This is a genomic window from Pandoraea aquatica (assembly GCF_902459565.1).
GTDB classification, from domain to species: Bacteria; Pseudomonadota; Gammaproteobacteria; order Burkholderiales; family Burkholderiaceae; genus Pandoraea; species Pandoraea aquatica.
In genome coordinates this window covers 683,484-741,154 of record NZ_CABPSN010000002.1, presented here as the reverse complement: position 1 = coordinate 741,154, position 57,671 = coordinate 683,484, and the positions used below count along the sequence as shown (strand labels likewise).

Annotated in this window: 41 protein-coding genes (2 of these 41 cut by a window edge); 19 read left to right on the top strand and 22 right to left on the bottom strand. The window is 63.4% G+C overall.

Annotated features, from left to right (window positions below):
* Both PAQ31011_RS08890 and PAQ31011_RS08885 read right to left on the bottom strand, forming a co-directional pair.
* A protein-coding gene (locus PAQ31011_RS08890; RefSeq protein ID WP_150575454.1) for an HD domain-containing protein crosses the window boundary here: on the bottom strand, nucleotides 1–589 show its 5' portion. Its footprint begins 113 nt before the window's first position; only the first 589 of its 702 coding nucleotides appear in the window; the start codon lies at nucleotides 587–589; its stop codon lies off the left edge, out of view.
* Nucleotides 590–594: 5 nt separating this feature from the next.
* Nucleotides 595–2,127 carry an alkaline phosphatase D family protein gene (locus PAQ31011_RS08885; protein ID WP_150575453.1) on the bottom strand — a complete coding sequence of 511 codons (1,533 nt, stop codon included), beginning with the start codon at nucleotides 2,125–2,127 and terminating at the stop codon, nucleotides 595–597.
* Between the two features lie 123 nt (nucleotides 2,128–2,250).
* Here PAQ31011_RS08885 and PAQ31011_RS08880 point away from each other — a divergent pair, with 123 nt between their 5' ends.
* Nucleotides 2,251–3,279 carry a LacI family DNA-binding transcriptional regulator gene (locus PAQ31011_RS08880; RefSeq protein ID WP_174990027.1) on the top strand — a complete coding sequence of 343 codons (1,029 nt, stop codon included), beginning with the start codon at nucleotides 2,251–2,253 and terminating at the stop codon, nucleotides 3,277–3,279.
* 69 nt (nucleotides 3,280–3,348) lie between these two features.
* Here the strand turns inward: PAQ31011_RS08880 and PAQ31011_RS08875 are convergent, their stop codons facing one another.
* The 5 genes from PAQ31011_RS08875 to PAQ31011_RS08855 all read right to left on the bottom strand — a co-directional run bounded on the left by PAQ31011_RS08875 (nucleotide 3,349) and on the right by PAQ31011_RS08855 (nucleotide 8,394).
* Nucleotides 3,349–4,092, bottom strand: a complete 744-nt coding sequence (locus PAQ31011_RS08875; RefSeq protein WP_039402185.1) for an amino acid ABC transporter ATP-binding protein — start codon at nucleotides 4,090–4,092, stop codon at nucleotides 3,349–3,351.
* A 13-nt stretch (nucleotides 4,093–4,105) separates the two neighbouring features.
* Complete coding sequence (locus tag PAQ31011_RS08870; RefSeq protein ID WP_150575451.1) at nucleotides 4,106–5,245, bottom strand: amino acid ABC transporter permease; 1,140 nt, start codon at nucleotides 5,243–5,245, stop codon at nucleotides 4,106–4,108.
* Between the two features lie 38 nt (nucleotides 5,246–5,283).
* Complete coding sequence (locus PAQ31011_RS08865; protein ID WP_150575450.1) at nucleotides 5,284–6,177, bottom strand: ABC transporter substrate-binding protein; 894 nt, start codon at nucleotides 6,175–6,177, stop codon at nucleotides 5,284–5,286.
* Nucleotides 6,178–6,241: 64 nt separating this feature from the next.
* On the bottom strand, nucleotides 6,242–7,309 hold the full coding sequence (locus PAQ31011_RS08860; protein ID WP_150575449.1) for a TauD/TfdA family dioxygenase: 1,068 nt from the start codon (nucleotides 7,307–7,309) through the stop codon (nucleotides 6,242–6,244).
* Nucleotides 7,310–7,689: 380 nt separating this feature from the next.
* Nucleotides 7,690–8,394 (bottom strand): GntR family transcriptional regulator, encoded by a 705-nt coding sequence (locus PAQ31011_RS08855; protein ID WP_150575448.1) that lies wholly within the window; start codon nucleotides 8,392–8,394, stop codon nucleotides 7,690–7,692.
* A gap of 309 nt (nucleotides 8,395–8,703) precedes the next feature.
* Between PAQ31011_RS08855 and PAQ31011_RS08850 the strand changes: the two genes are divergently transcribed.
* From PAQ31011_RS08850 to PAQ31011_RS08840, 3 genes are all read left to right on the top strand, one after another.
* A complete protein-coding gene (locus tag PAQ31011_RS08850; protein ID WP_246179448.1) occupies nucleotides 8,704–9,090 on the top strand; it encodes a DoxX family protein in 387 nt (128 codons plus the stop codon).
* A 228-nt stretch (nucleotides 9,091–9,318) separates the two neighbouring features.
* A complete protein-coding gene (locus PAQ31011_RS08845; protein ID WP_150575446.1) occupies nucleotides 9,319–10,023 on the top strand; it encodes a response regulator in 705 nt (234 codons plus the stop codon).
* A 39-nt stretch (nucleotides 10,024–10,062) separates the two neighbouring features.
* The gene (locus tag PAQ31011_RS08840; RefSeq protein ID WP_150575445.1) at nucleotides 10,063–11,214 is read left to right on the top strand and encodes an ATP-binding protein; all 1,152 of its coding nucleotides are present in this window, start codon (nucleotides 10,063–10,065) and stop codon (nucleotides 11,212–11,214) included.
* A gap of 6 nt (nucleotides 11,215–11,220) precedes the next feature.
* Here the strand turns inward: PAQ31011_RS08840 and PAQ31011_RS08835 are convergent, their stop codons facing one another.
* The 4 genes from PAQ31011_RS08835 to PAQ31011_RS08820 all read right to left on the bottom strand — a co-directional run bounded on the left by PAQ31011_RS08835 (nucleotide 11,221) and on the right by PAQ31011_RS08820 (nucleotide 16,984).
* Nucleotides 11,221–13,611 (bottom strand): patatin-like phospholipase family protein, encoded by a 2,391-nt coding sequence (locus PAQ31011_RS08835; protein WP_150575444.1) that lies wholly within the window; start codon nucleotides 13,609–13,611, stop codon nucleotides 11,221–11,223.
* Between the two features lie 161 nt (nucleotides 13,612–13,772).
* Nucleotides 13,773–14,474 (bottom strand): polysaccharide deacetylase family protein, encoded by a 702-nt coding sequence (locus PAQ31011_RS08830; RefSeq protein WP_150575443.1) that lies wholly within the window; start codon nucleotides 14,472–14,474, stop codon nucleotides 13,773–13,775.
* A gap of 10 nt (nucleotides 14,475–14,484) precedes the next feature.
* On the bottom strand, nucleotides 14,485–15,705 hold the full coding sequence (locus PAQ31011_RS08825; RefSeq protein ID WP_150575442.1) for a glycosyltransferase: 1,221 nt from the start codon (nucleotides 15,703–15,705) through the stop codon (nucleotides 14,485–14,487).
* Nucleotides 15,706–15,769: 64 nt separating this feature from the next.
* Nucleotides 15,770–16,984, bottom strand: a complete 1,215-nt coding sequence (locus PAQ31011_RS08820) for a YbfB/YjiJ family MFS transporter (RefSeq protein WP_150575441.1) — start codon at nucleotides 16,982–16,984, stop codon at nucleotides 15,770–15,772.
* 168 nt (nucleotides 16,985–17,152) lie between these two features.
* On the opposite strand from PAQ31011_RS08820, the gene PAQ31011_RS08815 reads away from it, so the two are divergent.
* Nucleotides 17,153–17,734, top strand: coding sequence for a TetR/AcrR family transcriptional regulator (locus tag PAQ31011_RS08815; RefSeq protein ID WP_150575440.1), 582 nt, complete (start codon nucleotides 17,153–17,155; stop codon nucleotides 17,732–17,734).
* Nucleotides 17,735–17,837: 103 nt separating this feature from the next.
* On the opposite strand, the gene PAQ31011_RS08810 is transcribed toward PAQ31011_RS08815, so the two are convergent.
* Nucleotides 17,838–18,356: a single-stranded DNA-binding protein gene (locus PAQ31011_RS08810; protein WP_046290706.1), complete on the bottom strand. Its 519-nt coding sequence runs from the start codon at nucleotides 18,354–18,356 to the stop codon at nucleotides 17,838–17,840.
* Nucleotides 18,357–18,386: 30 nt separating this feature from the next.
* Nucleotides 18,387–19,550: an MFS transporter gene (locus PAQ31011_RS08805; RefSeq protein ID WP_150575439.1), complete on the bottom strand. Its 1,164-nt coding sequence runs from the start codon at nucleotides 19,548–19,550 to the stop codon at nucleotides 18,387–18,389.
* Between the two features lie 519 nt (nucleotides 19,551–20,069).
* On the opposite strand from PAQ31011_RS08805, the gene uvrA reads away from it, so the two are divergent.
* The 6 genes from uvrA to PAQ31011_RS08775 all read left to right on the top strand — a co-directional run bounded on the left by uvrA (nucleotide 20,070) and on the right by PAQ31011_RS08775 (nucleotide 27,225).
* Nucleotides 20,070–22,934, top strand: a complete 2,865-nt coding sequence (uvrA, locus tag PAQ31011_RS08800; protein WP_150575438.1) for an excinuclease ABC subunit UvrA — start codon at nucleotides 20,070–20,072, stop codon at nucleotides 22,932–22,934.
* A gap of 26 nt (nucleotides 22,935–22,960) precedes the next feature.
* Complete coding sequence (locus PAQ31011_RS08795; RefSeq protein WP_150575437.1) at nucleotides 22,961–23,989, top strand: AI-2E family transporter; 1,029 nt, start codon at nucleotides 22,961–22,963, stop codon at nucleotides 23,987–23,989.
* Nucleotides 23,990–24,089: 100 nt separating this feature from the next.
* Complete coding sequence (locus PAQ31011_RS08790; protein ID WP_150575436.1) at nucleotides 24,090–24,764, top strand: helix-turn-helix transcriptional regulator; 675 nt, start codon at nucleotides 24,090–24,092, stop codon at nucleotides 24,762–24,764.
* Nucleotides 24,761–25,741: a threo-3-hydroxy-L-aspartate ammonia-lyase gene (locus PAQ31011_RS08785; RefSeq protein WP_150575435.1), complete on the top strand. Its 981-nt coding sequence runs from the start codon at nucleotides 24,761–24,763 to the stop codon at nucleotides 25,739–25,741. The genes PAQ31011_RS08790 and PAQ31011_RS08785 overlap by 4 nt, the downstream gene beginning before the upstream one ends.
* Nucleotides 25,738–26,136 (top strand): RidA family protein, encoded by a 399-nt coding sequence (locus PAQ31011_RS08780; protein WP_150575434.1) that lies wholly within the window; start codon nucleotides 25,738–25,740, stop codon nucleotides 26,134–26,136. Before PAQ31011_RS08785 ends, PAQ31011_RS08780 begins: the two co-directional genes overlap by 4 nt.
* A gap of 138 nt (nucleotides 26,137–26,274) precedes the next feature.
* On the top strand, nucleotides 26,275–27,225 hold the full coding sequence (locus tag PAQ31011_RS08775; RefSeq protein ID WP_150575433.1) for a hypothetical protein: 951 nt from the start codon (nucleotides 26,275–26,277) through the stop codon (nucleotides 27,223–27,225).
* Nucleotides 27,226–27,297: 72 nt separating this feature from the next.
* Here PAQ31011_RS08775 and PAQ31011_RS08770 read toward each other — a convergent pair whose 3' ends face one another.
* The 5 genes from PAQ31011_RS08770 to PAQ31011_RS08750 all read right to left on the bottom strand — a co-directional run bounded on the left by PAQ31011_RS08770 (nucleotide 27,298) and on the right by PAQ31011_RS08750 (nucleotide 33,528).
* Nucleotides 27,298–27,846, bottom strand: a complete 549-nt coding sequence (locus PAQ31011_RS08770; RefSeq protein ID WP_150575432.1) for a phosphonate degradation HD-domain oxygenase — start codon at nucleotides 27,844–27,846, stop codon at nucleotides 27,298–27,300.
* Nucleotides 27,806–29,623 carry a Na/Pi cotransporter family protein gene (locus tag PAQ31011_RS08765; RefSeq protein ID WP_150575431.1) on the bottom strand — a complete coding sequence of 606 codons (1,818 nt, stop codon included), beginning with the start codon at nucleotides 29,621–29,623 and terminating at the stop codon, nucleotides 27,806–27,808. Before PAQ31011_RS08765 ends, PAQ31011_RS08770 begins: the two co-directional genes overlap by 41 nt.
* Nucleotides 29,624–29,861: 238 nt before the next feature.
* Nucleotides 29,862–31,316 carry a phosphonoacetaldehyde dehydrogenase gene (gene phnY / locus PAQ31011_RS08760; RefSeq protein WP_150575430.1) on the bottom strand — a complete coding sequence of 485 codons (1,455 nt, stop codon included), beginning with the start codon at nucleotides 31,314–31,316 and terminating at the stop codon, nucleotides 29,862–29,864.
* Between the two features lie 116 nt (nucleotides 31,317–31,432).
* Nucleotides 31,433–32,686: a phosphonoacetate hydrolase gene (phnA, locus tag PAQ31011_RS08755; protein ID WP_150575429.1), complete on the bottom strand. Its 1,254-nt coding sequence runs from the start codon at nucleotides 32,684–32,686 to the stop codon at nucleotides 31,433–31,435.
* A gap of 116 nt (nucleotides 32,687–32,802) precedes the next feature.
* On the bottom strand, nucleotides 32,803–33,528 hold the full coding sequence (locus PAQ31011_RS08750) for a phosphonate utilization associated transcriptional regulator (protein ID WP_150575428.1): 726 nt from the start codon (nucleotides 33,526–33,528) through the stop codon (nucleotides 32,803–32,805).
* Nucleotides 33,529–33,944: 416 nt separating this feature from the next.
* On the opposite strand from PAQ31011_RS08750, the gene PAQ31011_RS08740 reads away from it, so the two are divergent.
* From PAQ31011_RS08740 to PAQ31011_RS08710, 7 genes are all read left to right on the top strand, one after another.
* Nucleotides 33,945–34,985: a putative 2-aminoethylphosphonate ABC transporter substrate-binding protein gene (locus PAQ31011_RS08740; protein WP_150575426.1), complete on the top strand. Its 1,041-nt coding sequence runs from the start codon at nucleotides 33,945–33,947 to the stop codon at nucleotides 34,983–34,985.
* Between the two features lie 88 nt (nucleotides 34,986–35,073).
* On the top strand, nucleotides 35,074–36,156 hold the full coding sequence (locus tag PAQ31011_RS08735; RefSeq protein WP_150575821.1) for a putative 2-aminoethylphosphonate ABC transporter ATP-binding protein: 1,083 nt from the start codon (nucleotides 35,074–35,076) through the stop codon (nucleotides 36,154–36,156).
* Between the two features lie 5 nt (nucleotides 36,157–36,161).
* On the top strand, nucleotides 36,162–37,955 hold the full coding sequence (locus PAQ31011_RS08730) for a putative 2-aminoethylphosphonate ABC transporter permease subunit (protein WP_150575425.1): 1,794 nt from the start codon (nucleotides 36,162–36,164) through the stop codon (nucleotides 37,953–37,955).
* 91 nt (nucleotides 37,956–38,046) lie between these two features.
* Nucleotides 38,047–39,180 (top strand): 2-aminoethylphosphonate--pyruvate transaminase, encoded by a 1,134-nt coding sequence (locus PAQ31011_RS08725; RefSeq protein WP_150575424.1) that lies wholly within the window; start codon nucleotides 38,047–38,049, stop codon nucleotides 39,178–39,180.
* Between the two features lie 416 nt (nucleotides 39,181–39,596).
* The gene (locus tag PAQ31011_RS08720) at nucleotides 39,597–49,523 is read left to right on the top strand and encodes an autotransporter-associated beta strand repeat-containing protein (protein ID WP_174990025.1); all 9,927 of its coding nucleotides are present in this window, start codon (nucleotides 39,597–39,599) and stop codon (nucleotides 49,521–49,523) included.
* A 123-nt stretch (nucleotides 49,524–49,646) separates the two neighbouring features.
* Nucleotides 49,647–50,027 carry a DUF488 domain-containing protein gene (locus tag PAQ31011_RS08715; RefSeq protein ID WP_150575422.1) on the top strand — a complete coding sequence of 127 codons (381 nt, stop codon included), beginning with the start codon at nucleotides 49,647–49,649 and terminating at the stop codon, nucleotides 50,025–50,027.
* A gap of 294 nt (nucleotides 50,028–50,321) precedes the next feature.
* Nucleotides 50,322–51,692, top strand: coding sequence for an MFS transporter (locus tag PAQ31011_RS08710; RefSeq protein ID WP_150575421.1), 1,371 nt, complete (start codon nucleotides 50,322–50,324; stop codon nucleotides 51,690–51,692).
* 92 nt (nucleotides 51,693–51,784) lie between these two features.
* On the opposite strand, the gene PAQ31011_RS08705 is transcribed toward PAQ31011_RS08710, so the two are convergent.
* The 4 genes from PAQ31011_RS08705 to PAQ31011_RS08690 all read right to left on the bottom strand — a co-directional run bounded on the left by PAQ31011_RS08705 (nucleotide 51,785) and on the right by PAQ31011_RS08690 (nucleotide 56,970).
* Nucleotides 51,785–53,065 carry an MFS transporter gene (locus PAQ31011_RS08705; RefSeq protein ID WP_150575420.1) on the bottom strand — a complete coding sequence of 427 codons (1,281 nt, stop codon included), beginning with the start codon at nucleotides 53,063–53,065 and terminating at the stop codon, nucleotides 51,785–51,787.
* Between the two features lie 138 nt (nucleotides 53,066–53,203).
* A complete protein-coding gene (locus tag PAQ31011_RS08700; RefSeq protein WP_150575419.1) occupies nucleotides 53,204–54,304 on the bottom strand; it encodes a M14 family metallopeptidase in 1,101 nt (366 codons plus the stop codon).
* 243 nt (nucleotides 54,305–54,547) lie between these two features.
* Nucleotides 54,548–55,456, bottom strand: coding sequence for a LysR family transcriptional regulator (locus tag PAQ31011_RS08695; protein WP_150575418.1), 909 nt, complete (start codon nucleotides 55,454–55,456; stop codon nucleotides 54,548–54,550).
* A gap of 158 nt (nucleotides 55,457–55,614) precedes the next feature.
* Entirely contained in the window at nucleotides 55,615–56,970 is a 1,356-nt protein-coding gene (locus PAQ31011_RS08690; RefSeq protein ID WP_150575417.1) for an MFS transporter, read from the bottom strand.
* Between the two features lie 114 nt (nucleotides 56,971–57,084).
* Here PAQ31011_RS08690 and PAQ31011_RS08685 point away from each other — a divergent pair, with 114 nt between their 5' ends.
* Nucleotides 57,085–57,671, top strand: partial view of an asparaginase gene (locus PAQ31011_RS08685; protein ID WP_150575416.1) — the 5' portion only. The gene runs 424 nt beyond the window's last position; the window shows 587 of its 1,011 coding nt (coding positions 1–587); it begins with the start codon at nucleotides 57,085–57,087; its stop codon lies off the right edge, out of view.

Genomic DNA, 57,671 nt, shown 5'->3' with positions numbered 1-57,671 from the left:
CCGCGAGGTGCAGCAGCTTCGTCTCGAAGTGATCGAGTGCAAAGCGGCGGTCGTCAAGGTCGCGATCCGTGGCGAAAGGATCGAGCGGGTCGTAAAGCCGCGAGCCATTGCGCCCTGCGACGTAGAACGTGCGGGCGATACCGATGGCGCCGATGGCATCGAGCCGGTCGGCATCGCGCAGCACGCCCGCTTCACTCGTGCGGGGCTCGATTCCCGCCGAGAAGCTGTGCGCTTCGATGACGTGCGCCGTGGCGTCGATGCGCATGGCGTCCCACCCCAGGGTGCGCAGCACCTCGCTGGCCTTCGCCGCCGACAACCTTGACGCTTGCGCGCGGCGCGGGTCCGTCTTCTCCACTTGCACGCAGTCGTGCAGCAGCACCGATACCGCGAGCATCTCAAGATCGAGCGTCGGATCGTCGACGGCGATTTCCGTCACCAGTTTCCACACACGAATCAGATGCGACCAGTCGTGCGAGCCGTCGTCGCTGTCCTGCTGATCGGCAGAAACGCCCATGATGCGGAGCACGGCGGCGATCACGTCGCCATAGGGGAAGAAGGCTTGCAGCAGCGGATGAGTCGTAGCGTTCATGACGTTCAGATTTCCTGTGCGCCGGTCTTGCCGTTCTCGACGACGAAGCGCTTGCTCGTCCGGACGGTGCCACCGGGTTTGTCGGTAAAGTCGATCGTGCGCAGATCGGTGAGCAGCGCGTCGCGCGTGACCGTGCATCGCATGTATCCGCGCTGCTGACTCTCGTAATAGTTGACGTGCGGGTTCAGCGGCAATCCCTGCGCCATCGGCTTGTCGAGCGGCTCGGGCCACAGCGCGCTGATCGACGTGCCCACCAGTTCTGTCATCGGCGCAGTGCGCGGGTCGTCGCCCACATTGCGCACCACGGACGAGATGATGTACGAGTGAATGTCGCCCGAGAGCGAGACCGGGTTAGGCACACGAGCCGCCGTGATCTGATCAAGGATGCGATTGCGCTCGGCGGGATAGCCGTCCCACGATTGCAGGTAGCGGTAAAGGGCGTCATTGTGCCGCATGTCGAACGGCGTCATCTTCACCGTCGAAGCAATCATGTTCCACTGCGCGGGCGTGTTCTGCAAACGATCCTTGAGCCACAACTCCTGTCCTGCGCCGAGCATCGAACGCTCAGGCGCATCGTTGGCCTTGCACGCCTGCTCGTAGACACCGAACGCGAACTTGCTATCCGATACCGACGCGCACGGCGTCTCCGAATCACGGAACTGGCGCGTGTCGGGAATCGTGAGACGCATCAGATTGCCGATGTCGTAGCCCCGCTGAATCTGCATAGCGGGCGATGCCGGCAGCGGCGCATAGCGCACCGGCTGAAACTCGTACCACGCCTGATAGGCGGCCGCGCGACGCTTGAGTTGGGTGACGTCGGTGGTGTTGTCTTCCAGGGCGTCGTGGTTGTCGAGCGTGAAAATGAACGCGAACGTTTCATGCGCACGTCGCAATGCGGCGTCAGTCTTGTACAGCGCGTGACGGCGGCGATAGTCGTCGAGCGTCATCGGCAGTGCGCGGCGCTCGTGGTCGCGCACCCCGCCGCCACGGCTCACGTCGTAGATGTAATCGCCGACGTGCATCACAAAAGACGGATCGTCGGCGGCCATGCCGTCATAAGCATCGAAATACCCTTGCTCCCAGTTTTGACACGACACGACATTGAACCTGAAGCGCGAGATATCGGCACGCTCGGACGGCAACGTGCGAGTGCGTCCGATCGGGCTCAGCTCGTTGCCGCAGCGAAAGGCGTACCAGTACTCCCGATCCGGCGCGAGACCCGCGACATCGACGTGCACCGAATGCCCGTACATCGGCTCTGCGACGGCGACGCCGCGCCGCACGACCTTCGTCATCCGGCGGTCGGTCGCAACCATCCACTCGACGTTCACCGGCGTACTCGCCACAGGGCTCGTGTCGACGGTGTCGCGTGCAAGACGCGTCCAGAGCACAACGGCATCCGCGGTCGGATCGCCGCTCGCGACCGAGAACGGAAAGCGGGTGCCGTGCGACACGCTGCGCGCGCTCGACTGCCGGATGATCACCGCCGGGGCACCCACCAGAAGACCGGAGCCGGCGAGAAAGGTACGACGCTTCATTGCTGTTTCCCATTACACTGCGAATGCGTCGAAGTATGCATTTCGGATCGTGTCATACGTATGACTGACGGATTTTAACCACTAAACTCGAATTTTTAAAAATTCAACGCGTGAATGAACGCAATGAGCGATAAGAAGAAAAGTCCTGCGGCTGCGCGTCCGACGAGCCGCGATGTCGCCCGTCTGGCCGGTGTTTCCCAATCCACGGTGTCGCTGGTGTTCGGTGGCAAGGCCGAGGGCCGCGTCACGCCCGAGCGGCGCGAACAGATCCTTCAGGCCGCCCAGACGCTGGGCTATCGGCCGAACTCGTCGGCGCGCGGCCTGAAGCTCGGCACGCAGAAGCTGCTCGCACTGGGCGTGCCGAACGTCTCGAACCCCTACTTCGCTTCGGTGCTGAAGTCGGTGATCGGGAGTGCTGCGGCCAACGGTTACGCCACCGTGCTCATCAACACCGGCGACTCCGGAGAGTACGGGAACGACCCGGAGCGTCTGCTGCTTAGCCTCGATGCACACGCCTTTGACGGCATGATCTTCTGGGAGGCGTCGTGGACGGCGCGTGCGCTGGAGATCATGCCGACGTCCGTCGTCGTGGTCGACGGCGATTCGTCTGCCGATGCGGACGTCTTCATCGCATCGGATGTCATCGTGCGGGAGATGGTCGATCACCTCGCGTCGCTCGGGCATACGCGCATCGCGCGCGTGGGCTTCGATCTCGAAGCCAACACGTTCCGCGTGCGATCACGGGCGTATCGGGAAGGATTGCAGGCGCACGGGCTTAAGTACGACGCCCGTCGGGAGATCGAATTGCCGTTCGGCGAGACCTCGTCATCAAGTATCGAAGCTTTGCTCTCGCAGCCCGACCGTCCGACGGCGTTCGTCTGCGATGACGACCTGCTCGCACCGCTGGTCTATCGCGCCGCCACGCGCTGCGGCCTGAAGGTCGGGGAATCGGTGTCGGTCGTGGGCGTCGGCGATATCGAACTCGCGTCGCTGCTGGAGCCGCCGCTGACCACGGTCGCGATCCCCACGCAATCGCTCGGCGAGGCGGCCGTCGACACATTCCTGCGCAAGCGCGCCGGACAACCGACCAAGGTCAGCACGGTGAAAACGAAGCTGGTTCTGCGGGATTCGACCGGACCATACATCGCCTGATCGCCTCGCGCAGAAAACGTCGCATCCAAGAAACCCCCCCTCGAACCGTGAGGCGCGAGGGGGTGTTCATTACAGACGCTTGGCTTGCCGGATGCTCCGCAGGAAAGCACGCGTACGTTCCTGCTGCGGATCGCCGAAAATCTGCTCCGGCGGCCCCTCCTCGCATACTGCACCGTCGCACAGGAAGCAGACCTTCGATGCGACCTCGCGCGCGAAGCCCATCTCGTGCGTGGCGAGCAGCATCGTCATGCCCTCGTGTGCCAGATCGCGCACGATGTTGAGCACTTCGGACACCAGCTCCGGATCGAGCGCCGACGTGATTTCGTCGAGCAACAACACCATCGGGTCCATCGCCAGCGCACGCACGATGGCCACGCGTTGTTGCTGCCCGCCCGACATGCGGTCCGGATACTCGTTCGCCTTGTGCGCCAGACTGAAGCGCTCCAGCAACGCCATCGCACGTTCTTCCGCTTCACGTTTGGGCTGCTTGAGCACGCGAATCGGCGCGAGTGTGACGTTCTCCAGCACGGTCATGTGCGGGAACAGGTTGTAGCCCTGGAACACGATACCGATGTCCCGGCGCAGCGAGTTGACGTCCACGCCGGGCCCGGTAATGCGGTCGCCGTGCACGAGGATCTCGCCCGCGTCGATGGACTCCAGCCCGTTGATACAGCGCAGCAACGTCGACTTGCCGGAACCGGACGGACCGATCAGGCACACCACCTGATGCTCCTCCACCGTCATCGCCAGACCGTTGATGACCGACACGTCGCCATATGACTTGGCAATGTCGCGAATCTCGATGAATGACATGGTCGTTCGCTCCTCAGGCACCGCCGGCACGCATGCGGGCGCGGTCGCGTTTGGCCATCCGTTCCACAAAGCGCACCTGCGGAACCGAGATGATGATGAACAGGATGGCGACAGTCGTGGCCGCCGACAGGTTGTAGTGGTTCGACGCGATCACCATCGACTGGTTGAAGGCATCGATCACCCCGACGACGTTCACGAGCGCCGTGTCCTTCTGCAACGCGATGAAGGCGTTGAGCAGCGGCGGAATGATCTGCCGGATACCCTGCGGCAACACCACGAAGCGCAGCGTCTGCGTGTACGACAGGCCGAGCGAGCGCGCCGCCGCCACCTGCGACCAGTGCACGCCCTGAATACCGGCGCGGTAGATCTCCGCCACGTACGCGCCGACGGTGAGCGTCAACGCGATCACGACGTAAGTGGTCAGCGACAGGTCCTTCAGGATCGGCACGCCGGTGAGCGGCAGGCCGAAACCGACCAGATAGATCACCAGCACGGCGGGCATCGCGCGGAAGATGTCGACGTAAGCCGTGGCGATGAAACGCAGCGGCTTGCCGGCATTGCCCGGTGCGAACATGGCGAGCGCCACGATCAGGCCCCAGATCAGCACGAAGACTTCCGCGATCAGGAATATCTTCACGTTCACCCAGAAGGCTTCAAGCACGAGCGGGAACGTCTCCGCGATGAGCGGGACGAGGAAGAATGTCTTCGCCACTGCCAGATCGTTCGCCAGCACGAACTGCAACGCGAGCACGACGATCAGTTGGGCCAGCGTGTAGCCCAGCGTGATCCAGCTTTGCACCCCGGCTTCGGCCTTCGCCACACGCGCCGCGACGATGTCACGACGCGATGTAGCGCTTCGGAAGTCCCGGTAACGCGCAAACGCACGCACCAGCGGAATAAGCACGAGCAACGACGCCAGCCCGAGCAGCACCGTACCGACGGGCACCCACCAGCCGCCCAGTTGATTGGCGATCAGCCCTTCACGCAGGGCCCCGATCGTGTAGACGCTGCTGGCGACGGCAATCGCCGCCCCCAGCAATGCACACAGGCACAGCACCGTCGGCGCGGACGGCGTGCCGCCCACGTTCAGACGGCGCTCGCGGCCCATGCCACCGAGGATGGACCCTGGTGCCTTTTGAGTGGATTCGCTCATAGAGATTGACTCAGAGATTGACTCGGGTCTCCCCGACCTCACGGCGTCAGGATCGGCAGCTTGGCGGGATCCGCGCCGAGGCTCGGCACGAGGTATTGCGTGGCCAGACGGTCGAACGTGCCGTCCTTCTTCATCTCGGCGATCAGCTTGTTGAAGGCGGCCAGATTCGGCGAATCCTTGTTGACGAGACCGCCCCACTGTTCGCTCGTGTCATAGCGGCCGACGACTTCGAAGCGGCCTTCCGACTTCTTCGCGATGGACAGCACGTTCGGCGTGTCGTACAGCACAGCGTCGACCTGACCGGCGGCCAGTGCGGCGTACATGGCGGCGGCGTCGGTGTAGACCTTCGGATGCTCTTCGACCTTCACCTTGTCCGTCAGGTACGGCAGGATCGTGGTGCCCTGCTTCACGCCCAGACGCATCTTCTTGATGCTGTCCTTGTCGACCTTGGTGCCCTTCTTCACGAGAATGCCCTGATCCGAGCTGAAGTACGGATCGGTGAAGTTGACGACCTTCTTGCGCTCGTCGGTGATGGTGATTTCGCTCAGTGCGATGTCGAAGCCCTTCGCCTGCCCCGTCACCACTTGCGCGAACGAACGGTTGACGACGATCACGCGATCCAGACCCGCGCGATACGCCATGTTGGCGGCCATGCAGTACTCGAAGCCGTCCTTGATGGTGTCGGGCGAATCACCGTTCCACCAGCCCGGCGCGGGCAACACGGGACGCACCGACAGTGCACCCGGCGTGACCGTTTCGAGTTTGATCGAGCCACGCGTGCCCGTGACCTGGCAGTTGCCGAAGTCGGGTGCGGCGGTGGCTGCCGTCGACAAGACGGAGAGGCCGCCCAGCACGAGCGGAATGAGCAGCGAGCGCAGGTGGGTCGTCTTGCGGGTTGCGCGATTGTTGTCCTGCTGTTCGATCGGTTTCATGAGGGGGTCTCTCCTTGCGTCTTTAGTATGTGATTCGGGGCGCGGGCGCGTGGGCTTCAGTTGGTCACGCGGGCAATGCTGCGGCCGGTTGAGCGATGCCGCCATGCGGCTTGCCCGAGGCGACGTCGCCCCAGAGGACGGCGTGATCGTCGGGCAATGCACGGGAGTTGGGCACCGACAGCCACAGACGCATGAGCATGCGGTCCTGACCGGTCTGCACATCGTCCACGAAAGCCGTACGGCCGTGGTACACGATGTGGTTGTTCAGCAACTGAATGTCGCCCGGCGCGAAACGCATCTGGAAGCACTCTTCTTCGGCCAGCGCCATGAGCATCTGGATGGCTTCGTGCTCCGCGTCGCTGAGCTTGCGCACGCCCGGCAGCATCTGGGCGTTCTCAATATAGGTGAGCGAGAAGTGGCTCGTCAGCTTGCCGTCTCGCACGCCGAAAATCGGCAGGTCGTAAGCGATGTGTTCGCCACCGGCTTCTTCGCCGAAACGGCTGCGCGGAATGGCATTGCACAGCAGCGCGTGCAGATCCGGACGACGCTTGAGCATCTCGTTGTAGACGGTCGCGCTGCTGGCCAGCTTGCTCACGCCGCCTTCCGATGCCTGACGCACGCACAGCAGACCGACCACGTCGCAGCGGTCCGTGTGAAAGCGCAGTTGTCCCGGCGAGAGCGTACGTGCACCGGACGAGAGGAATTGCTTGCCCGAGCTGTCGACGGTCGCGCCGTAGAGCTTCGCACCGACGCCCATGCCTTCGTCCTTGATCTCGCGCATGACTTCGCCACGGCAGTTCTGGAACATCGGCGTGCCGAGGTGTGCACCGAGCGCGTACCAGATGCGACGCAGTTGTTCGGCGTCGTAGCGGCTCACGTCGAGACCGCGAATCTTGACCATGCCGGAGCCGTTTTCGAGTTCTTCACGAACGTCGTCGAAGAACGCGCCCGCATCGGGCAGCGGGAAGTTCTGACGATTGATGTCGCGCCAGTCGACGTTGCGCGTTTGCTCCAGCGCAGCATCGATCTGATCGAGCACGTGTGCCGGGAACGTCTTGACCCAACGATCGTTGTTCACCATTTCGGCACCGCGCCAGACGGCAGCGCCCTGAAGACTCTTCGACTCGGACATGAAACCTCCTGATAGATGTATTGAGTAATTCGTCCTGCGTTGTATATACATGTAAAGACATTACACCCAGTTTTTCGCTTCCGGCAATCAGGGGTTGCGTCGGATCAGGGAAAGTCCTAGCCCTGGAAAACAACACAGCGGCAAGGTGTCCTGGGTGCGCTCTACATCGCAGTGCGGGCGCGCGCGGCGCCTCTCTGGCAGACGACAGACGAGACAAGTTTCAGGCCCAAAGCCCCGCGCGGGACTGCCCGAACAGCCGGGTACGCAAAACCCCGGTCACATGGACTATACGCGAACAAAATTGGGTCCGTATATCATTTATTATTTTCGTATACGATTTCGGACGAGCAGGGGCAACTGATGACGAGCGGAGGGCGTGCTTAAACCTTCCCGTTCAGCCGGAAATACGCCATCACTTCGCGTTGCGTTTGTTCGAGGTGTTTGCGCAGCAGGTGCACGGCCGTTTTTGTGTCGCCCGCAGCGCAGGCCTGATGGATAGCGATGTGCTCGTCGGTCGAGCGCTGGTGGTCGTTGACGGCCGAGAGGTGCGCGCGCAGAAAACGTCCCATGCGTTCTTGTGCCGCCTGCGCCGTGGCGACGAGACGCGGGCGATTCGCCGGTGCGTAGAGCGCCTGATGGAATGCGAGATTCAGATCGCTCCACGATTGCGGCGTGTCGGCCTTCGCGTAGCGTTTCAACAATTGTTCTGCCAGCGCGAGATCGCTCGGTGCCATGTTCGGCACCGCAATCTCCAGCGCGCGACATTCGAGTGCGATGCGCATGTCGAGCATCTCGACGCAATCGTTCACCGTGAGTGGCGAAACGATCGCGCCCGAATGACGCTTGAGCGACACCCATCCCTCGGATTGCAGACGCATCAGCGCCTCACGTACCGGAATCTTGCTCACGCCGATTTGCGCCGCGATCTCGTCCTGACGAATCGGTGCACCTTCAGGCAATTCGCCCGACACGATCTGACGGCGAATGGCCTCGTAAGCCCGGTCCGCCGTCGAGAGCGAGGCTTCATCGAGCGTGGCAGTGGCGGCGAGATTGGCAGTCGCGTCGTCGCGAGAGGATTTGGTCACAGCAGAACACCCATCGAGGCTGAAGTCGATAACGCAACGATTATACAAATTCTCAATTCCGTATACGTTTCGACGTCATCGCCCGGTTGAACATTTCTCGGATATCCGGTGATCGCGCGTCCCTTCAAAGGTTTCACGTCGATTGTTCCGTCCATGCAACTTTAAGTTACCCGGACACGTATTTCGTGCTGCGTATCGCGTCGATATGATGAGCGCCACCTGCGACAGCACATCACGCAGGCACGCCCTAATGCCGTAACGCCGACGTCTTTGTCGAACGAAATTCGCTTTTGGATGAAAACAATCACCATGCATCGTTTCAATATTCAGTGGTTTGCACGGGTGCTGATGTCGGCCCTGTTCCTGATCGCCGGGGTTCGCAAGATCTTCGCCTTCAAAGCGACCGTCGGCTATTTCGCCGCGATCGGTCTGCCCTTCGCAGAAGTCGTTACCGCGCTGGTCATCCTGATCGAAGCCGGTGGTGCCATCGCGCTGATTCTGGGCTGGCGTCTCAAGCCGCTGGCGCTGCTGCTCGCGGTCTATACCGTGGCGACGGCCCTCATCGGTCATAAATTCTGGGCCGCCGACCCCGCGCAATTCAGCGGACAACTGAACAACTTCTTCAAGAACATTGCGATTGCCGGTGGTTTCCTCCTGCTGGTCGCACACGCGGACAAGTCGTCGTCGAAGGCGTAAGTCCGTCAGCCCGGCCGTATCGGGCAATTCCGGGCAAATCAAACAAGCAATTCGAACGGGCAGGTCGTCCGAACAACACCCCGAGAGGCTTACGGCCCTCGGGGTGTACTTTTAAGCGGATACCGAAAACACAACGCATCGACGTTGGAGAATTGTCGAGTTTTGTCGCCAGGCAATACCAGCGCGACAGAAATCGTTACACTCGCCCCATCTCCCTTCAGCATCCACATGTCCGCCCGCATCCTCCTCGTTGAAGACGACGCCCGTCTGTCCGCCCTGGTTTGCGGCTACCTTCAGAAGCACGGCTATCAGGTCGAATGCGTGCTCGATGGCGCACGTGCCGTGCAAACGATCTTGCGCCGCCGCCCCGATCTGGTGATTCTCGACGTCAATCTGCCGGGCAAGGACGGCTTCGAGATCTGTCGTGAAGCCCGCGCGCAGTACCGCGGCATCGTCATCATGGTGACGGCACGCGACGAGGAATTCGACGAAGTGCTGGGGCTGGAGCTGGGCGCGGACGATTACGTCCACAAGCCGGTGGAGCCGCGCGTGCTGCTCGCGCGCATCAAGGCGCAACTGCGCCGCAACGAACACCTGATTCCCGCGAGCAATTCGCCCGAGAACATCACGCTCGGCCGGTGCCGCATCGACCGGGGCACCCGGTCCGTCACGTTGCCCAACGGCAAGCAGCCCGACCTGACCTCTGCCGAATTCGATCTGCTCTGGGCACTGGCCTGCTCGGCGGGCGAAGTGGTGACGCGCGACGCACTGGTGCGACACTTGCGCGGTGTGGAGTTCGACGGCATCGACCGCTCGGTGGACGGCGGCATCTACAAGCTGCGACGCAAGCTCAACGACGATCCCTCGGCCCCGCAGTGCATTCTGACGGTGCGCGGCAAGGGGTATCAACTCAACAAATCCTGCTGGGACTGACCCGGCACGATCTCACGACCGGCCAGCCCGGCGCACATCATGCCCGCCAACCCCTTCCAGCCCTATCGATACTGCCGGCTGCGGTGGCAGCGATTTCGTCGTTCATGGACGGACACCCGCGCCGACCGGCGTCCCAGCTGGTCGCGGCTCTTCGTGCGCACGTACACGAATCTGCTGGGGCTTTGTCTGCTGGTGCTCGCCGTCCCGGCGCTCTTCATCGTATTCAACGCGCCGGGCATCGCGTGGCGCGAGAGTCTGGGGACGGCGCACTTTCTGGTGCCCGTGATATTGAGCACGCTACTGCTGCCTGCCATCGTCGCGTATCGGTGGATGCGTCCGGTCTGGGTCGATCTCGTGATGGTGCGCGAGCGCGCCATCGACTTCAGCGGCGGTCGCTTCCACACGCGCGCAAAGGAGTCCTACAGCGTCATCATCGGCCCGCTGGCGCGCACGCTCAACGCACTGGCCGAGCGCATGGAGAAGCTGATTGCCACGCAGCGCGATCTGACCAACGGCATCTCGCACGAACTGCGCACGCCGCTCGCGCGTCTGCGCTTTGCGCTGGAAATATTGCGCGACCCGACGTCGTCAGCCGACGCTTGCCAGCAAGCGCTGACGAGCATCGATCTGGACGTGACCGAACTCGACGAACTCATCGACATGAGTCTGACGTTCGCGAGGCTTGAGTACAGCTCGCTTCAGTCGAATCTTGAAGCCACATCGGTTGCACACTGGTTCGCGAATCAGGTGCGCGACGCCTCTCTGCTCTACGCCGAGCGCGACATCACGATGGAGTGCAATCTGGGGCCAGCGTATCAGGTCGTCATGGATAAGCGGCTGATGGCGTACGCCATGCGCAATCTGCTGCGCAACGCGAGCCGGTATGCGCGCTCGCGCATCGTCGTGGGCATGCAGTTGCGTCACGGGAACATCGGCATCTATGTAGAAGACGATGGTCCCGGCATTCCGCCGGACGACCGCAAACGGATCTTCGACGCCTTCGTGCGACTCGACCGCCGCACCGGCGGCTACGGACTCGGTCTCGCCATCACGCAGCAGGTCATGCAGGCACATAACGGCAACGTCGCGGCGACCGACCCCGTCAGCCTCGGCGGGGCGCGCTTCGAAATCAGCTGGCCCGCCGTAACGCCATCGGTTGCGCCCTCAACCACGCCCACCGCGACGCCCTGATCCGCATCAATACGTGCGTCCCAACTGGAAGTAGATGTTGTTACGCCCGCCGGGCGCGAACGCCACACCGAAGTAAATCGGGCCGAACGACGTCGTGAGGGCGGTGAAGACCGTGACGCTGCGCTTGAGCGAGCCGCTGCCGAAGGAATCGTCCACCGCCCAGACGTTGCCCGCTTCCACGCTCACCCCGACGAACAGACGCCGGATCGGCGATGCGCTGAACGACGCAATCCGGTTCATGTACGTGATGTTCCCGTACATCATGGAGTTGCCTGCCAGTTGATCGGCGGCGTATGCGGACAAGTGCTGGAAGCCGCCGAGCGTGAAGCCGAGCGGGTTCGTCACGTTGGTCCCGCCAAAGTTGTTGCCCGCCTCCACCGTGGCGCTCACACTGTGCCGCCCGTAGCTCATCGCCACCATACCCTTGCCGTACACCTCGGTATAGCTGTTGCTGCCCGCGAATAGCGACCGTTCTGCGCGCAACTCTGTGAAGTAACCGCGACGGGCGAATTGCGGATCGTCGAGCTGATCGATCACCAGCTTTGCACGGGCACTCAACTGACGTCCGTAAATGTCGGGGAAGAGCAATTGCCTGGTCGGGGACGCATCGTCGTCATCGTCATTGCCGATGGGCAGGTTGTACTGCGGCACAGCCGTGCCGTGCGCATACACCAGACCGACGCGGAAGTCGCCGAGCGTCGATATCGGGAAGCCGATGTCGACACCGGCACGTTCCGTGGTGAGTCGATACCGCGTGAGTCTGATATCACCCGACTCGTCGTACACGTTGGCGTGACGGCGCTGAATTTCCACATACGGCGCGATGTAGGCGCCCCACGGATTGGCGAACGGCTGACGCAACTCGCCATGAAACGCGAGGACGTCGCTGCCGAGGGTAGCGTCGGCACGCGCTTCGAGACCACTGCTCGTGAGCCACGGGCGGCGATAGCCGAGGTGCAGACGGAAGCTACCCTCTTCCTTCGACGTCGCCGACAAGCCGAGGCCAAACAGCAGGAAGTTCGGTCCCCAGCGCTTTTCCTGCGCGGTGATAACGAGCTTGTGCTCGCCGTTCTCTTCCACCATTTGCTGCGTGACGCTCTCGAAATCGTCTTCGTTGACGAGGGCGAGCAGGTCCTTGTTGACCGCGGCCGGGTCGTAGACGTCGCCCTCCTTCACGTGCAGCGCCGCCCGGATGCGCTTCGCCGGCACCACCCCGCGCGAATTGATCTCGACCTTGGTGATGCGTACCGTTTGCGTCGCCGCCTTTCCATGCGCGGCACGCCACACGGCGTATTGCTCAGGACTCAGCGCGAGCCGCTGAAGCTGCGGCAGCGCCGCCCGTGCAGCAGCTTCGCCCGCGGCGATGCCTTGTGGCGCGTTCTCGAAGTCGGTGAATGTCAGACGGCCAAGGTCTGGCTGAATCAGCACGTCGGTTGCGCGAAGCTGCTCGCGCTGACGGGCGACGTTCTGCCGGATCAGAATGCCGACCATCTGCTGGAACACGTCCGCTGGCGACGACAGCGCGTTCAACGGACGCAGCGGCGAACCAATGTCCACGGCAATCACAACGTCCGCGCCCATCGAGCGCGCCGTCTCGATCGGCAAGTTGCTGACGATGCCGCCGTCGACCAGCGTGCGGCCGTTGACGTCCACCGGCGAGAAGAGACCCGGCAGCGCCATGCTCGCGCGAATCGCCTGCGGCAACGAGCCGCGATCGAGCACGACCATCTGCCCCGTCTGCAAGTCGGCGGCAATCGCGCGGAAAGGCACCGGAAGTTTGTCGAACGATACGGAGCCGCCGATGTTCGGCGTCCATTCCTGCAACAACGCCTGAAGCCGGTTGCCATGCACCAGTCCCGACGGCAGCTGGAAGCCGTTGCGACCGAAGCCGAGGGAGAAGCTGTCGACGTAGTAGCGCTCGTCTTCGCGCTGCGACTGCGGAAGATCGCTGCGATCGGTGACGTCGAACGCCACGTCCGCGAGGTTCACGTGCTCAAGCCGCGCGCGCATGTCGGGCGCGCTCAGACCGCTCGCGTACAAACCGCCCACGACCGCGCCCATGCTCGTCGCCGCGACGCAGTCCACCGGAATACGATTCTCTTCGAGCACCTTGAGTACGCCGAGGTGAGCGTAGCCTCGTGCGCCGCCGCCGGAAAGCACTAGCCCGATCGACGGGCGTCCCGGATCACCGCCGTCGACACGACAAATCGTTCCGGGTGTCGTGGGCGTGGTGCCCGTCGTCGCCGCAGTGGGCGTTGCGACGGTCGCGATTGCTGTGGTCGGTGCGGCCCTTGCCGCCGACGTGGCCGCGATGAAAAGTGCACCGACCAGCAGGCATGCGCCGAGCCAACGAAAACCGCCCCCGTCGCGCAAATGAAGTTTGGGGAAACGGCTCATGGCTTACGGAGAGATTTGGGAAAACCGCAAGAATACCCGCTTTCCGTTTCACCTAATGGACCAAAAAAGCGACACAAATCCCGCGAATTGCGTGTAGGGGATCTGACAGGCGCGAGGTGTGTCGATGGACGGGGAGCCGTCCCGGTTTGATGCGGCGCGTGCTAGCTCGCCAGACACTTGAACAACAGGCGGAAGGGGCCGACGTCCGGCGCGACGACCAGACGGGGAAGCAGGAAGGGGTCGTCGTCACAGTCGGCCCGGCCGCGTCGCGTGGTGGTGGCGTTGCGATACCCGGCGCGCTCGACGATGTCGCGCACGTGTCGGGTGACGTTGCCGTACGGGTAGCAGAACGCTTCGATGTTCGTCCTGCAAATCGATTCGAGCTGGTGCTTGGCACCGACGATTTCTGCCGCAGCGTCGTCCAGCGTCAAATCGGGCAACGACACGTGATTGAGCGTGTGCGCTCCGACCTCGTGCCCGCGATGCATCCACGTCAGGAGCCTGTCGCGGTCCATGAGCGGTGCGGGGGATGGGGCGAGGTGTGCGTCCCAGTGATTGGTGCCGCCCAGATGATCCGCCACGAAATAACAGGTCGCCGTGAAGCCCACCGAATCGAGCACGGGCATCGCGTGATCGAAGACGTTCTGAAAGCCGTCGTCGAACGTAATGCCGAACACTTTGGCGCGTCCCGGTGCACGAAGATACAACTGAAGCTCGCACATGCTCAGGCCCTGATAGCCGAAGCGACGAAGCCAGGCCATCTGCGACGCAAACGTATCGGGGTCGACGCACAGCCCCCGCAGCGGATTGTCGTGCGGCGGCACCGCGCAGATCTGGTGATACATCAGAATCGGAACCGACATGGCGGTGGCCTCAGGCGGCGCGCTTCTGATTGCGTCGATGGCGACGAAGGGCAATGCGCAGAAGCTTATGCAGCCACTGTCGCATCGGGAGATTCGCGGGGGTCGCGCGTTGCAGCCTCGCGGTTGCGGCGATGGCATCCAGATACACGCCGTAAGTCGCCTCGACGAAATCGTCGAAATCGAACTCCGTCCGCCCCTTCATTCGCGCCATGTGCCCCATGTGTCGCATGCGTTCCGGCTTGTCGGCGATGTGCATCAGCACGTTGGCGATGGCTTGTGGATCGCGCGGCGGCACGATCCAGCCGTCCACCCACGGGGTGACGTTTTCCGGCAATCCGCCGACCTTCGTCACAAGACTGGCGCAGCCGGCGGCCATGGCTTCGCGGCACGCGTACGACAAGCTCTCGTGATAGGAGAGGACGAATGCGACGTCGGTCGCCGCAAGCAGGTGGTGGACGTGATTGATCGGCCCGGTAAAGAGGATCTGCGCGTCGAGACCGCATTCCTCGACCATCGCACGCTGCTCGATGCTCGGCGCCGTGCCTGCGAGCCAGACGCGAAAGCGCCGACGTGTCGTTTCGGGCAACAGCGTGAGCGCTGCGACAAGGTCGGCCCATCCCTTCGCCGCGCCGGTGCCCGCCGCGCTACCGAGCACGATACTGTCGTCGGCGCTTGCACCGAGCAGTGCCGAGCGGCGACGCAGGCGCTCTTCCTCGTTGAGCCGTTCGGCTTCCGGCGAACGCACACCGTGTTTGATCACCACGATGTTCGGATAGGACGATTCGCGTCTGAGCATCGTGCGGACGTAATCGCTCACGGCAATGGTCCGGCTCGTGCCGAAGCTTGCGCGCAACCAGTTGCCGAACGAGTTGGCGGGATAGGTGTTGTGCTTGGTGAAGACGATTTCGGGACGTACGGCCAATCCGGCGACGGCGAGCATGACCTGTCGATGATCGGGCGAGCCGTTGACGTGCACGATGTCAAAGCGCTGCTCTCGAATCAGTCGACGCAAACGCAGCGTCTCGCGCCAGAAGCGATACCAGCGCGGCTTGAATTCGACGTCGACCGATGTGATGCGCGGCAGCCGTTTGATCTGTTCACCGAGCCAGCTACCGGGGGGTGTAGCGACGGTGACCTCATGGTCGCGGCTCATGGCGAGCGCGAGTTCCCGTACGTAGGTGTCCTGCCCGCCGCCGCAGCCGACGTGAAAGTTGGTGTAAAGAATCTTCATGCGTTCCGACCCGATGGTGTCTCCACGAATGGTAGAGAGCCACGGGTCGACACGGTGTCGAGACTCAACGAGTTTTGTTTCGTTTTGTCGCCGGGCGCACGCCGAGCAGCAACACGACGACCAGCATCAGGGCCGCCACCAGGAACAGTAGCCGGTGATTCCCGCCCGTCGCATTGAAGAGCGCCGAGAACGCATAAGCGGCAATCGCAAGCGCGGCGGCGGACATGACGCTGGCGCGGGTCCACGCTGCATTCTGCCGCGACGCGTTGTGGGTGATGACCTCATGAAGCCGTGCCAGGATCAGCGGGACCATGCCCGGCGCGAAGGTGCCGAGCACGACAGTCAGCACGCCGAGCACAAGCAGGTTGCTGGTCGTGTAGAGGCCCGCAAAGATGCCGATCATGATGACGGTCACGAGTCCCACCGCCTGCTTCGCGCCGAGACGATCGGCCAGATAGCCATACAGCGGCGGCCCGGCAATCGCCCCCAAACCGTAGATCGCCCAGAAGACCGATCCCAGATGCGTGCCTTCGCCGAGGCCGCGTGCAATGAAGTCCACGAGAAACACCATCGGCGGCACGGCGGCGGCCGCCATCAGGGCGTATTGCAGATAGATTCTCCAGACGTCCCATCCGAAGTGAGGGCTCGTCGTCTTTTCATGCTGTACATGGACGGGGGCAGGCATCAGCTTGCTGTTGGGCCACGCGAACCAGCTCGCGGCCGTCAGGATGACGGACACCGCGCCCAGTCCGATCCACGTCTGCGCCAGCCCCCATTGCAGCAGCAACGGGATGAGCGTGCCGGAGCCGGAAATGCCCAGCCCCAAACCGAGAAAGATCGCACCGCCCGCGGCCCCCTTTCGGGCCGGTGGCACGTGCGGCAGGAGCGTGCCCGCCACCAGCACCATCACCACACCGCCAGCGATACCCGAGACGACGCGCCAACCGAAATACCAGACGAAGGACACAGGCACCGCGCACGCGAAGAACGCCGCCGAGATCAGCACCATCATGAGGCGCAACACATGCTCGTTGGGCAGGCGCGACGCCAGCGGCCGACCGATCAGCGCGCCGATCACATAACCGGCGAGATTCGCTGCGCCGAGATACACCACGGACGACGGCGCAAACCATTGCGCCCGGATGATTTCGGGCATCAGCGGCGTAAAGGCAAAGCGGGCCAGACCAATGGAGACGAGGCTCGCGCAAAGGCCTGCGAAGATATATCGCCAGACCTGAAGACGGTCGATCCCCACCGGGGACATAGAGGAGGTAGACATAGAAGGTTCCAACGTTTGTCAGGCGCAGCGGCGTCCGAACGCCGAGGCCCGAATATCTTTGACAACACTGTCAAAGATCGCAATCTACGCATTCTTGACACGATTGTCAATAATTGTTCCAATGACCCTGTTCGTCCCCGATGGCGGGGATATGGCAAGGAGACAGGCATGGCAGGCACTCGCCAATTCGATGAGAGCGCGCTATTGGAGAAGGTGCTGACGACCTTCTGGCAGCAGGGGTATTCGAAGACGTCGATGCAGGAACTGGCCGCTGCGACGGGCGTGCAGCGCGGCTCGCTTTACAACGCGTATGGCGACAAGGAGGAGTTGTTCCTCCTGGCGTTCGATCTGTATCGCGACCGGTATGTGTCGGAGATGAAGGCGTCGCTCGACCACGACGATCCCCGCACCGCATTGCAGGCGTTCTTCAACTTTGCGATTACGTCGATGACGACAGGCACACCGAGCCGTGGCTGCCTGAGTACGAAGACGGTTATCGGTACGGAGGGGCTGGAAGAGCCGATCCACTCGGCCATTCAATCGCTGGTGGACGATATCGAAGAAGCGCTCTTCGTCCGGTTATCGCAACCGGACGCAACATCCCGACTCAATCTCCCGGCGCGCGAAGCCGCACGAATGGCCGTGACGCTGACCCGGGGATTGGTGGCGATCGAGCGGATCTACCGGGACAAGAAGCGCATGAAGGCGACCGCTGAGTCGTTTGTGAAGGTGCTACTCAAGGGTGAGTAACCGTTGGCGCGATTGATGTCGCTGATGCGGACGTAAAAAAACCCGGCAGCGCAACGCTTGCCGGGTTTTGTCGACGGGCGAGATGCCGCCCGGTCGTGTGGACTTAGAACGGAATATCGTCGTCCATGTCGTCGAAGCCGCCGCCGGACTGCTTGGCCGGGGCTTGCTGACGGGCACCGCCGCCACCACCACCGCCGCCACGCGAGTAACCGCCGCCGCCGCCTTCGTCGCCACCACCGCCACCGCCGCGCGAGTAGCCGCCACCGCCGCCACCTTCACCGCCGCCGCTACGGCCACCCAGCATTTGCATCTGGTCAGCCACGATTTCCGTGCTGTAACGCTCCGTGCCGTCCTGCGCCTGGTACTTGCGCGTGCGGATACGGCCTTCGATGTACACCGACGAGCCCTTCTTCAGGTACTCGTTGACGATCTCCGCCAGACGGCCGAAGAACGACACACGGTGCCATTCCGTCATTTCCTTGAATTCGCCGGACTGCTTGTCCTTGTAACGGTCGGTCGTCGCCAGACGAATGTTCGCAACCGCATCGCCGCTCGGCATGTAGCGGACTTCGGGGTCGGCACCCAGATTGCCGACCAGAATCACTTTGTTGACTGATGCCATAAATCTTTCTCCGGTATTGCTGAAATCCGATCAGGATTGACGAGGCGCAGGCGTCCTCATCGGTGCGGCGATTATAAGCCACACGAAAGCGCCGGCCGCACAAGTCAGGAAGATTGCGTTTTGACCGTAGTGGGTCATCAGAAAACCCCCTAGCGCTCCACCGCAGAAAAGTCCGAGTGCCTGCGTCGTGTTGTACACCCCGACGGCCGCACCCTTGCGCTGTCCCGGTGCGAGCTTCGACACCAGCGACGGCTGCGATGCTTCGAGCACATTGAAGCCCAGGAAGTACACGAACAGCACCACGGCAATCACACCGACCGTCGGCGGCAATCCGCCGAGTGCCACCTGCGCGATGGCCACCAGTGCAATCGCCGAGAGCAACACGGCCTTCATCTTGCCGCGCTTTTCGGCGGCAATGATCGCCGGCACCATCGCGATGAACGACAGCCCCATCACCGGTAGATAAATCTCCCAGTGCTGCGCCACCGGTAATCCGGCCGCGACGAGCATGCGCGGCATCGCCACGAAGAGCGCCGTCTGCGTCGCATGCAACACGAACACGCCGAAGTTCAGACGCAGCAGTTCCGGGTTGTGCAGCACCTCCGAGAACGGCGCAGGCCCGGCCTTGGCGTGGACGGGTGGCGTGGGCACCACCCACAGCACCACGAAAATCGCCAGCACCGCGAGAATGCCGATAGCCGAGAACAAGCCGCTCATGCCCAGCCAGTGATACAGGAACGGCGCACACACGATAGCGACGGCAAACGACACGCCGATGCTGCCACCGATCATGGCCATCGCCTTGGTACGGTTCGCGTCGCTCGTCAGATCCGCCACGCAGGCCATAACCGCCGACGAGATCGCCCCGGCCCCCTGAATCGCGCGGCCGATGATGATCCACGTCAGATCGTGCGCCATCGCCGCCACCAGCGAGCCGATCGCGAACACGATCAGGCCGAAGACGATGACCGGCTTGCGCCCGAGGCGATCGGACGCCCACCCGTACGGGATATAGAGCAGGGATTGCGTCAGACCGTAGATACCGATGGCCAGGCCGACGAGAAAGGTGTCGTTGCCGCCCGGAATCGTCTGCGCGAAGACCGAGAACACCGGCATGATCAGGAACAGCCCGAGCATGCGCAATGCAAAAATCCCCGCGAGCGACGCGCTGGCGCGCACTTCTAGCGGGGTCATGCGGCCCCCTCGGCCGCGTGTCGAGGCAGGAGATGCGGAAGTCACGGAATCAGTCGACATTACGTCCTGAGAGATGAAAAAAGCGCTTGCGGCCTCGGAATTGTCTGATGTTTGCATTCGGACGACGGGGTGAGACGTCCCGCCTTGCGGGTTCGCACACGAGTCCGGTAAGGTCCTGAATGCCCAACAGGCCCGACAGGCCTGGCACGACGGCCGGACGCCAGCCTCTGGAAATCGGGCGGTTCGTCCCCATCTGCCTCCCATGCCGCATCGGCGCCCGAGGCAGCCCGTCAGCAGGGATCAGCCCCGGCAATCAAACTTAGGTATATTAGCAGGTTTAGCCGCCCTGATTTCCCCCCAGCGGCCCGCCCGACCGCTCCCGCCGCCTGCTGCGTCGATGCCCGGCCAACGCCGTGCCGGCGCGGTCCGACGTCCCGGGAAACTCAGGCTCTTGGGGGCCGGAAACCGCCCCGCGACAATTCGCCGCGCGGATTCCTCGGCGACGACCCGGAACCGTCAATGGAAACCATTCGTATTCGTGGGGCTCGTACCCACAACCTCAAGAACGTCAATCTCGACCTGCCGCGTCACCAGCTTGTGGTGATCACCGGCCTGTCGGGCTCCGGCAAGTCGTCGCTCGCCTTCGATACGCTCTACGCGGAAGGCCAGCGTCGCTACGTCGAAAGCCTGTCGGCGTATGCCCGTCAGTTCCTGCAACTGATGGAAAAGCCCGACGTCGATCTCATCGAAGGCCTTTCGCCTGCGATCTCGATTGAACAGAAGGCCACGTCGCACAACCCGCGCTCGACCGTCGGCACGGTCACCGAAATTCACGACTACCTGCGTCTGCTCTATGCACGCGTGGGTACGCCGTACTGCCCCGATCACGGACTGCCGCTCGAATCGCAAAGCGTTTCGCAAATGGTCGATGCCGTGCTCGCGTTGCCCGAAGACACGAAGCTCATGATCCTCGCACCGATCGTCGTCGATCGTAAGGGCGAGCATGCGGACCTCTTCGAATCGATGCAGGCACAAGGCTTCGTACGCTTTCGCATCCGCTCGGGCGGCGGCGCAGCCAACGAAGGCACGGCGCGCGTGTACGACATCGAATCGCTGCCCAAGCTCAAGAAGACGGAAAAGCACTCCGTCGACGTGGTCATCGACCGCATCAAGGTACGCGCCGATCTGAAGCAGCGTCTGGCCGAGTCGTTCGAGACAGCGCTACGTCTGGCCGACGGTCGCGCGATTGCGCTGGAAATGGATACCGACAAGGAACACGTCTTCAGCTCGAAGTTCGCATGCCCGGTGTGCTCGTACTCGTTGCAGGAACTCGAACCGCGTCTGTTCTCGTTCAACAACCCGATGGGCGCGTGCCCGACCTGCGACGGTCTGGGACAGATGACGTTCTTCGATCCGAAGCGCGTCGTCGCCTTCCCTGCCCTCTCGCTCGCGTCCGGCGCGATCAAGGGCTGGGACCGACGCAACCAGTTCTACTTCCAGATGCTGCAAAGCCTCGCGGCGTTCTACGACTTCGAAGTCGACACGCCCTTCGAGGAAATGCCGGAAGAGACGCAGAAGATCGTGCTGTATGGCTCCGGCGAACAGGAGATTCCGTTCACCTACGTGAACGAGAAGGGACGCACGTCGGTACGCTCGCATGCCTTCGAAGGCATCATCCCGAACCTTGAGCGACGCTATCGCGAAACCGACTCGGTCGCCGTGCGCGAAGAACTCGCCAAGTATCAGAACAACCGCGCTTGCCCTGATTGCGAAGGCAGCCGTCTGCGTCGCGAGGCGCGCTTCGTCAAAGTGGGCGAAGACAAGCAGGCGCGCGCCATTTACGAGATCGGCAATCTGCCGCTGCGTGAAACGCTCGGCTACTTCCACGAACTGGTCCTGCACGGCGCGAAGCGTGAAATCGCCGACAAGATCGTCAAGGAAATCGTGGCGCGCCTCACGTTCCTGAATAACGTCGGCCTCGACTATCTCTCGCTCGAACGTAGCGCCGACACGCTCTCGGGCGGCGAGGCGCAACGGATTCGTCTTGCATCGCAGATCGGCTCGGGCCTCACCGGCGTGATGTATGTGCTCGACGAGCCGTCCATCGGCCTGCATCAACGCGACAACGACCGCCTTATCGGCACGCTCAAGCACCTGCGCGATCTCGGCAACTCGGTGATCGTGGTCGAGCACGACGAGGACATGATTCTCGCGAGCGACTACGTCGTCGACATGGGGCTCGGCGCGGGCATTCATGGCGGCACCGTGATTGCGCAGGGCAGCCCGGAACAGATCGAGAGGGCCGCTGAATCGCTGACGGGTCAGTACCTCTCGGGCGCACGACGCATCGAAGTGCCGACCGAGCGTCGCGCACCGGGCGAGGACTATCTGCGTATCGTCGACGCCACCGGCAACAATCTGAAGAACGTCAATCTGGACCTGCCGGTCGGGCTGCTGACGTGCGTGACGGGCGTCTCCGGCTCGGGCAAGTCCACGCTCATCAACGACACGCTGTATCACGCCGTCGCACGCCATCTGTACGGCTCGTCGGCTGAGCCGGCACCGTACGAGCAGATCGACGGGCTGGAGCACTTCGACAAGGTCATCAACGTCGACCAGTCGCCCATCGGACGCACGCCGCGCTCGAACCCGGCCACGTACACTGGCCTGTTCACGCCGATTCGCGAACTGTTTGCTGGCGTACCGCAGGCCAAGGAACGTGGCTACGACCCGGGTCGCTTCTCGTTCAACGTGAAGGGCGGACGCTGCGAAGCCTGTCAGGGCGACGGCGTCATCAAGGTCGAGATGCACTTCCTGCCGGACGTATACGTGCCGTGCGACGTCTGCCACGGCAAGCGCTACAACCGCGAAACGCTGGAAGTCCAGTACAAGGGACGCAACATTTCAGAAGTGCTCGACATGACGGTCGAGCAGGCGCACGAGTTCTTCAAGCCGGTGCCGGTCGTCGCACGCAAGTTGAAGACGCTGCTCGACGTCGGTCTCGGCTACATCCGTCTGGGTCAGTCGGCCACCACGCTCTCGGGCGGCGAGGCGCAGCGCGTGAAGCTCTCGCTCGAACTGTCCAAGCGCGACACGGGCCGCACGTTGTATATCCTTGACGAACCGACCACGGGCCTGCACTTCCACGATATCGAACTGCTGCTTACAGTGATTCACCGGTTGCGCGATCAGGGCAACACGGTCGTCATCATCGAACACAATCTGGACGTGATCAAAACGGCGGATTGGGTGATCGACCTCGGGCCGGAAGGCGGCGCGGGCGGCGGGCAGATCATTGCGCAGGGTACGCCCGAGCAGGTGGCGGCGAGTAAGGCCAGCTTCACGGGCAAGTACCTCGCGCCGTTGCTCAAGCGCGGCAAGTAAAGCTTCATCGGAAAAGGACGCATCACATGGAACCGCGCTCTGGCTGGACTCCGGACCGGAACTTCTGGGTCGAAGCCGCAAGTTATGTCTTCGCGGCGGTGGCCCTCTGGCTGATTCTCAGCATCCACCTGCTGTCGGCCGTATTGGCGGGCATGGTGGTGTATCAGCTTGTCCATGTGCTGGGGCCGCGCCTGCAATTGCGCATCTCCAGCGAGCGGGCACGGCTGGTCGCCGTGGCGTTGCTCGCGGCCGTCATCGTCGCTCTGATGACGGCGCTGGTGTTCGGCATCATCACCTTCTTCCGCAGCGACGCGGGGCACCTCGAACACATCAACGGCCGCATGATGGAAGCGATCGAGCAGGCGCGCTCGCAACTGCCGATGTGGGTGACGGATCGTCTGCCGGCGGATACCGAAGACATTCATCAGGCCGTGACGGAATTCCTGAAGGATCACACTCAGGAGATGTCGCTCGTCGGCAAGGAAGCACTGAACGCGATGGTGCACATCATCGTCGGGCTGGTGCTCGGCGCGCTCGTGGCGCTGTCGAGCGTGCGTCCGGTGCAGCACATGCGTCCGCTGGCCGCCGCGCTCACGCGCCGCGTGACACTCTTCGGCGACGCCTTCCGCCGCATTGTCTTCGCGCAGGTGAAGATCTCGCTCATCAACACGCTTTTCACGGCCATCTTCCTGATCGGCATCTTGCCGTTGTTCGGCATCCATCTGCCGCTGCGCAAGACGATGATCGTGGTGACGTTCGTGGTCGGCCTGCTGCCGGTCGTCGGCAACCTGATCTCGAACACGTTCATCGTGGTGCTCGGTCTGTCGGTGTCGCTGTACGTGGCGATCTCGGCGCTGGTCTTCCTGATCGTGATCCACAAGCTCGAATACTTCCTGAATGCGCGCATCGTCGGCACGCAGATTCAGTCGCGCGCCTGGGAGTTGCTGCTCGCCATGATCGTGATGGAGGCCGCATTCGGGCTACCGGGGTTAATCGCCGCGCCCATCTACTACGGCTATCTCAAGAGCGAACTGGCGGAAAAGAAGCTCGTCTGAGCGACTGACTGCCCACGGCCACGCCCGCTGCTCACAGGCACCGGGCGTGTTTTTTGAAGTGAATTTGACATTTCGTCACCCAATGACATAATGTCAAATCATGAAATCCGCCAAATCTTCCGCCACGGGCAAGCTCGACGAGAACACGCTGCTTCTGCGTGAGGGACGCAAGATCGTCGAAGCGCTCGGTCAGACCTTCGCACCGCTCGTGGAAGTGGTGCTGCACGACCTGACCGATCCCGACCATGCCATCGTGGCGATCGCCAACAATTTGTCAGGCCGCGAGCCGGGCGACGCCGTCACGGAGATGGGTCTTGCCCGTATCGCCGACCCCGCATTCCCCGAAGTTATCGCGAACTACGCCAACCGGTTTCCGGATGGGCGTCCTGCCAAGAGCACGTCCATTGGGCTGAAGAACAGCGAGGGCGAGTACGTCGCCGCCATCTGCCTGAACATGGACATTTCGATGCTGGCGGCGGCTGCTGCGAGCGTCCAGCAACTGGTGAGCGTGTCCAATGAGGCACCGGCCACCGTCAGCGAAACGCTCGCCAGCCGACGCCTCGACGACATCCGCCCGCTGATCGCCGACTTCGCGGCGCAGCGCAACACCACGCCGCAGGGTCTGACGCTCGCGCAACGCCGCGAAGCGATCCGTCTCATCGAAGCGCGAGGCCTGCTGGACCTGCGTCACGCGCATGCTGAAGTAGCGCGCACGCTGGGCGTCGCCCGCTCGACCGTCTACACCTATCTCTCCGACCCGAAAGGTTCCTCATGACTACCCCCACGTTGGCGATTACGTATGGCGATGTCGTCGCCGCTCACGATCGGATTCGCGAAGCGGCGCATCGCACGCCGGTACTCACGTCGCGCACGGCCGACGCCATGACCGGCGCCCGCCTGTTCTTCAAGGCGGAGAACTTCCAGCGCATGGGCGCGTTCAAGTTTCGCGGCGCGTACAACGCGATTTCGCAGTTCACGGCGGAGCAGAAGCGCGGCGGCGTGCTCGCATTCTCGTCGGGCAACCACGCGCAAGCCATTGCGTTGTCGGCGCGCGAACTGGGTGTGCCCGCCGTCATCCTGATGCCGCAGGACGCCCCGCAGATGAAGATCGATGCCACGCGTGGATACGGTGCGGAAGTGATTCTGTTCGATCGCTACAAGGAGGATCGTGAGGCGCTGTCGAAGCGTCTCGCCGAGGAACGCGGCATGACGCTGATCCCGCCGTACGATCATCCGCACGTGATGGCCGGTCAGGGCACGGCCGTCAAAGAACTGATCGAAGACGCCGGTGAGCTCGACATGCTGTTGGTGTGTCTGGGCGGTGGCGGATTGCTCTCGGGCAGCGCCGTCGCGGCGCGCGCGCTCAATCCGAATATCGAGATCTACGGCGTGGAGCCGGAGGCCGGTAACGACGGGCAGCAAAGCTTCCGCAAAGGCGAGATCGTTCATATCGAGACGCCCCGCACCATCGCCGACGGCGCGCAGACGCAGCATCTCGGTCAGTACACGTTCCCGGTGATTCGTTCGCTGGTGGACGACATCCTGACGGTGACCGACGACGAACTCGTGCAGACGATGAAGTTCTTCGCGAGCCGCATGAAGATTGTGGTCGAGCCGACGGGTTGCCTCGCAGCCGCCGCCGCAATGCAGGGCAAGGTCGACGTTCGCGGCAAGCGCGTGGGCGTCATCCTGTCCGGCGGCAACGTCGATCTCGCACGTTTTGCCAAACTTACGCTCGGGGAGGCCGTATGAGCACGCAGGAACGAGGTATCGAATCGGTGAACGTACCGACATTGCAACCGCCGCGAGGCCACTACTCGCACGGCGTTTGCGCGAACGGCTTCGTCTTCGTCTCGGGACAGTTGCCGATCACGCCGGAAGGCGAGCGTCTGGTCGGCGCGCCGTTCGCCGTTCAGGCGAAACAGGCGCTGGACAACGTCGCGGCCATCCTTGCCGCCTGCGGCACGAGCGTCAGCCGACTGGTGCAGGTACGCGTGTACATCACGAACGTCGACGACTGGGGTCCGTTCAACGAGGTCTACGCCGAGTGGGCTGGTGACGCGAAACCGGCACGCTGCGTGGTGCCGGTGCCAGCGCTCAGTCATGGCGTTGCCGTCGAGATCGAGGCGACGGCGCTGGCGGGGTGAAACTTGCGATGAATCCCGGGAATTCGAGGCGAGCCGGTCGATCAGACCGGTACACTTCGCTCTACGAATTCCAAAGTTCATCGAAACATGACGACACCCGATTTCCAGACACCGGCAAGCGCGCCTTCCGATGTCCCCATGTCCCCTCAGTCCGTACCGCTGACTCAGCAGCGCATCGACGACGAACCGCTGCGGCTGGTCACGAGCTTCAACGACATCTTCGTCGTCATCGCTTCATGGCTGCTTTCGTTCGGCACCGTGTGGCTGACGGCCTCGCTGCCGTCGTGGTTGCAGATGCTCATTGCGGCCGCGATCACGTGGGGGTTGTCGGAGATTTTCGTGCGACGCCGTCGCATGGCATTCCCTGCGCTCTGCTTCTCGTTCAGCTTCGTGAGTACGGCCGCCATGCTGGGATTCGGGAACGCGTCGCTGCTGCATCAGGGCGGTGAAAGTGTGCGCGCCTCGATGAGCTGGTGGACGCTCGTCGGCACCTGCGTCTGCACGGCGCTCGGTGCCGCCCTCTTTTGGTGGCGCTTCCGGGTGCCCGCCGTCATTGCGATGGGCGTGGCGGGCGTTGTCGCCGTCGTCTGGGCGCACGTGCTGGTACTGACCGAAAACGACGGCTGGCTGCTGGTGGCGAACGTCGTCGTCGGTCTGGCGATCTTCGTGTGGGCGCTGCGCTGGGATGCGCAGGACCCGCAACGTACGACCATCCGCTCGGATGTCGCCTTCTGGCTTCATCTGCTCGCCGCCTGCATGGTCACGCATCCGATCTTCTGGATGCTTGCACCGAATCACCCCGGCGCGGTGATTGCCGTGTTCGTGCTGCTCACCGCCGTGTCGCTCGCCATCGACCGGCGCGCGCTGATGCTGTCGTCGCTTCTGTACGTCATGAGCGCAATTCTGCGGATGTTCATGACGCCCGCCGCAAATGGCGACGAACTCTACACGCACTCCAGCATGTCTTTGCCCGCCACTGCCGTGATCGTCGGCGGCGTGCTGCTGTTGCTTTCGGTGTTCTGGCAGCCGTCGCGTCGCGCAGTGCTTCGCCTGTTGCCGTCCGCGTGGCGCGCGAAGCTGCCGAACTGACGCGATCCACCGTCGAAAACGAAAAGGCCGCGCCGGATCTTCCCGGCGCGGCCTTTTCTTAGTTCTTTCGCATCACTGAATCGTCACGCGCTCCAGCACCTTCATGTAGTGATCGAGCGGCGGCGTCTGCATGCCGGCGATCTTCGCGCGGTCGTCCCAGCGACGCAGGCGAAGCGCCGCCTCGGCATGCTCGCGTGCGAGAAACGTCTTCGCCTCGTCATCGCTGAACACGCCGCCTTGCAGCGCGAGACTACGCACCGAATCTACCGACAGCTTGCCGTAGTACTCGGGATCGATGGCACACAGGCAACGCTTGGCGTCGACATGCAGACGAATCGGATCGAGGACCGCGTCGCCGAACAGCGGTCTGAGGAACGGCAGTGCGAAGTATTGATGCAGATCGTCGATGCCGCGCTCGGTGGGCGTTTCGCCCTGAAGATTGAGCAGATGGCCGAGATCGTGGAGGAAGCTGGCGGCGACGAGCGCCTCGTCGGCGCCCTCGCTCTCGGCAAGCGCGCCGCTTTGCAGCGCGTGCTCCAGTTGGGTGACGGGTTCGCCGCTGTATGCGATCGAACCGAATTTATCGAACAGGGTGCGGATGTCCGGCAGGCTCAGGGCCATCGTGAGAACTCTCGTTGTCGTCGCGAGAATCGGGGGCAGCCCCGGCAGCGGCCGTCGCGACATCGGCAAACGCCGCCAGTTTCGACGCCTTCGTTTCCTTCGGCGTCTTCATATCCTTGTTGTCCTTCGCTTCCTTCGGCTTGTCGCGCATGCGGCTCTTGCGCAGCGCGCCCGCGTCGTCGAGCACCGGGTACGCCGTCGAACAGAACAGCGAATTCAGTCGCTTCATGTCGCTGATGATGTCCAGATGCAGCGAAGACGTCTCGATACTTTGCACCGACTGGCCCGCCAGACGATTCAGGTGGGTGTACGAATACGCGCGCTCCAGATCGCGGAAGCTCTCCTTCTCGGCCATCAGCCGCTGCGCGCTACGCAGATCCGTATTCAGGAACACCGACAAGCCGAGTTGCAGGTTCGTCACCAGCCGCGCGTGCATGTCGCAAATCTCCTGCAAGCCCGCCTCCGAGAACGACAGCTTGTGCGAGATCTTCTTCTCCTCGACCTCCACCACCATGCGCTCGATGATGTCGCCCGCATGCTCCAGATTGATCGTGAGCGAGATGATGTCCGTCCAGCGGCGGCTGTCCTGCTCGCTGAGGTTTTCACGCGACACGCGCGTCAGGTACATCTTCACGGCGGTGTAAAGATGGTCGACGTCATCATCCAGACGACGCGTCTCTCTGGCGCGCGCCACGTCGTTACTCTTGATGACGTAAAGCAATCCGTTGAGCATCTGCTCGATGAGGTCACCCATACGCAACGTTTCGCGCGTGGCGTTGGAAAGTGCCACGGAAGGCATTTCCAGTGCGCTCTCATCCAGATGTCGGGCACGCGTCACGCCGTCGGCTTCAGGCTTCTCGGCCAGCAGACGCACACACAGACGCGCCATCGGCTCGGTGAACGCGAGGCAGACGAGGCAGCGCACGAGGTTGTACAGCACGTGGAAGTTGACGACGGCCTGCGCAGGGGCGTCCGAGAGCCAGTTCACCAGCATCGGGGCGTAGTCGACAAACGGCAGCACGATCAGGCAGCCGATCAGCTTGAAGATGAGGCTGCCGAACACGACGCGACGGCCCGCCGCGTTCTGACCCGCCGACGTCAGCATCGCGAGCATGCCGCTGCCCAGATTCGCGCCGATCACGAGACACAGCGCCACCTTGAGCGAGATCACGCCGGACGACGCCAGCGTGGCCGTCAGCAGCACGGCGGCGAGGCTCGAATACGACACCATCGCGAAGAGCGCACCGATCAGCGTGTCGAGCATGACGTCGCCGGTCAGCGAGCCAAACAGCACCTTCACCCCGGCGGCCTCGGTCATCGGCGTGGTCGCGCCCACGATCAGTTGCAACGCGAGGATGATCAGCCCAAGGCCGATGGACACACGACCCAGCTGGCCGGCGCGCGTTTGCTTTCGGGAGAGGAAGAAGATGACGCCGAAGAAGATCAGCAGCGGCGAGAGCCAGTGCAGATCGAACGTCAGGATCCGCGCCATGACGGCGGTGCCGACGTCGGCACCCAGCATGATCGCCAGCGCCGGTGCCAACGCGATCAGTCCCTGCGCGCCGAACGACGACACGATGAGTGCCGTCGCGTTGCTGCTCTGCACGAGGCCCGTGACGAGCACGCCCGCCGCGAACGCGAGGAAACGGTTAGAGATGCTGTGCGACAGAATGCGTCGCAGGTCGGCACCGTAGACGCGCAGGACCCCGGTACGCACTATGTGCGTACCCCAGATCAGCATCGCTACGCCGGAAAGAAGGTTAAGCAGTGTCAGCATGCCAGTGTTCCGTGATCTTATTGTCGACGGGACAGGCAGCGCTTCGCGCTGCCAACATGATGCGTGCACCGTTTTACCAAACCGGCATCCCGCGTCAGACGAACACTGGCGTCGGGATGCATGTTAAGTTCACGCGTCATGCGTATCCCCAATCGATACACCGTACACCAATTTGACCAGCGCAACAATCCTGTCATCAAATTGTCACAATTTTTGCGCTGGTTCTGCTACACCTCGTTCAGACGCCCCACGGCAAGGTGAAGGTCTTGGTGTTCGTGAAGCTTTTCATCGCCTCCTGAACGCCTTCCTTGTAGCCCAGTCCGGAGTCCTTGATACCACCGAACGGCGTCAGTTCGATGCGATATCCCGGCACTTCCCACACATTGACCGTCCCGACCTGCAATTCGTTGGTAAAACGCGTCACATAATCAAGCCGGTTCGTGCAAACACCGGACGACAGACCGAATGCGGTGCCGTTGGAGATGGCGATGGCCTCGTCGATGCTGCCGAACGTGATGATCGGCGACACCGGCCCGAAGGTCTCTTCGCGCACCACTGTCATCTTCGGGTCGACTCGGTCGATCACCGTCGGTGAATACAGCGCGCCGTCGCGCTTGTTACCCACCAGCAGGCGCGCCCCCTGCGACACCGCTTCGTTCACACGCGACTCGAACAGACGTGCGGCCACTTCGTCGATCACCGTGCCCATGTCGTTGTCGCCATCGGCCGGGTCGCCGTACTTCCACGCACGGGTCTTCTCGACCACGAGTTCGGTGAACTGTGCGGCGATGTCCTTGTGCACCAACATGCGCTTGACCGCCGTGCAGCGCTGGCCGGAGTTCTTGTACGACCCTTGCACCGCGAGATCGGTGGCGCGTTCCAGGTCGGCGTCTTCCATCACGATCAGCGGGTCGTTGCCGCCCAGCTCCAGCACGATGCGGCGATAGCCCGCTTTGGACGCGATGTACTTGCCGATCGACACGCCGCCCGTGAACGTGATCATGTCGATGTTCTCGTTCGTGATCAGCTCGTCGGCAATCTCCATCGGATCGCCCGTGATCACCTGCAGCATCTCCGGCGGCAGACCAGCCTCGTACAGCGTGTCGGCCAGATAGTAGGCAGAGAGCGGCACCTTCTCGGACGGCTTGAGCACCATCCGGTTATTCGTCGCAATCGACGGCGCGACCTTGTGCGCCACCTGATTCATGGGGTGATTGAACGGCGTGATGGCAGCAATTGCACCCAGCAGCGGCTCGCGCTGCGTGACCACGCGACGCTTCTTGCCGTGCGGCGTGAGATCGCACGAGAACGCTTGTCCGTCGTCTTTGAGCGCTTCACCGGCAGCAAAACCGAGCACGTCCGCAACGCGACCGATTTCGTAGACGGCGTCTTTCTTGCAGAGCCCCGACTCCATCGTGATGATGGCCGCCGCCTCCGCCGTGCGTGCGCGCAACAACGCGGCCGCCTTCTCCAGAATGTTGGCGCGCTCGAAGCGCGTGAGCGTGGAGCGATACTGCTTGGCAATCGAGAACGCGCGACGCACGTCGTCGAGCGAGGCTTTCGGCACGGTGCCGACCAGATCGCCCGAATACGGATTGAACACTTCGATGATCCGTTCGCGGGTCACTTTTTCGCCACCGATGCGAAGCGCTTCGGCGCGGAACTCGGGGTGCAGCTTGTGCGGCGCGTTCATGGGGTTCTCCACTGCGTCTCTAACTGGACAGGGGCCGGGTCGGGCGAGCATTCTGAGGTTCGCTCGACCCTGGCGCTAATGCTCTGCTCTTTGGCTGGACGTGATTTGCACGGGGCTTAAACGTGATTCAGTGCCACATCGAGAATGTCGAAGTTGCGCAGTCGCGCCTTGCCGGGAATGCCTTCGGTCTTGCGATTGAAGAGCAACGGCACCGTCTGCTCCGAGATACCGCCATGCGAGCGCAGCGGCACCGTCAGTCCCGACAGATCGTGGCGGCTTGCGCTGGTGCCCAGCACCACAGACTGATCGCTCACGACCACCAGATCGCCTACGCGGTCGGGCGGCAGTTCGAAACGTGCGCACGCTTCGGCATTCGTCAACACGACCTCGATGCCCGGCAGCGCGGCGATGCGCGCGCGGATGGCATCGCGGTCCGCGTCGTTCGGCAGATAGATCGTGGCGTAGGAACCGAGCGCACCGTGGTGCACCACGTACGGGTCGGTAATCGGCAGGATCACGCGCGCACCGCCCGCTTCAACGCCCTTGCCGAACCAGTCGTCGAGCAGGTCTTGCAGATAGATGACGTTGGGCTGCCCCGTCCTCGGATCGTGCTTTGCGTTCATGCCGTGGTCGGCCGTCAGACCGATCACCGCACCGAGTTCGTCCATCCGCGCGAGGTACTTGTCCATCATTGCGTAGAAGGCATTCGCGCCATCCGTGCCCGGTGCCCACTTGTGCTGGATGTAGTCCGTCGTCGAGAGGTACATCAGGTCGATGTGACGCGTCTCCAGCAGGCGCACGCCCGCCGCGAACACGAACTCCGAGAGTTCTGCGCTGTAGACGTCCGGCACCGGCATGCCGACTAGGTTGACTACGTCTTCGATACCGTTCTCTTCGAGCGTGACCTGATCGGCCTTCTCCGACGAGAAGCAGATGCCCTTCATGCGGTAGCCGAGCAACTTGCGCAGCTTGTCCTTGGCCGTCACGACGGCGAGGCTTGCACCGGCGTCCGCAGCGGCAGCGAACACCGTGCCGGCGCGCAGGTACGCGGGGTCGTTCATCATGACTTCCGCGCCACGGCCGCCGTTGGCGGCCGGATCGAAGAAGTAGTTACCGCAGATACCGTGCACGGCGGGGGGCGCGCCGGTCACGATCGACAGGTTGTTCGGGTTGGTGAACGAAGGCACGACGCAATCGCCCTGGAAGACGGCCCCCTCGGCGAGCAGACGCTTCAAATAAGGCGCGACGCCGGCGGCAGCTGCGGCTTCGATGTATTCGAACTGACAACCGTCGACGCATACGATGACGGTGGGCTGCTTCGGCAGGCGGTACTGACGGCCGTTCACTTGAATCTGTGCGGGCTGGTTCACGTCGGTTCTCCTCAATAACCACTCGGTTGACCGTAAGGGGCATCGCGCTTCGTGCGATGGCCTGCATGCGGCCGAAATATCAACAAGACAAATCCTCGGGGCGTGCGCCTTTGCGCTTAGCCCGCCTTCGCCTGCGGTGCTGCACCCGACGCACCGGGTGCGCGCGCAAGCATTTCGCGAATACGCGTGCGGCCTCGCACCAAGTGGTCGCGCGTGACTTGCGCGGCGCGCTCCGGGTCGCGCGACGCAATCGCACTCACGATGTCGCGGTGCTCACGCTCCGACTTCGGCGGTGCGGACGAATCGCCCGTCAGCGCTTCGTGACGGAACAGGCTCAGTTCCTTGACCAGACGGCGATACGTCTCCAGCAACTTGCGGTTGCCGACCATCTCGACGAGCGCGTCGTGAAACGCCAGGTTCAGTTGGTAATAGCCCTCGCTGTTGCCGGTTTCCACCGCGTGATGCATTGCCTCGACGGATTCACGCAGACGCGTGAGCTGTTCGGACGTGATGACCTCGGCGAGCGTGCGGGCGACGTACTCATCGAGCACACCGCGCAGCGCGTAAATCTCCTCGGCCTCTTCAAGTGAGATGACCCGCACGAACACGCCCCGATTCTTTTCGGTGCGCAGCAGTCCCGCTTCTTCAAGCGCGCGGAACGCCTCACGCACCGGACCACGCGACACGCCAAGACTGCCCGCGACCTCGATCTCGTTGAGCTTGGTCCCGGGCGTGAGCGTGCCTGCCATGATCTGGCGCTCGATTTCATGCTGGACGAGCGTGGTGAGCGACTGGCTCTGCAACAACTCGATTGCGGTGGGCGACGTGGGCTTCGGAGTCATACCGGCCTTCCCTTTTTCAAAACAGTGCTCTGGACATTGATGCCATCGCGCGACACCGGTGCCCTCGCACCGAAACACAAACCGCCGCGCCATCGACGTTTGGCAATTTGTGGCATCACGTGATTATTTTTGTTGTTGACATTCAAGCACAGCAATTTGTAGATTGTCAACAAAACACATCCGACATTGCAGACAGATTTTGCAACACCGTCGGGTCGAGTCGATTGCGGCAACGACAAAACCCTATCTGAATCAACGATTTCCATACTATTGGAGGTATTTGACGAACAGATGACAAAAGCCAAGGGTTTCAAGAAAACGACATAATTTGCCAATATCATGCAACAAATCGCCTCACAGAAGGCTGTCGAGTGTACTTACAACGCGACCCTGATCGCGACCCACAGGAGCCATCCATGAATTCATCCTTGCGCCGTGCCATGCGCGCTGCCGCCGTCCTCGCCGCAGGACTCGTCTGCGCTGCACAGGCCGGTCACGCGCTCGCGAAGACCACGCTGACCGTCTATACCGCGTGGGAAGTCGAGGTCATGCGTCCGTACGCCGAAGCGTTCCAGAAGGCGAATCCGGACATCGAGATCAAGTACGTGCGCGACTCCACCGGCGTGGTCACGGCCAAAGTGCTCGCGGAAAAGGCCAACCCGCAGGCGGATGTGATCGCGGGGCTTGCCGCGTCGAGTCTCGAACTCATCAAGCAGGAAGGCCTGCTCACGCCGTACGCCCCCAAGGGTTTCGAACAGCTCACGCGCGCCTACAGCGACCGCGCAAATCCGCCATCGTGGGTCGGCCTCGACGTGTGGGGCGCGACCGTCTGCTTCAACACGGTAGAAGCCGCCAAGCGCAACCTGCCCAAGCCCACGTCATGGGAGGACCTGGCCAAGCCCATCTATAAGGGGATGATCGTGATGCCCAACCCGGCCACGTCCGGCACGGGCTTTCTCGACGTCACGGCCTGGTTGCAGATGTTCGGCAAGGACGGCGGCTGGAAGTACATGGACGCGCTCGACAAGAACATCGTGAAGTACACGCACTCGGGCTCGAAGCCGTGTCGCGACGCCGGCGCGGGCGAGTACCCCATCGGCATCTCGTTCGAATTCAATGCGCATCGCACCAAAGCGGCGGGCGCGCCCATCGATCTCGTGTTCCCCAAGGAAGGGCTGGGCTACGACATCGAAGCGGCGGGCATTGTGAAGACGACCAAAAAGCTCGACGCCGCCAAGCGCTACATGGACTGGCTCGCGAGCAAGGAAGCCAATGAGATGTACGCGAAGGACTGGGCCATCGTGGCCTACCCGGGCGTCGCGAAGAAGTTCGACACCATTCCGGCCAACTACCCGGACATGCTCGTGAAGAACGACTTCACGGACATCGCGAAGAGCCGCGAGTCGGTGCTGTCCGAGTGGCAGAAACGTTACGGCGCGAAGTCGGAGAAGAAGTGACGACGTGAGGATGCAGCGTGCGGCGCGCATCGATCGCGCCGCACGCGCACTCACGCACACCGGCACAACCATGCAGGAGGTCTCCCGAATGAGCGACGACACGTATCTCCATCTAGCAGGCATCCACAAACGGTTCGATAGCACCGTGGTGCTGCATGACATCCATCTCACCGTGCGACGCGGCGAAATGCTCTGCTTCCTCGGTCCGTCGGGCTGCGGCAAGACCACGCTGCTGCGCATCATCGCCGGGCTGGAGGCGCAGACACAGGGCACGCTGTCGCAAAACGGACGAGACATCTCGTCGTTGCCGCCGATGCAGCGCGACTACGGCATCGTCTTCCAGTCGTACGCCCTCTTTCCGAATCTGAGCGTCGCGCAAAACGTGGCGTACGGACTGACGAACCGTCGCGTGCCGCGCGCCGAGCGCGATGCGCGCGTAGCCGAACTGCTGGCGATGGTCGGCTTGCCCGACGCAGGCAGCAAGTTTCCCGGTCAGCTCTCCGGCGGCCAGCAGCAGCGCATTGCGATTGCACGGGCACTTGCGACCTCGCCCGGCCTGCTGCTGCTCGACGAACCGCTCTCGGCGCTCGATGCCCGCGTGCGCGTGCGTCTGCGCAGCGAGATCCGCGCGCTGCAACAACGGCTGGGCATCACCACGATTCTCGTCACCCACGATCAGGAAGAAGCGCTGTCGATGGCGGATCGCATCGTCGTGATGAACAACGGTGTCATCGAGCAGGTTGGCACGCCCGGCGAGATCTATCAGCATCCGGCCACGCCGTTCGTCGCGGACTTCGTAGGCAAGACGAACATTCTCCCCGCGCGTCTGGGTGAGGCGGGACGCGTTCACGTCGGCCAGTACGAGCTGACGTGCGGCACGCTCAACGGCTGCCGCTCGGGCGAAGACATTCGCGTCTTCTTCCGGCCGGAGGACGTGCGCGTGCGCGATCTGGACGACCTCGACGACAGCGCCAACGTGTTCGACGGCAACGTCGAGAAGATCGAGTTTCTCGGTGCCTTCTCGCGGGTGACGCTGCGCATGCACGCCTGCGACCACGCGCTCTACGCCGACCTCTCGCCTGCGGACATGCAGGCCCTGCAACCGGCCACGGGCGGCGCGCTGCGCTTCTCGGTGCCGAGCGCCGCCGTGCGCGTCTTCCGTCAGGGGTAGCCACGATGAGTTCCTTAAGTTCAGCAGGCTCGACACTGACGGCCGCCCCGGCGTCACCCACGACGGCGGATCGGCCGCCGCCGTCAGCAGTTCGCCCGGTGCGGCTCGCCTCGCACTGGACGGATCGTCTCGCACAGGCATTGCTGCTTGTCGCTGCGGCGGCCGGCGTGCTTTTTCTGCTCGCACCCATGGCCGCGATTCTCGTGAAGAGCGTGCAGGACAACGACGGTCACTTCGTCGGGTTGCGACACTTTCGCGAGTACTTTCACTCCCCTGCGCTCTTCGGCTCGATCTGGAACAGCGTCTGGATCTCGATGGTGACGACCTGCATTACGGTGCCGCTCGCTTTCATCTTTGCGTACGCGCTCACGCGCAGCTGCATCCGCCACAAGACCCTGCTGCGCAACATCGCACTGATCCCGATTCTCGGCCCGACACTGCTGCCCGCCATCTCGTTCATCTTTTGGTTCGGCAATCAAGGGCTGCTGCGTCCGTTCATGGGCGACGTGGACATCTACGGCCCGCTAGGCATCGTGATGTCGCTCGTGAACGCGACGTTCCCGCACGCACTGATGATTCTGATTACTGCGCTCTCGCTCACCGACGCACGGCTCTATGAAGCAGCGGACGCGCTCGGCACCCCCGCACTGCGACGTTTCCTCACCATCACGCTACCCGGCGCGAAGTACGGTGTGATCAGCGCGGCGATGATCGTCTTCACCTACGCGATTTCAGACTTCGGTATTCCCAAAGTCATCGGCGGCGATTTCAACGTGCTCGCTACCGACATCTACAAGCTGGTGATCGGACAGCAGGACTTTTCCAAGGGCGCGGTCGTCGGACTGGTGCTGCTCGTCCCCGTCGGCATTACGTATCTGGTGGACTCGGTCGTGCAGCGCAAGCAGCAGGCGTTGCTCTCCGCGCGCGCTGTGCCGTATGTGCCGAAGCCGTCACGCGGATTCGACTGGCTCATGGCGACGATGTGCTGGGGGATGGCCGCGATCATGCTCGCGATTCTGGGCATGGCAGTGTACGCGTCGTTCGTGAAGTTCTGGCCGTACAACTTCAGTCTGTCGCTCGGCCACTATCGCTTCGGGCTGATCGAAAGCGGCGCGGTGGATTCATACGTCAACAGCTTGCAGATGGCGTTCTGGTGCGCGGTGTGGGGCACAGCGGCGATCTTCGTCATCGCCTACCTGCTCGAGAAGACGCGCGGCATGGCATGGGTGCGCGGCTTCATCCGCATGATGGCCGTGCTGCCGATGGGCGTGCCGGGGCTGGTGCTGGGTCTGGGCTACATCTTCTTCTTCGTCTCCGAGGCGAACCCGCTGCACAACCTGTACGGCACGCTCGCCATTCTGGTGATCGTCAACGTCGTGCATTACTACTCGTCGAGTCACCTCACGGCGGTCACGGCACTCAAGCAGATCGACCCCGAATTCGAGTATGTGTCGGCGTCGCTCAAGGTGCCCTTCTACCGCACATTCTGGCGTGTGTCAGCGCCGATCTGCCTGCCATCGATCATCGACATCAGCCGGTATCTGTTCGTCAACGCCATGACGACCGTCTCCGCCGTCGTCTTCCTTTACTCCGCAGATACGTCGCTCGCGTCGGTCGCCATCGTCAACATGGACGAGACCGGGTCGATCGGACCGGCCGCCGCGATGGCCACGCTCGTGGTGCTCACGTCGATGCTGGTGTGCCTGCTCTATCACGGCGTACAGATCGTGGTGGAACGCTACACGCAGGCGTGGCGGCGGCCGTCCGGCAAGGTGCCGGGCGCGCGTAACGGACACTAACAGCGGACATTAACAGCGGACATTGAAGTTGGTTTTGGTCGCTCACTTGCTGACGTATTTTGGTAATTTCCCCGCTTAATAGGAGGCGGTCATGATTCTCGGTCAGGAACCGATTCTGCTCACCCCCGGCCCGCTCACCACGTCGCCGGCCACCCGACAGGCCATGCTGCGCGACTGGGGTTCGTGGGACGCCCAGTTCAATCGCATCACCGCGTCGCTGTGCCGCGATCTGGTGGACATCGTGCACGGTGGCGACGAGTACGTCTGTGTCCCGCTACAAGGCTCGGGGACGTTCTCAGTGGAAGCGGCTATCGGCACGCTCACGCCGCGCAACGCCCGCATTCTCGTGCCGGATAACGGTGCGTACTGCCAGCGCATTCTGAAGATCTGCCGCTATCTCGGTCGCGACGCCGTCGCCCTGCCCATCCCCGAAGATCAGGCGGCCAGCGCGGCGGCTATCGACGAAGCGCTTTCGCGCGATCCGTCGATCACGCACGTTGCACAAGTGCATCTCGAAACCGGTGCGGGCGTGCTGAACCCGCTGGCCGATATCGCACGCGTTTGCCAGAAGCATGGCAAGGGGCTGATCGTCGACGCGATGAGTTCGTTCGGCGCGGTAGAGATCGATGTGCGCTCGATGCCGTTCGACGCCCTCATCGCCGCGAGCGGCAAGTGCCTCGAAGGCGTGCCGGGCATGGGCTTCGTCATTGCGAAGAAGACCGTGCTCGAAGCGAGCGGCGGCAACAGCCACTCGCTGGCGATGGACCTGCACGACCAGTACACCTACATGCAGAAGACCACGCAATGGCGCTTCACCCCGCCGACGCACGTGGTCGCGGCGCTGCGCGCGGCCGTCGATCAGTTCCTCGCCGAGGGCGGACAGCCGGTGCGCGGCGGACGCTATCAGAAGAACTGCCGTGCATTGGTGGACGGCATGGCGTCGCTGGGCTTCCGTCCGTTCCTCGAAGCCGAGGTACAAGCGCCCGTCATCGTGACGTTCCATGCGCCGACCGACAGCAAGTACGACTTCAAGGCGTTCTACGCGGCCGTGCGCGAGCGCGGTTACATCCTCTACCCCGGCAAGCTCACGCAGATCGAGACGTTCCGGGTCGGCTGCATCGGCGCCATCGACGACAACGAGATGCGTAACGTCGTCACGGCGATCTCGCAGGCGCTGGCGTCGCTGGGCATTCGTCAGGTCGCACCACTCACGCGCGCTGCGTAGGTCGCAATAGGTCCTAGTTCATCGTCGTACGTCGTCTTCTGTCGTATGGCGGCGAGTGACCCCAGCGGTCGCTCGCCGTCGATGATTTAGGGAATCGTCCGAAACTCCGCTTTTCTTGCGACGCTGCAACGGCGTCGTCTCGTCCTTCACAAGGCCGCGCATGGCCTTGATTCCCCTGCCAAATTCCGCGTCCCGCAATGTCACTCGACGGGCCGCATCAGCGCCATGCCCCGGGCACTTTCCCATCGCGCTTTTTAGAATGGCCCGCACATTTAACGCGCATTAACGCTTCGTCCTGCAGCGCTGCCACTGCACTGCTGCTGTCGTCGCCTCCCCCCGAATGCCGCCGCCAAGGGCGCGTTGCCATCGCGTGCATCGCCCTTTCTGCACTCCATGCCATTGGGAACCGGAGCACGATGAACAAGCACCTCTATCGATTGGTCTGGCGGCATTGCCGCGTCGATGTCGTCCCCGTGCCGGAAACGGCGCATCAGAATGCGGGCGCTCCGGCCTCGCGTGTGCGTCGTGCAAGACGGTTTTCAATGTTGCCCGTGGTCGCGCCAACGCTCTCGCTCACGCGTGTATGTCTGGCCTGCTTCATAGTGCTCGGCGCGCTGGCACCCGCCACGTCCTGGGCAACTTGCACGGCAGCGGGCAACGTCGTGACGTGTAGCGGTGCCGCGAATCCACTCGCGCCGTCCTATGCGAATGCGGCAGGCAACTTGCAGGTCACCGTCAACAGCAGTGCCGGTGTCGGTGTGCTGCTCGGCGTCGGTGGCACGGCGCTGTCGCTCACGGGGAGCAACGTCACGCTCGTGAACGGCGGCACCATCGACCCTTCATTGCTCGGTGGCATCGGGTTGCTCGCGTCGGGCACTGTGATCGGCAACGGCAATGCCAGCGGCAGCACGCAAACGGTGACGAACAACGCGATCATGCGGGGCACCGTGGGGGTGCTGGGCGTCAGTCTTCCTGGGCTGACCGGTCTGGCGCTGACGGTGCAGAACGCCACCGGCGGCACTACGACCATCAACAACAGCGGCACGCTTGGGGCCACGCCCATTCTTGGGGTCACGCTCACGGGGAACGGCAGCGCACCGGTGGCGGTGGCGTATGGTGGCGCGGGCGTCAACTTCTCCAACACGGGGACCATTCTCGGACGCGTGGCCTTTCAACCCAACGGCACGACGGGTGCGGGCAATACGTTCAGCAACGAAGGCACGCTAAGCGGCAGCGTGTCGCTCGGCGCGAACAGCAACAACACATTCACGGCTGTCACCGGCTCGACGTTCAACGACGGCGGCAGTACCGGTATCGGCGCGCTTCCGGTCGTTGGCTTCAATCTCGGCTTCGCCGCGGCGGGCGTGGTCGACGGTGGCGCAGGCGGCACCAACGCGCTGGTGCTTCGCAATTCCGCTAACAACGCGACTACGACAGGCACCGGCACGCTGAACGGCGCGAGCTACGTGAACTTCACGAGCGCCACCGTAAACGGCGGCACGTGGACGCTCACTGGTCCGCTGGCCGTCACGTCGACAACGCTCAACGGTGGTCTCGCGGTTTTCGATAACGCGGGCAGCTTCGGCACCGGTTCGCTCACGGTCAACGGCGGGGCCATGCAAGCGTCCAGTGCAGGGCTCACGATTGCCCTTCCGACGACGTTAGGCACCAACGGCCTCTCCGTCTCGGGGGCCAACCCGCTAACGTTGGGCGGTGTCGTCAGCGGTACCGGCAGCGTGTCGCTGGGAGGGACGGGAAGCCTGTCACTCTCGGGCATCAACACGTACTCAGGCGGGACATTTCTCACGAGCGGCACGCTCGTCGCTGGCAGCAGCACGGCACTAGGCAGCGGCACGATTCAGGTATCGGGCACCACCGGTGTGCTCGACGCCAACGCACCGGTGTCGCTCGCCAACACGATTGCCATCGGTGGCGGCAGCACGTTGACGCTCGGCGGCAGCGCGCCGTTCACGCTGTCGGGTCTGATCGGCGGCAGCGGCAGTCTGGCCAAACAGGGCGCGCAGACCGTCACGCTGACAGGGGCCAATACGTTCAGCGGCGGCGTCAATGTCGTGGCCGGAACGCTGGCGTTGTCGGGCGCGGGCAGCTTGCAAATCGGTGGCACCCCACTTGCACTTTCGGGGGCCGGTGCAGTCTTCGATATGTCGGCCGCGAACGGCGACAGAACCGTTTCGGGACTGTCCGGCGTGGGTAACACGCAAATCGCACTCGGCGCCAACAATCTGACGCTCGGCAGCAGCACCGCCAGCGCATTCGCGGGGGCCATCGGCGGCACAGGCGGCATCGTGAAAACGAATGCCAACACACAGACGCTGCGCGGTGCGAACACCTTTACCGGCGGCACTCGAATCAATGCGGGGGGCATTACGCTGGGCGCTGGTGGCTCACTCGCCAGCACCGGTGCGGTGTCTCTGCTCGGCGGCGGCACCACGTTCGATATCAGTCAAGCGTCAGCGCAAACCATCGGCGCATTGTCCGGCATCGCCAACACGTCGGTCGCGCTCGGCAACAACGCGCTGACGTTCGGCGATGCGACCAATCAGACGTTTGCCGGGGCGTTCACCGGTAGTGGCGGGAGCCTCGTCAAACAAGGCACAGGTGTCATGACGCTGACCGGCACAAGCACTGCCGGGGGCGGTATCAACGTGCGTGCAGGCACGTTGACACTTCAGGGGGCCGCGTTCGCCAACGCCACACCGCTTGCGCTGACAGGCAGCACATCGACGCTGGATCTCTCCACCGCGGCGAACATGACCTTCGGTGCGCTCTCCGGCGTAACCGGATCGACGGTGCTCATCGGCAATCAGACACTCACTGTCGGAGATGCAGGAAACACGACGTTCGGTGGCACGATTTCCGGATCCGGCGGCCTCATCAAACAAGGCACCGGTTCGCTGCTGCTCTCCGGTGCGCAGACGTTTACGGGCGGCATAGACGTCGCAGCAGGACGCCTCGCGCTTCAGGGAAATAATGCGCTGGCAGGCAGCAACGTCGTCACGCTCGCAGACGGTGCGACGTTCGACATCGGCGGCGCAGGGCCGGTCTCCATCGGCTCGCTCATCGGCACGGCCAACAGCCAGGTCACACTAGGCAGCAACACGCTCGCGCTCGGCGATGCGGCGAGCCAGACGTTCGCGGGCAGCCTCGGCGGCACAGGGGGCATCGTCAAACAGGGCACAGGCACACAAACGCTGACCGGGCAGAACGCCTTCACCGGTCAGATCGCGATCAATCAGGGCACGCTCGCCCTTGGCGGCACGGGCACGCTGTCCGCGAATCCGGTGAGCATCGCGGGCGGAGCGGCACTCGATATCAGCGGCGGTGAAAATCAGACGATCAGCGCACTGTCGGGTGCCGTCGGCAGCACGATCAATCTGGGCGACAACACGCTCTCCTTCGGTGACAACACCAACCAGACCTTCGCGGGCACGCTGACGGGCACCGGTGGCGGCATCGTCAAGTTCGGGACGGGCACGCAGACCATTACCGCCCAACAAACGTTTACGGGCAGCGTTGTCGTGGGTGGCGGTTCGCTCGTCATTGGTGCGGGGGGCGGATTGTCGGCGCAGAACGCCGTGACGCTCGGCGATAGCTCGACGTCGCTGGACATCAGCGCCGCCGGTCCGCAGACCATCGGTTCACTTAGCGGCGGTGCAGCGCAGGTGCAGTTGGGCGCGAACACGCTGACCTTCGGCGACAACACAGGGGAATCGTTTAACGGCAGCATTCACGGCACCGGGGGGCTGGTCAAGCAAGGCGGCGGCGTGCAGACACTTGGCGGCGCGAGCGACTTCTCCGGCGGCGTGACCGTCAATGCCGGTGGGCTGCAACTGGGCAACGCGAGTGCGCTCGGTACGGGAGCGCTCACGCTCGCCGATCAGACCACGCTCGACACGACGCAAGCGCTGACGCTCGCCAACAACATCACACTCGGTGGCACGTCTGCGGTGCTCGGCAGCGCGGATCTGACGTTGGCCGGTGCCGTAACGGGGAATGGTGCGCTTCAGAAGGCGGGGGCAGCGACGCTCACGCTCGCTGGGGCCGGTAGCTGGACGGGAGGTACCACCATCAACGACGGGGTGCTCGCACTCGGCAGTGGCGGCTCGCTGGCGTCGCAAGGCGCGGTCGTGCTGGGCGGCCCGACAGCAACGTTCGACGTTAGTGGCGTGGGCAGGCCGCTGACCATCGGCGCGTTATCGGGCACCGGCGGAACACTCGCGCTTGGCAACACCATGCTGGCCTTCGGTGACGCCACCGACCAGACACTCGCCGCCACGATCACCGGCACGGGCGGACTCGTCAAACAGGGCACGGGCAAACAAACAATCACCGCGACGCAAATGTATGTGGGTGCCATCGCCATCGCCGATGGAACGCTGGCACTGGGCGGCGGCGCAGCGCTTCAAGGGGGTAATGCGCTCTGGCTCAGAGGCGCTAACAGCGTGTTTGATATCAGTGGTGGTGCGGCGTCGACCCTCGGCACGCTCAATGGCGTGACCGGCAGCGCTATCTCGCTGGGTGGGCAAACGCTGACGTTGACGTTGTCCAACTCAAGCAGCGCGACATACAGCGGCGCGATTCACGGCACAGGCGCACTCGTCGTCTCAGGCCCCGGCGTACAGACGCTCTCCGGTGCCAGCGATTTCTCCGGCGGGGTGCGCGTCGGGTCTGGTGGACTGGTCGTCGGTAACGATCTCGCGCTGGGCACGGGGGCCACGACCTTCGGCAACAACGTGACGCTCGACAGCACACAGTCCGTCACCCTCGGCAACAGCGCCACGCTGCTCGGCACGCTGACCGTCCTCGGCAGTCACGACCTCACACTCAATGGTGCGCTGTCGGGAAGCGGTGGCATCACCAAGTTGGGTGGCGCGACGCTAACACTGGGTGGCAGCAACACCTATGCGGGCGCGACAACGATCAATGCGGGCACGCTGGCGCTCGGGGCCGGTGCGTCGCTCAATGCCACCGGCACCGTGAGCGTCGCCAGCGGTGCAACGCTCGATCTTTCCGCCGGGAACGGCACACAAGTGATCGGCGCAATCGACGGTGCAGGTACCGTGAACATCGGCGCACTCGTCACCGAAATTGGCGGCACAGGCAACGATACTTTCAGCGGCGGACTCACCGGCACGGGATCGGTCGTCAAGATCGGCGCGGGCACCGAGACCCTCACAGGACAGAACACCTACACAGGTGGGACCGTCGTTCAGGCCGGGACGCTGGCCCTCGGCGGTGCGGGCACCCTCGCTACGAATGGTGCCGTCACCCTTTCGAACGCAGGATCGACGTTCGATATCTCGGGAGCCATTGGGCCGCGCACCATCGGTGGACTTTCCGCCGATGCGGGCACGCAGATTCTATTGGGGGCCAACACGCTCACGTTCGGTGACGCGACGACCCATACCGTCGCGGCGATCATCAGCGGTGCAGGCGGTCTCATCAAGCAAGGCACCGGCGCGACGACATTGCTCGGCGCGCAACAGTACACCGGTGCCACCACGATTGCGGACGGCACTCTCGCGCTCGGGGCCGGGGCTAGCCTCGCGCCGGACGCGTCCGTGTCACTGACCGGGCCGGGTGCAGTGCTCGACCTCAGCGCAGCAGGGAATCAATCGCTGGGGCATCTGTACAGCGTCGGCGGAAGCATCGGCGGCAGCGTCGTGCTGGGCGGCGGCAGTTCGCTGACGATCGGCAACAACGATAACGACACGCTCGCGAGTGCCATCTCCGGGACCGGCGCGCTGATCATGGACGGCAGCGGCAGGCTCACGCTCGGTGCGCAGAACACGTTCACCGGGAACGTCAGCGTCAATAACGGCACGCTCGCTCTGGATGCCAATGGCACGCTGTCGAATGCCAACGACGTGACGGTCGCGTCCGGCGCAACACTCGATGTGAGCGCCGCCACGACGCCCGTCATCGGATCGCTGAGCGGGGCGACAGGGAGCACGGTCGACATCGGCACGCAGACGCTCACGCTGGGCAGCGCCAATAACGCGACCTTCAGCGGTGCACTAGGTGGCACCGGCGGTCTCATCAAACAAGGCAGTGGCACGCAAACGCTGAACGGCGGTGTCGCATTGACGAGCGACGTCCGTATCGACGCGGGCACACTATCGCTTCGCAACGGCACGCAGCTCGGTGGCAAGAACGCCAATCTCAACGGCGCGACGGCTGTCCTCGACCTCTCCACAGGCCCCAATCAGACCGCCGCGACCGTGAGTGGTGTCTCAGGCAGCGCCCTCAACCTCGGCGGCACCACGCTGACGCTTGCGGACGCTGCGGGTAGCGCGCTGGCGTCCGACATTCACGGCGCAGGGGGCAGTCTCGTGAAGCTCGGCAGCGGTGTTCAGACGCTTTCGGGGAATAGCGATTTCACCGGTGGCGTCAACGTTCAGGCGGGCGGCATTTCCGTGGGCAGCAACACGGCGTTGGGCACCGGCACAGTGAACTTCGCCGATGGGACATCGCTCGACGCCACACAGGCCAGCACGCTCGGCAACCAGATCACCCTCGGTGGCAATCTCAACGTACTCGGCACGAACGATCTCACGCTTAACGGCGCGATCAGCGGCGCAGGCGGCATCACGAAGAACGGCGCAGCCACGCTCACGCTCAACGGCCAGAACACGTACGCCGGAGCAACCAACGTCAACGCCGGGACGTTGGCGCTCGGCGCGGGTGCCAGTCTGAATGCAGCGGGCGTCGTCGACGTGCAGACCGGCGCGACCTTCGATCTGTCGGCGGGCAACGGCACACAAACGTTCGGCGCACTCACCGGTGGCGGCAACGTCAACATGGGCAGCAACACGCTGGAGGTCGGCGCGAGCGGGTTGAACGAGACGTACAGCGGCGGCGTGATGGGCACCGGTAGTCTGGTGAAAGTGGGGGCCGGCGTCGAGACGATGACCGGTTCGAACACCTTCACCGGTGGCACAGTCGTGCAGGCCGGGACACTGGCACTCGGCGGTGCCGGAACGCTCTCTCCCACCGGCGCAGTCACACTACAGAACGCAGGCGCAACACTCGACATTTCCGGCGCGAACGGCAATCGCGCGATCGGTTCGCTGACGGCACAGGCAGGCACCAACGTCACGCTCGGGAGCAACACGCTGACATTCGGCGATGCGTCGAGCCACACCGTCAGCGGTACGATCAGCGGCACAGGGGGCATCGTCAAGCAAGGCAGCGGCACGCAAACGCTCCTCGGTCAGCAGCAGTTCACCGGCACGACCACCATCGCAGACGGCACGCTCGCACTTGGCGCGACCGGTCAGTTAGCCAACGGGGCGAACGTCGCGATCACAGGTGCCAATGCCACGTTCGATATCGCGGCGGCCGGTAATCAGACGCTCGCGACGCTGGCAGGCACAGGCGGTACCGTGAACGTCGGTGGCAACACGCTGACGTTCGGGGACGCGAGCAATCAAACGCTTGGCGCAGGCTTCGCCGGCACGGGCGGTATCGTCAAAGCCGGTGCAGGCACGCAAACGTTGACGGGACAGAGTACGTTCACCGGTGGCATCGACGTGGCCGGCGGCACGCTCGCGCTGGGGGCAGGTGGCTCGCTTGGCGGCGCGAACGACGTCACGCTTGCTGGGGGGACCGCGCTCGATCTCTCCGGGGCTATGGCACCGGTCACAGTCCGGGGACTCGACGGTGCCGCCAACACCACGGTCTCGCTCGGCGGGCAATCGCTCACGCTGGGTGGCACCGCGAACAACGCCTTCGACGGCAGCATCACCGGCAGCGGTGGCATCACGAAGCAAGGCAGCGGCACGGTAACGCTTGGCGGGAGCAACACGTTCTCAGGACTGACAACCGTGTCCGGCGGAACGTTAAAGCTGGGGGCCTCTGGACGTCTCGCCAACACCTCGGGCATATCGCTGAGCAACGCAGGCGCTACGCTCGACGCATCCGCCACAACAGCACCGCTCGTTCTTGCAACGCTGAACGGCGGCACTGGCACACAGGTCATTCTCGGCAGCGGTGGGCTCACGACCGGCGACAGCGGCAGCCACGTCTTCAACGGCACGCTGTCCGGCGCGGGTGGGTTAGTCAAGAACGGGAGTGGTTCGCTGTCGTTGGGGGCGGCCAACACGTTCACCGGGGGCACGACGTTGAATGCGGGCACGCTGACCGTCGGCAACAACGCATCGCTCGGCACCGGAGGTCTCGCCGTGAATGGGAGCGGTGCACTCAGTGCCAGTGCGCCGGCGACGCTAGCGAACGGCATCACACTCAACAACGGATCGACGCTGTCCGTCGGCGGCACCGCACCACTAACATTGGGTGGGAGCGTTTCCGGTAACGGCGGGTTGTCGCTGAACAACCCACAGGGCGTCACGCTCGGTGGGTCGAACACATTCACTGGCGGAACGACCGTGAACGGCGGCGGCGTCACTGTCACGTCGCCCGGCGGGTTGGGCACCGGCGAGCTGACTGTCGCGCAGGGCAGCGTAACGACACAAGGCGTCAACGTCACATTGCCGTCGCTGAACGGCACGACTCAAGGCGGACTCACGATTAACGGCGGTTCGGTGTCGGTGGCGTCGGGCAATTTCTCCGGCAGCGTTTCCGGCACGGGCGACCTCACCAAGACCGGCAGCGGCACGCTCACGTTGGGTGCGCAAAATCCGTTGTCGGGACCGACGACCGTCGCCGGTGGCACGCTGAATATCGGTGGACTGCCCAACTCTCCGGTCACCGTCCAAACGGGCGCGACGCTGGCAACACCCGCACCGACAAGTGCCGGTGGCTCGGGCGCAGGCGCACAGACCGGACCGCTGACCGGCGCAAGTGGAAGTCAGATCGTCGTCAGTGCGCCGGGGTCGACACTCAGCGTCGGCGGCAACCTCACGCTCGCACCGGGGTCGACGTTGCAGGTCAACGCAGCACCCGGCACAGCGCCGAGTCAGGTCAGCACCACGGGCAGCGCCACGGTCGGCGGCAGCAATCTCGTCGTGAATGCAGCACCGGGAACGCAACCGGCCGATGCCTCGGGGGCCGTCATCGTCTCGGCGACGGGCGGCGTCTCCGGGCAATTCGCATCGACGTCCACCAACCTTCTCTACCTCACACCACAGGTCAGCTACACGCCGACATCCGTGCTGCTGACGTTCGCACCGAACGGCACCCCCCTGCCCGCCGGTGCCGTCACACCGAATCAGCGCTCGGTCGCCGCGGCGGTCGCCTCGCTGGGCACAGGCAGTGCGCTCTATCAGGCAGCACTCGGTCTGACGGCCGCCACCGCGCCCGCGGCTTTCGAAAGTCTCGACGGGAGTCTGCACGCTTCGGTGGCGTCCATGTTGCTGGGTCAGTCGCAGATCGCGCGCGATGCGGTCTCGCAGCGATTGCGCGACAGCCTCTCGCTGGCACTGGAATGTGATGCCGCCCCATCGAACGACGAACGCGCGAGCAACAACGTGACGTCACCGAATCGAGGCGACGATTGCCGTTCGCAACCGCGTGCGACGCAGGCATGGGCATCCGTCTACGGCAATGACGGACAGATGCGTAACCGCTCTGTCGCCGATGGCGGCTCAGGTGCCGCAACGTTGCATCGCCGAGGCATGGGGGTGCTCGCCGGGGTGGACGCGCCCTTCGCCTACGCATGGCGCGCCGGCGTGTTCGGCGGACTCGGACACAGCACGTTCAACACGGGCGCGAGCGCATCGGGCAACAGCAACGACGCGCAGATCGGCGCTTATGTGAATCGGCGCTTCGGTCGTCTGGGTGCCACGGTCGGCGGCGCATACGGCTGGCAACAGATCAGCTCGCAACGCGCCGTCGCCATCGGTCCCATCGCACAGACGGCACGGGCGAAATACGACGCCGGTGTATGGCAAGTGTTCGGCGAGGCGGCGTGGCGTCTCGATGTTGGGCGCGTCAGCGTCGAACCCTTCGCGAACATCGCTTACGCACGCGTGCGCACCGACGCCTTCGATGAATCCGGCAGCATTGCCGCGCTCCATGCCGACGAACAGTCGCACGGCATCACGTTCTCCACCGCAGGCCTGCGCGGCGAAATCCCCTTCGCTACGGGGACCGGGCTTGCTGCGTCGGGACGCTTGCGGTTATCGGCCGGGTGGCGTCATGCCTATGGCGCGAACACACCGGACATGCAACTGGCGTTCTCGGGATCGTCGGCGGCCTTCACCGTGGGGGGCGTGCCGATTGCGCGCGACGCGGCAGTCGTCAGCGCCGGTATCGATGCCTTCGTCGGCGATGCCGTCACGCTCGGCGTGAGCTATTCGGGTCAGTTCGGCGGCAAAGTCAGCGACAACTCGGTGTACGGCAACGTCAACTGGCGCTTCTGATGTGTCCTGTCGTGGGGACTCGCTTGTAACGACGGCCTCCGGTAAGCTCCGAAGTATTGCGCGCCCGCCCGCTCACCACGAGCGGCGCGCGCTTACTCGATCAGTATCGGAGGCCGTCCCCCCATGCCGTCCTACAACATTCGCTTCAAGCGCGCCTACGACGCCCCCGACGCTGCCGACGGTCAACGTGTTCTCGCCGACCGTCTCTGGCCGCGTGGGCTAGCGAAGGTCAAGGCGCACATCGACTTCTGGGCAAAAGACGTTACGCCAAGCACACCGCTGCGCAAGTGGTTTCATGAACATCCCGAGGCGTTCTCCGAGTTTCGTCAGCGCTTCCTCGAAGAACTGGCAACGCTGGATGCCGACCACAACGCCATGCTGACCGAACTGCGCGCACGTCTGAAGGAAGGGCCGGTCACGCTGCTCACGGCGGCGCATCGACTGGAAGACGACGAAGCGCATACGCACCTTCACGTCCTCCGTGACTTTCTTGAGTCGCATTGACGCCTCCCGAAGTTCACCTGATAAAACATCATATCGCGGTGTAGCACAGCATTCCGCTGCTTAAAACGACGCGCCGCGTCGTCAGCCCTCCTGAAACCCGCATGACGCCTCGCCTCCACCATCAACGGGACGAGCAGCATCGGAATTTGCTATAAACGCACAAAGCGTCATCTGCTGCTTCGTCTGCGCTTTACCTTGGTATCCCGGTTCCCCAGTTCCCCGGTACCCCGTGCTGCACCTCTTGCCGTACCTCGTTCGCTTACTCTCGCTGCCGCGACGGCAGCGTCATGCCTCATGCTCGTTCCACTGATCGTTGCCTGCGCGCTGTTCATGGAGAACATGGATTCCACCGTGTTGTCCACCTCGTTGCCGTTGATCGCGAAAGATCTCGGCGAGAGCCCGATCACGCTCAAGCTCGCCCTCACGACGTACCTCATCAGCCTCGCGGTCTTCATTCCGGTCAGCGGCTGGATCGCCGATCGCTTCGGCACACGCAACGTCTTCCGAACGGCCATCGGCGTGTTCGTCCTCGGCTCGATCTGCTGCGGCATCTCGACCAACTTGCCGGAACTGGTGATCGCGCGCTTCGTGCAAGGCATGGGCGGCGCAATGATGGTGCCCGTGGGGCGGCTCGCATTGCTCAAATCCGTGGAGAAGCGCGACATGGTGCGCGCGCTCAACTACCTCACGATCCCGGCGCTCGTCGGCCCGGTGCTCGGCCCGCCGCTCGGCGGCTTCATCACGACGTACTGGCACTGGCGCTGGATCTTCTTCATCAACATCCCCATCGGCGTGCTCGGGTTCATTCTTGCGACGAAGTTCATTCCCGATCTGTATGAAGACGAAGTGCCGCCGCTCGACGTCAAAGGCTTCCTGCTCTCGGGCTTCGGGTTGTCGATCCTGATGCTGGGCCTGTCGACCATCGGACGCCACCTGATTCCGACACCGCTTGCCCTCGGACTGGTCGCCATCGGTGCCGCGCTGATCGTCGCGTATCTGCGTCACGCGAAGGGGATTGCGCATCCGTTGTTGCGGCTCGATCTCTTTCGCATTCCCACGTTCCGCGCCGGTGTCGGTGGCGGCACGCTGTTTCGCATCGGCGTAGGCGCGACACCGTTTCTCTTGCCGCTGATGCTGCAGCTCGGCTTCGGTATGACACCGCTGGAGTCCGGCGCGCTGACCTTCATTTCGGCCGCTGGCGCGATGTTTATGAAAACGCTTTCGCTGCGAATTCTTCAGCGCTGGGGGTTCCGTCGTGTGCTGATGACGAATGCCGTCATCGCAGCGGCGACCATCGGGGGCTACGGGCTCTTTACGGACCAGACGTCGCATCTGGTCATTCTCGGCACACTACTGTTCGGCGGCTGCTTCCGTTCGCTGCAATTCACGAGTCTGAATGCGATTTCCTATGCGGATGTGCCCGCAAATCGCATGAGTCAGGCGACGAGCCTCGCCAGCGTCGCACAGCAGATATCGCTCACGCTCGGGATTACGATTGGCGCGGCGGTGTTGCAGACGTCCTCATGGCTGCATGGGCGCGACCATGTGACGAACGTCGACTTCCCGTGGGCGTTCCTCGTCGTTGGCCTGATCGCCGTCAGCTCGACGATCTCGATTGCGCGGCTTTCGCGCGATGCAGGCAGCGAGCTGGCACAGCGCACCTGATACGCTTCAGGAACGCACAAAAAAAGCCCGAGACTTCATGTCCCGGGCTTTTTTGTTTGTGCGATGCGCCACGTCTAGCGACGCGGACTTCATCAACGCAACTTCAACGCCCGAATCCGCAGTAACGCGATCATGCTGATCACCGCCGCGCCCATCAGGTAGAAACTCGGCGCGAGTTTGCTGCCGGTGACCTGTATCAGCCAGGTGATGATGAACGGGGCGAAGCCGCCGAAGATCGTGACCGCCAGGTTGTAAGCGATCGACATACCCGTCGTGCGGGTTTGCGTCGGAAACAACTCGCTGAGCAGTGCAGGCATGCCGCCGTAGTACGTCACGCTCACCAGCCCGATACCGATCTGCATGGCGATCATGGTGCCGAACGTGGCATGAAGGTCGAGCAGGTAGAACGCCGGCCAGGACAGCAGCAGGAACACCACGGCCGCACCGAGCATCATGCCCGTGCGTCCGTGCTTGTCCGACAGGTGCCCCACGATCGGCGCGCCCACGGTCTGAATCACGCCGGTGGCGATGATGGCCGTGAAGACCGTCGACGCCGAAACACCGAGCTGCTTGACGGCATACGTCGGCATGAACAGGATCAGGTAGGCCGAAACCGTGGCGAGCACGACGACACCGATGGCGAGCGACAGGCGCTCCTTCTGGCTCGAGAACGTATCGGCCAGCGGCGATTGTGTGGTCTCGGCCGCCACGAACTCGGGCGTCTCGTCCATGTGCGTGCGGATGTAATACGCGACCGGGCCGATCATCAGGCCGAACAGGAACGGGATACGCCATCCCCAGCTTTGCATCTGGGCATCGCTCAGACTGCTCGTGAGCACGGCCCCGAAGACCGATGCCAGCAAGGTCGTCATGCCCTGACTCGACGACTGCCAACTCGCATAGAAGCCTCGCCGCGACGGCGCTTGCTCCGCGAGATACGCTGTGGCACTGCCGTACTCCCCGCCGGCTGAAAAGCCCTGGATCATCCGCGCGAGCACCAGACCGATCGGCGCAAGCACGCCAATGGATGCATACGTCGGCATCAGGCCGATGATGAGTGTGCCGACCATCATCAACGTGATCGACAACGTGAGTGCGGCCTTTCGGCCGGCCTTGTCGGCATAAACGCCGAGCACGATCGCGCCGAGCGGGCGCATGAAGAACGACACGCCAAACGTGCCCAGCGTGAGCAGCAGCGACACGGTCGAGTCGCCCGCCGGAAAAAACAGCCTGGAGATCGTGACGGCGAAAAAGCCGTAGACGACGAGGTCGAACCATTCGAGGGCATTGCCGATGGTGGCGGCCGCGATGACCCGCCACGCAGGCGTGGCCGGCTTCGCATCGGCCGACATTGCGAGAGACGCATTGTTCATTGCGATTCCTTGAAGTGCAGAAGACTTGCCGAATCGAGGGTGACACGACACCGACGAGATGCCGCGCCGACCCAATGGATCATCAACCGCGCGAGATGATGCGTGACGACGCACGCGCACCCGAAAGCGGGCGCAGCATCACGTCGCCGACAGCCCGCAAAGCGCCTGAAGCACGGCAACCCGGCTTTGGCCGAGCACCATGCCCTTCCACACGTCGTGATCGCAATAGAACGCGTCGCGCACGCGCCGACGCAACGCCGTCGCGACGTCGGTCGGCGCGTCCGGATGCGCGCGCAGCCAGGCTTCGCCGCGCAACGCGCCGACGACAGCCTCGAACGGCTGCGTGCCGTACTCCATCGCCATCAGGGTCGGGCGCGATTCGGGGCAGCACGTGTAGATCGTCGAAGCAAGCTGGCCCGTCACGTCGACCGACGCCGACGTGCCTGCAAACGGCACCGCGATGTCCGCGCCCCACCATTGCCGGGCGCGATCGACTTCCTGCTCGTTGCGCCGACCCGCGAAGATCTTCTCGCCGTGCCCCTGCGGCCCGAGTCCGGTGTGGTAGTCGATCCAACTGATGTCCGCGAAGCTTGCGGCCTGCGTGCGCAGGACGTGCGAGACAGTCCGCAACGAACGGCTTTGTGCCTGACCACCGTAGAACAGGCCACCGGCGTGCGTGTACTGCCCGCTGGAAACCGCGCTGCGGAAACGTTGTACGCCGTGGCGTTCGATGTACTCGGCGATGGCGCGCTCGTTCTGCGGCGTGGGCGGCCATTCGCTCGGCACGAGCCAGTCGTGGACATCGGCATAGTCGGCGTTGACCGGTAGCGGTTGCGCGCCGAAGGCCTGCGCGTTGCGATTCAGGTCGATGTTGTCTTCGTTGGTACGACTCCCCCACGAAAAACCATACGGATTCACCGCGTGGATCAACAGCAGAGCCACACCGGACTCGGCGGCTCGTGCGAGCATCGGCGCGTCGTCAAGCAACGCCACCTGACAACCCGAGCCGCAATGCCCCTCGGCGCCGTGCGTGGCCGACGTCAGGATCAGCAGGCGGCGGGCGTTCGGCGGCGCGATCATCGCCACGTCGGTCGACAAGGCTTCGCCCTGCGCGCCAGTGGCGTCGACAGGGTACGAATCGATCTGGTCGGTGTGCCGTCGTGCTGCGTTCAGAAAACGCTCACGCGCCTCGGCGTAGGTCGAAGAAAAGTAACGCTCGGTGTCTTGCGATGTCGTCATCCCCATCCTCCTTGCCCGCCCACCGGCCGGGCCGGTGCAGGTATCGGTTGTTGTCGTGACTCGTCTGCGTCGCCGTACCGTGCCACCGGAGAGGGCGGCACGTGATACGTCGGCAGACGGGTTACGGGGATCTTATCGCTGCGCCCCTATACCCAAAAGATAAGAAATATATTCCGGATATCAGTATTTCTTATCGCATGAGGCGGGCGAATCAACAGGAGGTGATCGTCATGCGCAGCCGTCTCAGACGTCGGCCGCCGTGAGACTCGCCGCCGCTTCCGAGAGGCAGTTCATCAGACAGCGCGCCGCCGGCGTGGGCTGCGACGCCGGCCGTGTCGCGAGGGTCAGCCACGCCATCGGCAGCGGTTCGGTGGGGTGAAACAGGCTCAGGTTCGCGATGCGCTGGCGCCGGTCGAGCACCACACGCGAGAAGATCCCGAGCGCGTCGGAGTTCTCCATGATGCTCAACGCCGTCACGATCGAGCGACACGAGATCACGTCTTGCGGCGGGTTCAGGCGATGGTCCCGGAACACGCGACTCAGATAGTCGGTCGCACTGTCGCCAATGCCCGGTACGAGCCACAGGCTGTCGCGCAATTCCGCAATCGACTTCGCGCCGCGCAGCGGATGCCGCTTGCGACCGACCACGACCAGTTGCATGGGCAGCAGCACGGTGCGCTCGAATCCGTCGGCGGCACCGCCTTCGAGTTCGGTCAACACGGCGAAGTCGAGACGTCCGGCTTCCAACTGGTCTTGCGTGTGGGGGGGAGCGGACTCGCTGATCGTGAGTTCGACGCGAGGCATGCGCTCGCGAAAGCGCTGCAACGCCGACGGAAACAGGGACAGCGCTGCGGTCGACGAAATCGCGATATTCAGGCTGCCGCCCGCACCGTCGCGCATCTGGTCAAGCTCATCTTGCGCCTTGCGCGCTTCCTCGAGAATCAGATGGGCACGCTTGAGCAATGCCTGACCGAACGGCGTGAGTTCGATGCCCTTGCTGCCGCGATGCAGCAGGTGCGTGTCGACGTTGCGTTCGAGCTCGCGCATGATGCGTGTGACCGCTGGCTGGGACAGACCGAGCACGCGCGCTGCACTGCGAATGCTTTGCTGCTGGGCAACGATAGTGAAGGCGTGCAGATGCTGAAGGTTCATGCGGGCGTCTCGCGCGAACGCCAGCCGGTGTTGGGTGCCGGCCGGCGCATCGTCTCTGTTTTGTTTCTGTTTTCCTGAGCGGCATCGAGGTGCCGGTGATCAGGAAATGATATCGCGAGACACGCGAGTCCCCGTTTTCCGTTGCATGCCTGTCGGGATCAGGCCGACACCGTCTCGCCCTCGCGACGCGTGAGCTTCGGGCCGACGCCGGGCTTGACCTGGAGCATGGCGAACACGCCGACCGCCGTAGCAACGGCCGTGGCAATGAACATCGACGAATAGCCGTACTTGGCCGACAGAATCCCGGCGAGCGTGGGAGCAAGCACCGAGGCAATGTTGGCGATGAAGTGCATCAGACCGCTGAACGTGCCCACGCGCGTGGGTGCCGTGTCGATCACCACCGCCCAGTACACCGAGTTCGGCAGGGCATTCAGCGCGTTGCCTAGCGTCATCAGCGCGATCACGGCCCACACGCTTTGTGCCTGCGACACCATCAGGAAGCACAGCGTCGTGCAGGTCAGCGCGGCAGCCGCGAACCAGCTGCGGGCGATCACCAGCTTGCCCGTCTTGCGATACAGCCAGTCCGAGATGCGACCGCCGAGCAGCACCGTCACACACGCGCCCGTCCACGGAATCATGCCGATATACCAGAGCGACGACAGCGTGAAATGGAATTCGTCGGCAAGATACTTCGGCGTCCACGTGAGCAGCATGAAGTTCACGTAGATGAAGGCAAAGTAGCCGATCGAGTTGAACACCAGCGTCTTGCTCTTGAAGAAGCTCCACCACGGCATATCGCTCGCGGCCGCAGCGGCGGACGTGTTCTGTGCCGGACGTCCCGCCTGAATCAGCGCCACTTCAGCGGCGTTCACGCGCGGGTTGTCTTCGGGACGATTCGTGTAGACGCGCGCGAACAGCGCAATCAGCACGAAACCCGCAATGCCGAGCACGACATACATCGTGCGCCAGCTATCGGTCAGCAACAGCAAGCCGACGGCCACCGGTGCCGTGAGCAGCGCGCCCAGCGGCGTGCTCAGCAGACCGATCGACACGGCGAAGCCGCGCTCCGACGGCGACGCCCATGCGGACATCGTCTTGTTGATGATCGAGTAGGCAGGTCCCTCGGCGAAACCGAACAGCACACGAATCGTGGCGAACCCGGTCAGTGCCGAGCCTCCAAACACCGCGATCCCGATGTCGCCCGCCCAGATCATGGCAATGGCGAACGCCGACCATGCAATGCCGGCAATCACCCATACCTTCTTCGCGCCCAGGCGGTCCGCCAGTGCGCCGCCGAAGAGCGCGCCGAACATGTAGCCGTAGCCGAAGTAGCCGAGCACGGCCCCCCAGCCCGCGCGGTCGAAGCCGTATTCGGCCGTGATCTGCCCGGCGGAATACGAAATTGCGCCGCGGTCGATGTAGTTCACCAGGGCAATGACCACGATCAGCGCGAATACGGCGAACCGGTATCGCGTCGCTCCAGCGGCCGGATGGCCCACGGTTGTTGGTTGCATGATGTCTCCTCCATGTCGGATCTGTGCGAAGCACTCGATGCCCTTCGCAAACGATTGTCGATTATATATAATGCACAATGCATATCAACTGAAATCAAAAATCCAGCCTCCACCATGTCCAATTCACTTCCCGTGGTTGCCGTCGCCTCGCTTGGCGGCACCATCAGCATGACGCCCTCCGACGCCGCAGGCGGCGTCGTCCCCACGCTGGATGCCACCCAACTGGCGCGCTCGGTGCCCGGTTTGTCCGAGGTCGCGACGATCACGACGGCGTCGATTCGTCAGCTTCCCAGCGCGTCGCTGCGCTACGACGACCTGATGGAGGTGCTTGCCTGGGCCGAGCAACAGATCGCGGCAGGCGCCGTCGGTGTGGTGCTCACCCAGGGCACCGACACGCTGGAGGAGACGGCATTCCTGCTGGACTTGTTCTGGAAGCTGCCCGCACCGCTGATCCTGACCGGCGCGATGCGCGCACCACAGGCGGCCGGTGCCGACGGTCCCGCAAATTTGCTGTCGGCCGTGCGCACTGCGATCCATCCCGACAGTGCCGGCAGGGGTGTGTTGGTGGTGATGAACGACACGGCGCACTATGCGCGTTGGGTCAGCAAGGGCGATTCGCTGGCGGTTCAGGCCTTCGTGTCGCTCGACGGCGGCGTTGCTGCACGCCTGGTGGAAGGTCGTCCGACGTTTTTCCACGCTGC

What these genes read in the sequence shown, in the direction of transcription:
- PAQ31011_RS08815 (WP_150575440.1), top strand. Translation starts at nt 17,153, where the DNA reads ATGGCAGGCACTCGCCAATTCGATGAGAGCGCGCTATTGGAGAAGGTG.
- PAQ31011_RS08840 (WP_150575445.1), top strand. Translation starts at nt 10,063, where the DNA reads ATGCCCGCCAACCCCTTCCAGCCCTATCGATACTGCCGGCTGCGGTGG.
- PAQ31011_RS08785 (WP_150575435.1), top strand. Translation starts at nt 24,761, where the DNA reads ATGACTACCCCCACGTTGGCGATTACGTATGGCGATGTCGTCGCCGCT.
- PAQ31011_RS08750 (WP_150575428.1), bottom strand. Translation starts at nt 33,528, where the DNA reads ATGACTCCGAAGCCCACGTCGCCCACCGCAATCGAGTTGTTGCAGAGC.
- PAQ31011_RS08740 (WP_150575426.1), top strand. Translation starts at nt 33,945, where the DNA reads ATGAATTCATCCTTGCGCCGTGCCATGCGCGCTGCCGCCGTCCTCGCC.
- PAQ31011_RS08795 (WP_150575437.1), top strand. Translation starts at nt 22,961, where the DNA reads ATGGAACCGCGCTCTGGCTGGACTCCGGACCGGAACTTCTGGGTCGAA.
- PAQ31011_RS08695 (WP_150575418.1), bottom strand. Translation starts at nt 55,456, where the DNA reads ATGAACCTTCAGCATCTGCACGCCTTCACTATCGTTGCCCAGCAGCAA.
- PAQ31011_RS08880 (WP_174990027.1), top strand. Translation starts at nt 2,251, where the DNA reads ATGAGCGATAAGAAGAAAAGTCCTGCGGCTGCGCGTCCGACGAGCCGC.
- PAQ31011_RS08690 (WP_150575417.1), bottom strand. Translation starts at nt 56,970, where the DNA reads ATGCAACCAACAACCGTGGGCCATCCGGCCGCTGGAGCGACGCGATAC.
- phnY (WP_150575430.1), bottom strand. Translation starts at nt 31,316, where the DNA reads ATGAACGCGCCGCACAAGCTGCACCCCGAGTTCCGCGCCGAAGCGCTT.
- PAQ31011_RS08775 (WP_150575433.1), top strand. Translation starts at nt 26,275, where the DNA reads ATGTCCCCTCAGTCCGTACCGCTGACTCAGCAGCGCATCGACGACGAA.
- PAQ31011_RS08885 (WP_150575453.1), bottom strand. Translation starts at nt 2,127, where the DNA reads ATGAAGCGTCGTACCTTTCTCGCCGGCTCCGGTCTTCTGGTGGGTGCC.
- PAQ31011_RS08720 (WP_174990025.1), top strand. Translation starts at nt 39,597, where the DNA reads ATGAACAAGCACCTCTATCGATTGGTCTGGCGGCATTGCCGCGTCGAT.
- PAQ31011_RS08780 (WP_150575434.1), top strand. Translation starts at nt 25,738, where the DNA reads ATGAGCACGCAGGAACGAGGTATCGAATCGGTGAACGTACCGACATTG.
- PAQ31011_RS08735 (WP_150575821.1), top strand. Translation starts at nt 35,074, where the DNA reads ATGAGCGACGACACGTATCTCCATCTAGCAGGCATCCACAAACGGTTC.
- PAQ31011_RS08705 (WP_150575420.1), bottom strand. Translation starts at nt 53,065, where the DNA reads ATGAACAATGCGTCTCTCGCAATGTCGGCCGATGCGAAGCCGGCCACG.
- PAQ31011_RS08850 (WP_246179448.1), top strand. Translation starts at nt 8,704, where the DNA reads ATGCATCGTTTCAATATTCAGTGGTTTGCACGGGTGCTGATGTCGGCC.
- PAQ31011_RS08805 (WP_150575439.1), bottom strand. Translation starts at nt 19,550, where the DNA reads ATGACCCCGCTAGAAGTGCGCGCCAGCGCGTCGCTCGCGGGGATTTTT.
- PAQ31011_RS08810 (WP_046290706.1), bottom strand. Translation starts at nt 18,356, where the DNA reads ATGGCATCAGTCAACAAAGTGATTCTGGTCGGCAATCTGGGTGCCGAC.
- PAQ31011_RS08845 (WP_150575446.1), top strand. Translation starts at nt 9,319, where the DNA reads ATGTCCGCCCGCATCCTCCTCGTTGAAGACGACGCCCGTCTGTCCGCC.
- PAQ31011_RS08860 (WP_150575449.1), bottom strand. Translation starts at nt 7,309, where the DNA reads ATGTCCGAGTCGAAGAGTCTTCAGGGCGCTGCCGTCTGGCGCGGTGCC.
- PAQ31011_RS08865 (WP_150575450.1), bottom strand. Translation starts at nt 6,177, where the DNA reads ATGAAACCGATCGAACAGCAGGACAACAATCGCGCAACCCGCAAGACG.
- PAQ31011_RS08825 (WP_150575442.1), bottom strand. Translation starts at nt 15,705, where the DNA reads ATGAAGATTCTTTACACCAACTTTCACGTCGGCTGCGGCGGCGGGCAG.
- PAQ31011_RS08710 (WP_150575421.1), top strand. Translation starts at nt 50,322, where the DNA reads ATGCTCGTTCCACTGATCGTTGCCTGCGCGCTGTTCATGGAGAACATG.
- PAQ31011_RS08835 (WP_150575444.1), bottom strand. Translation starts at nt 13,611, where the DNA reads ATGAGCCGTTTCCCCAAACTTCATTTGCGCGACGGGGGCGGTTTTCGT.
- PAQ31011_RS08730 (WP_150575425.1), top strand. Translation starts at nt 36,162, where the DNA reads ATGAGTTCCTTAAGTTCAGCAGGCTCGACACTGACGGCCGCCCCGGCG.
- PAQ31011_RS08700 (WP_150575419.1), bottom strand. Translation starts at nt 54,304, where the DNA reads ATGACGACATCGCAAGACACCGAGCGTTACTTTTCTTCGACCTACGCC.
- PAQ31011_RS08875 (WP_039402185.1), bottom strand. Translation starts at nt 4,092, where the DNA reads ATGTCATTCATCGAGATTCGCGACATTGCCAAGTCATATGGCGACGTG.
- PAQ31011_RS08715 (WP_150575422.1), top strand. Translation starts at nt 49,647, where the DNA reads ATGCCGTCCTACAACATTCGCTTCAAGCGCGCCTACGACGCCCCCGAC.
- PAQ31011_RS08790 (WP_150575436.1), top strand. Translation starts at nt 24,090, where the DNA reads ATGAAATCCGCCAAATCTTCCGCCACGGGCAAGCTCGACGAGAACACG.
- PAQ31011_RS08770 (WP_150575432.1), bottom strand. Translation starts at nt 27,846, where the DNA reads ATGGCCCTGAGCCTGCCGGACATCCGCACCCTGTTCGATAAATTCGGT.
- PAQ31011_RS08870 (WP_150575451.1), bottom strand. Translation starts at nt 5,245, where the DNA reads ATGAGCGAATCCACTCAAAAGGCACCAGGGTCCATCCTCGGTGGCATG.
- uvrA (WP_150575438.1), top strand. Translation starts at nt 20,070, where the DNA reads ATGGAAACCATTCGTATTCGTGGGGCTCGTACCCACAACCTCAAGAAC.
- PAQ31011_RS08765 (WP_150575431.1), bottom strand. Translation starts at nt 29,623, where the DNA reads ATGCTGACACTGCTTAACCTTCTTTCCGGCGTAGCGATGCTGATCTGG.
- PAQ31011_RS08830 (WP_150575443.1), bottom strand. Translation starts at nt 14,474, where the DNA reads ATGTCGGTTCCGATTCTGATGTATCACCAGATCTGCGCGGTGCCGCCG.
- PAQ31011_RS08725 (WP_150575424.1), top strand. Translation starts at nt 38,047, where the DNA reads ATGATTCTCGGTCAGGAACCGATTCTGCTCACCCCCGGCCCGCTCACC.
- PAQ31011_RS08820 (WP_150575441.1), bottom strand. Translation starts at nt 16,984, where the DNA reads ATGTCTACCTCCTCTATGTCCCCGGTGGGGATCGACCGTCTTCAGGTC.